46 protein-coding genes (2 of these 46 running past the window's edge) are annotated in these 57,671 nt (G+C 73.0%); 19 read left to right on the top strand and 27 right to left on the bottom strand.

The window, feature by feature from the left end:
• The 5 genes from ACYP53_RS39060 to ACYP53_RS39040 all read right to left on the bottom strand — a co-directional run.
• Positions 1-2,174: the 5' portion of an AfsR/SARP family transcriptional regulator gene (locus ACYP53_RS39060; protein ID WP_459650886.1), read on the bottom strand. 820 nt of this gene lie to the left of the window's left edge; 2,174 of the gene's 2,994 nt are visible here — the first part of the coding sequence; its start codon is at positions 2,172-2,174; the stop codon falls past the left edge of the window.
• Positions 2,175-2,558: 384 nt separating this feature from the next.
• Positions 2,559-3,779, bottom strand: a complete 1,221-nt coding sequence (locus tag ACYP53_RS39055) for a hypothetical protein (RefSeq protein WP_459650885.1) — start codon at positions 3,777-3,779, stop codon at positions 2,559-2,561.
• 73 nt (positions 3,780-3,852) lie between these two features.
• Entirely contained in the window at positions 3,853-5,061 is a 1,209-nt protein-coding gene (locus tag ACYP53_RS39050) for a M20 family metallopeptidase (protein WP_459650884.1), read from the bottom strand.
• Positions 5,058-6,275, bottom strand: a complete 1,218-nt coding sequence (locus ACYP53_RS39045; RefSeq protein WP_459650883.1) for an acyl-CoA dehydrogenase family protein — start codon at positions 6,273-6,275, stop codon at positions 5,058-5,060. Before ACYP53_RS39045 ends, ACYP53_RS39050 begins: the two co-directional genes overlap by 4 nt.
• Positions 6,272-7,099: a sugar phosphate isomerase/epimerase family protein gene (locus ACYP53_RS39040; RefSeq protein ID WP_459650882.1), complete on the bottom strand. Its 828-nt coding sequence runs from the start codon at positions 7,097-7,099 to the stop codon at positions 6,272-6,274. The genes ACYP53_RS39045 and ACYP53_RS39040 overlap by 4 nt, the downstream gene beginning before the upstream one ends.
• A gap of 79 nt (positions 7,100-7,178) precedes the next feature.
• Between ACYP53_RS39040 and ACYP53_RS39035 the strand changes: the two genes are divergently transcribed.
• Entirely contained in the window at positions 7,179-7,781 is a 603-nt protein-coding gene (locus tag ACYP53_RS39035) for a dTMP kinase (RefSeq protein WP_229928336.1), read from the top strand.
• Here the strand turns inward: ACYP53_RS39035 and ACYP53_RS39030 are convergent.
• The 9 genes from ACYP53_RS39030 to ACYP53_RS38990 all read right to left on the bottom strand — a co-directional run bounded on the left by ACYP53_RS39030 (position 7,742) and on the right by ACYP53_RS38990 (position 16,856).
• Positions 7,742-8,509 carry a class I SAM-dependent DNA methyltransferase gene (locus tag ACYP53_RS39030; RefSeq protein ID WP_189914054.1) on the bottom strand — a complete coding sequence of 256 codons (768 nt, stop codon included), beginning with the start codon at positions 8,507-8,509 and terminating at the stop codon, positions 7,742-7,744. The genes ACYP53_RS39035 and ACYP53_RS39030 overlap by 40 nt on opposite strands.
• A 79-nt stretch (positions 8,510-8,588) precedes the next feature.
• The gene (locus ACYP53_RS39025; protein WP_459650881.1) at positions 8,589-9,779 is read right to left on the bottom strand and encodes a tRNA lysidine(34) synthetase; all 1,191 of its coding nucleotides are present in this window, start codon (positions 9,777-9,779) and stop codon (positions 8,589-8,591) included.
• A 130-nt stretch (positions 9,780-9,909) separates the two neighbouring features.
• Entirely contained in the window at positions 9,910-10,074 is a 165-nt protein-coding gene (locus ACYP53_RS39020; RefSeq protein WP_189914052.1) for a hypothetical protein, read from the bottom strand.
• Positions 10,075-10,146: 72 nt separating this feature from the next.
• The gene (locus ACYP53_RS39015) at positions 10,147-10,893 is read right to left on the bottom strand and encodes an SDR family oxidoreductase (RefSeq protein ID WP_189914051.1); all 747 of its coding nucleotides are present in this window, start codon (positions 10,891-10,893) and stop codon (positions 10,147-10,149) included.
• A 278-nt stretch (positions 10,894-11,171) separates the two neighbouring features.
• Positions 11,172-12,131, bottom strand: a complete 960-nt coding sequence (locus ACYP53_RS39010) for a fatty acid desaturase family protein (protein ID WP_459650880.1) — start codon at positions 12,129-12,131, stop codon at positions 11,172-11,174.
• Between the two features lie 32 nt (positions 12,132-12,163).
• Positions 12,164-13,429: a lysine N(6)-hydroxylase/L-ornithine N(5)-oxygenase family protein gene (locus ACYP53_RS39005; protein WP_189914050.1), complete on the bottom strand. Its 1,266-nt coding sequence runs from the start codon at positions 13,427-13,429 to the stop codon at positions 12,164-12,166.
• A 96-nt stretch (positions 13,430-13,525) separates the two neighbouring features.
• Positions 13,526-14,728: an ATP-grasp domain-containing protein gene (locus ACYP53_RS39000; protein ID WP_189914049.1), complete on the bottom strand. Its 1,203-nt coding sequence runs from the start codon at positions 14,726-14,728 to the stop codon at positions 13,526-13,528.
• The gene (locus tag ACYP53_RS38995; protein ID WP_459650879.1) at positions 14,725-15,474 is read right to left on the bottom strand and encodes a hypothetical protein; all 750 of its coding nucleotides are present in this window, start codon (positions 15,472-15,474) and stop codon (positions 14,725-14,727) included. Before ACYP53_RS38995 ends, ACYP53_RS39000 begins: the two co-directional genes overlap by 4 nt.
• A 38-nt stretch (positions 15,475-15,512) precedes the next feature.
• Positions 15,513-16,856, bottom strand: a complete 1,344-nt coding sequence (locus tag ACYP53_RS38990; protein ID WP_459650878.1) for an argininosuccinate synthase-related protein — start codon at positions 16,854-16,856, stop codon at positions 15,513-15,515.
• A 708-nt stretch (positions 16,857-17,564) separates the two neighbouring features.
• On the opposite strand from ACYP53_RS38990, the gene ACYP53_RS38985 reads away from it, so the two are divergent.
• From ACYP53_RS38985 to ACYP53_RS38970, 4 genes are all read left to right on the top strand, one after another.
• Positions 17,565-18,800, top strand: coding sequence for an MFS transporter (locus ACYP53_RS38985; RefSeq protein ID WP_459650877.1), 1,236 nt, complete (start codon positions 17,565-17,567; stop codon positions 18,798-18,800).
• A 133-nt stretch (positions 18,801-18,933) separates the two neighbouring features.
• Positions 18,934-19,899 carry a hypothetical protein gene (locus tag ACYP53_RS38980; protein ID WP_459650876.1) on the top strand — a complete coding sequence of 322 codons (966 nt, stop codon included), beginning with the start codon at positions 18,934-18,936 and terminating at the stop codon, positions 19,897-19,899.
• Positions 19,900-20,161: 262 nt separating this feature from the next.
• Positions 20,162-21,586, top strand: a complete 1,425-nt coding sequence (locus ACYP53_RS38975; RefSeq protein ID WP_189914138.1) for an APC family permease — start codon at positions 20,162-20,164, stop codon at positions 21,584-21,586.
• 98 nt (positions 21,587-21,684) lie between these two features.
• A complete protein-coding gene (locus ACYP53_RS38970) occupies positions 21,685-23,322 on the top strand; it encodes an amidohydrolase (protein ID WP_459650875.1) in 1,638 nt (545 codons plus the stop codon).
• A 160-nt stretch (positions 23,323-23,482) separates the two neighbouring features.
• On the opposite strand, the gene ACYP53_RS38965 is transcribed toward ACYP53_RS38970, so the two are convergent.
• From ACYP53_RS38965 to ACYP53_RS38955, 3 genes are all read right to left on the bottom strand, one after another.
• Complete coding sequence (locus ACYP53_RS38965; protein WP_459650874.1) at positions 23,483-24,202, bottom strand: TetR/AcrR family transcriptional regulator; 720 nt, start codon at positions 24,200-24,202, stop codon at positions 23,483-23,485.
• 87 nt (positions 24,203-24,289) lie between these two features.
• Positions 24,290-25,627 (bottom strand): helix-turn-helix domain-containing protein, encoded by a 1,338-nt coding sequence (locus ACYP53_RS38960; protein WP_459650873.1) that lies wholly within the window; start codon positions 25,625-25,627, stop codon positions 24,290-24,292.
• A 110-nt stretch (positions 25,628-25,737) separates the two neighbouring features.
• Positions 25,738-26,517: a DUF4232 domain-containing protein gene (locus tag ACYP53_RS38955; RefSeq protein WP_459650872.1), complete on the bottom strand. Its 780-nt coding sequence runs from the start codon at positions 26,515-26,517 to the stop codon at positions 25,738-25,740.
• Between the two features lie 484 nt (positions 26,518-27,001).
• Between ACYP53_RS38955 and ACYP53_RS38950 the strand changes: the two genes are divergently transcribed.
• From ACYP53_RS38950 to ACYP53_RS38930, 5 genes are all read left to right on the top strand, one after another.
• The gene (locus tag ACYP53_RS38950; protein ID WP_459650871.1) at positions 27,002-27,331 is read left to right on the top strand and encodes a hypothetical protein; all 330 of its coding nucleotides are present in this window, start codon (positions 27,002-27,004) and stop codon (positions 27,329-27,331) included.
• Between the two features lie 2 nt (positions 27,332-27,333).
• Positions 27,334-28,923 (top strand): peptidoglycan-binding protein, encoded by a 1,590-nt coding sequence (locus ACYP53_RS38945; RefSeq protein ID WP_459650870.1) that lies wholly within the window; start codon positions 27,334-27,336, stop codon positions 28,921-28,923.
• 28 nt (positions 28,924-28,951) lie between these two features.
• Positions 28,952-29,323 (top strand): hypothetical protein, encoded by a 372-nt coding sequence (locus tag ACYP53_RS38940; RefSeq protein ID WP_189914039.1) that lies wholly within the window; start codon positions 28,952-28,954, stop codon positions 29,321-29,323.
• Positions 29,320-29,787, top strand: a complete 468-nt coding sequence (locus ACYP53_RS38935; RefSeq protein WP_459650869.1) for a protease inhibitor I42 family protein — start codon at positions 29,320-29,322, stop codon at positions 29,785-29,787. Before ACYP53_RS38940 ends, ACYP53_RS38935 begins: the two co-directional genes overlap by 4 nt.
• Before the next feature lie 250 nt (positions 29,788-30,037).
• Positions 30,038-31,339, top strand: coding sequence for a YhgE/Pip domain-containing protein (locus ACYP53_RS38930; RefSeq protein WP_189914037.1), 1,302 nt, complete (start codon positions 30,038-30,040; stop codon positions 31,337-31,339).
• 130 nt (positions 31,340-31,469) lie between these two features.
• On the opposite strand, the gene ACYP53_RS38925 is transcribed toward ACYP53_RS38930, so the two are convergent.
• From ACYP53_RS38925 to ACYP53_RS38900, 6 genes are all read right to left on the bottom strand, one after another.
• Positions 31,470-33,761: an FdhF/YdeP family oxidoreductase gene (locus ACYP53_RS38925; RefSeq protein WP_459650977.1), complete on the bottom strand. Its 2,292-nt coding sequence runs from the start codon at positions 33,759-33,761 to the stop codon at positions 31,470-31,472.
• 258 nt (positions 33,762-34,019) lie between these two features.
• Positions 34,020-34,937 (bottom strand): LysR family transcriptional regulator, encoded by a 918-nt coding sequence (locus ACYP53_RS38920; protein ID WP_459650868.1) that lies wholly within the window; start codon positions 34,935-34,937, stop codon positions 34,020-34,022.
• Positions 34,938-35,861: a formate dehydrogenase accessory sulfurtransferase FdhD gene (fdhD, locus tag ACYP53_RS38915; RefSeq protein ID WP_189914035.1), complete on the bottom strand. Its 924-nt coding sequence runs from the start codon at positions 35,859-35,861 to the stop codon at positions 34,938-34,940.
• On the bottom strand, positions 35,849-37,297 hold the full coding sequence (locus tag ACYP53_RS38910; RefSeq protein ID WP_459650867.1) for an MFS transporter: 1,449 nt from the start codon (positions 37,295-37,297) through the stop codon (positions 35,849-35,851). Before ACYP53_RS38910 ends, fdhD begins: the two co-directional genes overlap by 13 nt.
• Before the next feature lie 36 nt (positions 37,298-37,333).
• On the bottom strand, positions 37,334-37,480 hold the full coding sequence (locus ACYP53_RS38905) for a hypothetical protein (protein ID WP_189914033.1): 147 nt from the start codon (positions 37,478-37,480) through the stop codon (positions 37,334-37,336).
• A 201-nt stretch (positions 37,481-37,681) separates the two neighbouring features.
• Positions 37,682-38,152, bottom strand: a complete 471-nt coding sequence (locus tag ACYP53_RS38900; protein WP_459650866.1) for a GreA/GreB family elongation factor — start codon at positions 38,150-38,152, stop codon at positions 37,682-37,684.
• A 150-nt stretch (positions 38,153-38,302) separates the two neighbouring features.
• Between ACYP53_RS38900 and ACYP53_RS38895 the strand changes: the two genes are divergently transcribed.
• From ACYP53_RS38895 to ACYP53_RS38880, 4 genes are read left to right on the top strand one after another with little or no spacing between them, the layout of a single operon-like run.
• Positions 38,303-39,907 carry a TIGR02677 family protein gene (locus ACYP53_RS38895; RefSeq protein WP_459650865.1) on the top strand — a complete coding sequence of 535 codons (1,605 nt, stop codon included), beginning with the start codon at positions 38,303-38,305 and terminating at the stop codon, positions 39,905-39,907.
• Positions 39,900-41,174, top strand: coding sequence for a TIGR02678 family protein (locus ACYP53_RS38890; RefSeq protein ID WP_459650864.1), 1,275 nt, complete (start codon positions 39,900-39,902; stop codon positions 41,172-41,174). The genes ACYP53_RS38895 and ACYP53_RS38890 overlap by 8 nt, the downstream gene beginning before the upstream one ends.
• A complete protein-coding gene (locus ACYP53_RS38885) occupies positions 41,171-45,286 on the top strand; it encodes a TIGR02680 family protein (RefSeq protein ID WP_459650863.1) in 4,116 nt (1,371 codons plus the stop codon). The genes ACYP53_RS38890 and ACYP53_RS38885 overlap by 4 nt, the downstream gene beginning before the upstream one ends.
• Entirely contained in the window at positions 45,283-46,539 is a 1,257-nt protein-coding gene (locus ACYP53_RS38880) for a TIGR02679 family protein (RefSeq protein ID WP_459650862.1), read from the top strand. Before ACYP53_RS38885 ends, ACYP53_RS38880 begins: the two co-directional genes overlap by 4 nt.
• On the opposite strand, the gene ACYP53_RS38875 is transcribed toward ACYP53_RS38880, so the two are convergent.
• Entirely contained in the window at positions 46,529-48,706 is a 2,178-nt protein-coding gene (locus ACYP53_RS38875) for a UvrD-helicase domain-containing protein (RefSeq protein WP_459650861.1), read from the bottom strand. The two genes, ACYP53_RS38880 and ACYP53_RS38875, sit on opposite strands and share 11 nt — an antisense overlap.
• A 465-nt stretch (positions 48,707-49,171) precedes the next feature.
• Here ACYP53_RS38875 and ACYP53_RS38870 point away from each other — a divergent pair, with 465 nt between their 5' ends.
• Both ACYP53_RS38870 and ACYP53_RS38865 read left to right on the top strand, forming a co-directional pair.
• Entirely contained in the window at positions 49,172-50,614 is a 1,443-nt protein-coding gene (locus tag ACYP53_RS38870; RefSeq protein WP_189914030.1) for a glyceraldehyde-3-phosphate dehydrogenase, read from the top strand.
• Between the two features lie 172 nt (positions 50,615-50,786).
• Complete coding sequence (locus ACYP53_RS38865; protein WP_459650860.1) at positions 50,787-51,329, top strand: hypothetical protein; 543 nt, start codon at positions 50,787-50,789, stop codon at positions 51,327-51,329.
• Here ACYP53_RS38865 and ACYP53_RS38860 read toward each other — a convergent pair.
• Positions 51,315-52,214, bottom strand: coding sequence for an alpha/beta fold hydrolase (locus tag ACYP53_RS38860; RefSeq protein ID WP_189914028.1), 900 nt, complete (start codon positions 52,212-52,214; stop codon positions 51,315-51,317). The two genes, ACYP53_RS38865 and ACYP53_RS38860, sit on opposite strands and share 15 nt — an antisense overlap.
• Positions 52,215-52,351: 137 nt before the next feature.
• Positions 52,352-52,882, bottom strand: coding sequence for an RNA polymerase sigma factor (locus tag ACYP53_RS38855; protein WP_189914027.1), 531 nt, complete (start codon positions 52,880-52,882; stop codon positions 52,352-52,354).
• A gap of 257 nt (positions 52,883-53,139) precedes the next feature.
• Here ACYP53_RS38855 and ACYP53_RS38850 point away from each other — a divergent pair, with 257 nt between their 5' ends.
• On the top strand, positions 53,140-53,943 hold the full coding sequence (locus ACYP53_RS38850) for a hypothetical protein (protein ID WP_459650859.1): 804 nt from the start codon (positions 53,140-53,142) through the stop codon (positions 53,941-53,943).
• A 78-nt stretch (positions 53,944-54,021) separates the two neighbouring features.
• Here ACYP53_RS38850 and ACYP53_RS38845 read toward each other — a convergent pair whose 3' ends face one another.
• Positions 54,022-54,489 (bottom strand): hypothetical protein, encoded by a 468-nt coding sequence (locus tag ACYP53_RS38845; RefSeq protein ID WP_459650858.1) that lies wholly within the window; start codon positions 54,487-54,489, stop codon positions 54,022-54,024.
• A 269-nt stretch (positions 54,490-54,758) separates the two neighbouring features.
• Between ACYP53_RS38845 and ACYP53_RS38840 the strand changes: the two genes are divergently transcribed.
• Both ACYP53_RS38840 and ACYP53_RS38835 read left to right on the top strand, forming a co-directional pair.
• Positions 54,759-55,796: a hypothetical protein gene (locus ACYP53_RS38840; protein ID WP_459650857.1), complete on the top strand. Its 1,038-nt coding sequence runs from the start codon at positions 54,759-54,761 to the stop codon at positions 55,794-55,796.
• Between the two features lie 140 nt (positions 55,797-55,936).
• A protein-coding gene (locus tag ACYP53_RS38835) for an HSP90 family protein (protein ID WP_459650856.1) crosses the window boundary here: on the top strand, positions 55,937-57,671 show its 5' portion. Its footprint extends 137 nt past the window's final position; 1,735 of the gene's 1,872 nt are visible here — the first part of the coding sequence; its start codon is at positions 55,937-55,939; its stop codon lies beyond the right edge, outside the window.

Below are 57,671 nucleotides of genomic sequence, written 5' to 3'. Positions count from 1 at the left end.
TCGTCCGCGGCCCGGGCCGCCTCCAGCGACAGTTCCGCGCAGGCCGCCCAGCCCTCCAGGTAGTTGCGGGCCTCCCGCAGCGGGCTGCTCAGCGCGGTCAGCACCCAGGCGTGGGTGGCCTGTCCGCACTGGGCGGCCTGCTTGATCACGTCGGCCAGGGCGATCCACTCGGAGTCCATCCACTCCAGCGGGTTGCCGAGCAGCTCGGCCTCGGCCGTCTCCGACAGCCGGGGCCGGACCGGGGTCCTCGGCAGGGTGAACTCGCCGCCGGACAGCTGCCGGTAGGCGGCGTCGCAGAGGTACAGCCAGCCGTCCAGGACCCGCTCGAACGCGGCGTCGCGCTGCCCCTCGGGCTCCTCCTCGACGGCTCGCTCGTAGGCGTACAGCCGCAGCAGGTCCTGGAAGCGGTAGCGGGTGACCGGGCCGGTGCCGGCGCCCGAGACCACCTCCAGCAGGTGCGCGTCGACCAGCAGCTCCATCAGGTTCTCGGCGTCCTCCGTGGTGGTGTCGAGGACCGCGGCGCCCACCCAGGCGGTGAAGTCGGGAACCGTGAGCAGGCCCAGCCGCCGGTACATCCGGCGGGCGGCGGAGGGCAGTTCGCGGTAGGCGAGCCCGAAACCGGCGCGGACGCCGCCGGTGCCGGGGCTCAGCTCGTCCAGCCGGATGCGCTGGTTCTCCAGTCGGGTGACCAGGTAGCGCACCGACCAGTGCGGCCGCGCGGCGAGCCGGGCGCCGGCGATCCGCAGGGCCAGCGGGAGCCGGTCGCAGAGCTCGGCGAGCCGGGTGGTGGCGGGGGGATCCGCGTCGATCCGCTCCCGGCCGGCCACCTCGGACAGCAGCGCGGTGGCCTCCCCGGCGGTGACGGCCTTCAGCCGGATCGGCAGCACGTCGTAGTCGCCGATCATGTCGTCGGTGACGTCCCGGCCGGTGATCAGTACGCAGCAGCGGCCCGAGCCCGGCAGCAGCGGCCGGATCTGGTCGAAGGAACGGACGTTGTCCAGCACGATCAGGACCTGTCGGCCGCCGAGCATGCTGCGGAAGAAGGCGGGCCGGTCGGCCGGGTCGGCCGGGATCTGCGAGCCGGGCACGCCCAGCGCCCGCAGGAACCGGTCCAGCGCGACGGCGGGCGGCACGGGTTCGTCGTGCTCGTCGTAGCCGCGCAGGTCGGCGAAGAGCTGGCCGTCCGGGAAGCGGTGCGCGACCCGGTTGGCCCAGTGCACGGCCAGCGCGGTCTTGCCCACGCCGCTGACGCCGCTGATCGCGGCCACGCCCAGCGGCACCGAGCCCGAGCGCTCGTCCAGCATCCGGTCCAGCGCCCGCAGTTCCGGCACCCGTCCGGTGAAGGCGGCCGCCCGGGAGGGCAGTTGCGCGGGCGTCGGCGCGGGGGCCACGTGGGTGGGCTCGGGCAGGACACCGGTGAGGGTGGGGGCGTCGCGCAGCACCTGGGCGTGCAACTCCTGCAGCGCGGGGCCCGGTTCGATGCCCAGCTCGGCCACCAGCACCCGGCGGGCCTCGGCGAAGACCGCGAGGGCCTCGGCCCGGCGGCCCGCGCGGTAGTGCGCGAGCATCAGGTGGGCCCGGGCGCGCTCGCGCAGCGGGTACTCCTTGACGATCTCGGTCAGCTCGCCGACCACCGCGTTGTGGTTGCCCGATTTCAGGCGGAGCCCGGCGAGTTCCTCGGCGACGTCGAGCCGCAGCTCCTCCAGGCGGCTCGCGGCGGCCTCGATCCTGGTGCCGGTGAGGCCGTCCAGGGCCCGGCCCTGCCACAGCCGCAGCGCGTCGCCGAACTGCCGGCAGGCGTCGTCGACGTGGCCCTCGCGGGCCGATTCACGGGCGGCGCGGACCCCTTCCTCGAAGTCCCGCACGTCGATCCGGTGGCCGTCCGGATTGAGCGTGTACCCCGGGTAGGTGGTCAGGATGACGTCATTGATGTCGGTGGCGTCCTTGAAGACCTTCCGCAGGCCGGCGACGCAGATGGCGATCTGGTTGCGGGCGGTGCTGGGGCCGCCGTTCGGCCAGACGGCATCGATCAGGGTGTCCACCGAGATCACCTGCCCCGGTGAGAGCAACAACATGGTGATCACGGTTCTTTGGCGGGATCCTCCTAATCTGAGTGTCTTGCCGCCCACGTGGACGTTCAGTGGGCCGAGCAGGCTGAATTCGACTGAGCGCATCCGCACTCTCCCCCATGCCGCGGCTGGCCGACTCTTGGCACAATCCACTCATGGTTGACCGGATCCACGCCCGGTGGCAACCCCGGTACCGGGGGCGGTCAATGGACGCGTGAGCGTCCTTCCGTGCGGCAGCGGGAACTGTGCGGACCGGCGGTTCGCGTGGCCAGTCCATTTGAGCCCGACGGTTCGTCAGATCGTAACCGATGGCGACTCGTCGGCGAACCGAGTGAACAGCGCTCGGACATCCTTGCGGAAAGCGGTCAGTGGAATTCCGCGGCATCGGCGAACAGCGGGGATCGGCGCGCGGTGTGAAAACGGGCGAATCCCCCGCGCCCCCCGTCGAGCGGTGCTCGCGGAGAACGGCGGGGGATTCGCCCGATCGGGTCAGGAGTCCGAGCCGGCGGCCCGCCGCTCGCACTCCCGCAGGAACGTCAGCTTGGACAGCAGGCTGCGCTCCGCCCGGACGCCCAGCTGCTTCAGCTGCTCCTCGACGAGCTCGGTGAGGCGGTACAGCTCCGCGTCGAGCAGGTCGTGGTCCACGCCCTCGTGCACCCGGGTCTTCAGGTACTCGATCTCGGCCTGGCGCAGCTTGTGGCCGCCGGCCACCGTGACGTCGTCGATCTCGATGCTGAAGCAGTGCCCGGTGGCGGCCGACTCCAGGTTGACGTCGAAGCGCGCCCGGACGAGCGGGGGAAGCCGGTGGAAGGAGTACCCGGGGTACTCGCGGGCGAGGAAGGCGTCGAGGTCGTCGCCGGGGATGTCCAGGTTCAGGCGGAACTTCTCGCCGCGCCGCAGGGCGTCCCGCTCGAACCTCTTGATCTTCATCAGGTACCGGCCGTCGGGCATCCTCGTGAAGCCGAAGTACCCGGCGTGCTCGCGCGGGGCGAGCACCTCGAAGGTCTCCTGGGCGTACTGCCAGCGGGTCAGCTCGTACCCGGGGTCGAGGAAGAAGCCGGGGTAGTGGCCCTCCTCGGCGGCCGCGCACATGGCCTGGGCCAGCTGCCAGATGCTGACCTCGTCGAGCAGGTTGACCTTCTGCTCGATCTCGATCTCGGGTTCGAGGACGGAGAAGGCGCTGCCCTCGAAGACGATCGAGTCGGCCAGCCGGGAGGAGTACCCGAGGGCCTCGCGGACCAGCTCGGGCAGGGCGGTTCCGGCCGGGTGCGGGAAGCGGGCGACCCGGACGAAGAGCACGCCGAGGGAACGCACCCGGGAGCACACCATGACCTCGGTGAGCCGCTCCGCGCCGGTGTCGTGGGTGCGCAGCAGCATCAGCGGGGCCAGGGTGTCCAGGTCGTCCCGGCCGAGGGCGGTCAGGGCCGGGCCGGCGCCCAGGCCCGCCCACACCGGGGCGGCGGACAGCGGTACGGTCCGCTCCCCGTCGCCGTCCAGCACCAGGACGCCGGTGGCGACGGTGTCCGCGGGGCGCAGGTGCTCGGTGGCCAGGTGGGCGTCGCCGGGTTCGGGGGCGAGTTCGACGGCCAGCAGGGGCGTGTTGCCGCCGGCCACCTGGTACTGCCGGGAGATGTCGCCCAGGACGAGGTGCCTGGTGACCCGGGTGGCGGTGGCGGTGGCGGTGGCGTCGGGGGTCAGGGGGTCGGGCATCGGTGGATCACTCCTCAGGTGTCGCGCGGGAGGCGGGGCGGCGGGGTGGCAGGGCGGGCGGGAGCGGCCGGGCTCACTCCCGCAGCAGGCTCAGGCAGAGTTCGGCGGCGGCACGCAGCTCGGCGACCGGCACCCGCTCGTCCACGCCGTGGGCGAGGCGCTGCTCGCCGGGGCCGCAGACGTAGGCGGGGACGGCGAAGCGGCGGCGCAGGGTGCGGGCGTCGGTCGGCCCGGGGTAGACCGGGTCGGGGTGGGCCCGGTCGTCGTGAGCCCTGCGGCCGGCCGCGACCAGCCGTTCCCACAGCGGTGTCACCGGGCTCTCCGAGGCGGCGGCGGTCATCAGCAGTTCCACCCGGCCGGTGACGCCCTCGGGGAGGCAGCCGGCCACCAGGGCGCGGACGGCCTCCTCGGTCACGTCGGGGCCGCCCGGCGGCAGCCGCAGGTCCCATTCGGTGCGGCAGCCGCCGGGCACGGTGTTCACCCGGGTGCCGCCGTCGATCCGGCCCAGGGTCGTGGTGACCGGGCCGCCCGCCGGGTTCCCGGCGAACCGGGCCGCCGCGGCCGCGGGCAGCAGCTCGGCGAGCCGGCAGGCCGCGAGGACCGCGGACACGCCGCCCTCGGCGCGGGAGGCCGGGGCCTCCCGCCCCTGGAGGTCGACGCCGAGCCAGGCCACCCCGCGCTCCATCCGGTGCGGGACCAGGCCGGTCGGGGCCAGCACCACCGCGCCCTCGACGGGCGGCAGTTCGAGCGTGTCGGCCAGGGCCTGCCAGCCGGCCCGGCCGCCGCGTTCGCCGTCGGCGGTGAACACCAGCAGGAGGTCGCGCGGCCCCGGGCGGCCGGCCGCGTGGTGGACGAGGGCGGCCTCGACCGCCGCGGCGATGCCGCCCTTCATGTCCGCGGTGCCGCGGCCCCAGAGTTCGCCGCCGGCCACCAGGGCCTGGTAGGGCGGCCGCCGCCAGTCGTCCGGGTCGGCCGGCACCGTGTCGGTGGCGGCGGTGAGCAGCAGGGTGGGGCGGGAGCCGTCGCACCGGCCGTACCGGGCCAGCAGGTTGGGGCGCGAGGGCACCGGCTGGACGATCCGCACCTCGTCCGCCGAGTCCGCGAGCACCTCGGCCAGCAGCCGCACCACGGCCTGTTCGGTGGTGTTCGGGTTGTCGCTGCGGGTGCGGACGAGCCGCCGGGCGAGCGCGACCAGCCGCGACTCGTCGACGGCCGGCCCGCCGGTGCGGGGGAGCCGGGGGATCGGGGGAAGCGGGGGGATCCGGGGGAGCGGCGGCGTCATGCGAGCAGTCCCGGGTCGGTGCCCTCGCCGGCGGCGCGGACGAACTCGGCCGCCTGGGCGGGGCCGTACGGCTGCATGTACTGTCCGGCCCGCGCGTCCCGCAGGATCCGGGAGGCCGGGTGGCCCCACCGGTAGGCGGCGGCTCCCGCGGCGGAGAGGGCGAGGTCGGAGAGGGCCAGGGCGGTGTCGTGCGAGCGCAGCCGGCACAGCTGCCACTCGCGGGCCAGTGCCAGGGAGCCAGGGCCGTCGGCGGGGTCGTGCCCGTCCAGCCGGCTCAGGAAGAGCTCCACCAGGGCGCGGGTGCCCGCCAGTTGCTGCTCGGAGCGGATCGCGGCCGCGTCGAGCCAGGCCCCCGGCCGGTCGGCGCCGGCCCGCCGCAGGGCCGTGAGCAGGGTGTGGTGCGCGGCGGTGGCCAGCCCCAGGTAGATGCCGAGCATGGCCCCGGAGCTGAGCATCCGGCCGCCCAGGGCCCGCGGGTCGTGGACGCCCCAGGGGCCGCGGACGGCCAGGCTCCAGGGCAGCGCTTCGGCGTCGTGGAAGCGGACCGTGGTGCTCGCCGAGCCCCGCATGCCCAGGCCGTCCCAGTCGTCGACGACCTCCACCGCGGCCGAGCGCGGCACGACGGCGCTGCCGAGCCGGTCGCCCTCGGGGGTGCGGATCCGGAGCCGGACCGCGAAGTGGGTGGCGGCGGGGGCCCCCGAGACCATGATCTTCCGGCCGCTGACGGTGGCCGGGCCGTCCTCCTTCGGCTCGGCCGTCGTGCGCACGGTGAAGTAGCCCGCGCCCGCCTCGGTCGCGGCGCCGGCCACGTAGGCCGAGCCGTCGGCCATGGCACGCAGCAGCCCCTCGGACCCGGGGTCCGAGGGGCCGGCGGCCAGGCCCAGGCCGCGGGAGAGCTGCATGTGCAGCACCAGGGCGGCCGAGGCGTCGGCGAAGGCGATCCGTTCCAGGCAGGCGGCGGTGTCGAGGAGGCTGCGCACCCCCAGTCCGCCGTGGGCGACGGGCACGGTGGCACCCATCAGGCCGGCGGCGGCGAGGGCGCGGTGCGCCTCGGTGACGTAGCTGCCGTCGCGGTCGTGGCGTTCGGCGTCGGCCGCCACCTCGGCGAGGCAGGCCTCGGCGCGTTCGGCGGCCGACCTCCCCTCGGGCGTGCGGGGGTTGAGGCACCACGCGGCGTCGGCGCCCGGTGCCTCCTCCGGCGACGGGGCCGTCACCGGGCACCGTCCGCGGGCGGGAAGGTGCGGGGGGACGGGTGGGGCGGGAAGGGGTGGATGCCGCCGGCGCGCAGGAAGTCGATCGAGGGCCGCAGCCGCTCGTCGGCGTCGTCGATGCCGACGCCGACCATCACGTCCGCGTGCGGGGCGTGGGCGCGCAGGCAGCGGTCGAGCTCCGGCCAGTCCACCGTGCCGCTGCCCAGCGCCAGGTCGGAGTCCTGGTCGCCGTGGTTGTCGCCGTACTGGACGTACGCGGTGGCCGCTCCGGCCCGGCGCAGCCAGTCCTCCAGGGGCACCGTGCCGTGGACGTTCCAGTGCGCGACGTCGAAGCACAGCCGCAGCCGCGGGGAGTCGAACTCCTCGACCAGGGAGAGGCTGAGGTCCGGGGTGCGGTCCCACATGTTCTCCAGCAGGACGGTGACGTTCCCGAGGTCCTGGCCGCGCAGGAAGTCGAGCCAGCCGGCCCGCCACTGCCGGTCGTAGGCGGGCTCGTTGAGCATCGGCAGGTGGTTGCTGTGCAGGATCAGGAACTCGGCGCCGAGCCGCTTCGCCCATTCGATCGACGCGGATATCCGCTCGGCCGAGGCGGCCCGGACGGCACGGTCCGGGGAATGGACCGAGATGTCGATGTACGGGCCGTGCAGCACCTTCACGAGTTCCGCGCCGCCGGCCTTCTCCAGGAAATCGGAGAAGTATTCATCCAGCATGTCCAGATTTTGCGGGTATGCCGGTTCGATCAGTTCGAAATGAAAGTCGTTCGATCTGGCCGCGTTGACATAGCGGGATAGGTCGTGCAATCTTGGCTGAATAGTGACACGAGGCACTTTTATCCATTCATGCGGGTCGTCGTGGAGGTATCGAAAAGTGGGGTCCGAGCGTCGCAGCGGATATCTGGTCGCGGTCGTGGGAATCGACGGGGCCGGCAAGACCAGCCAGGTCGGGCGACTGGCCGAGTGGTTCGACGGCCTGGGGAAGCCGGCCCGGCTCTTCCTCAACCAGACACAGCTCCCGGTCCGTCAGGCCTTGGACGCGATCGCCCGGGAGGACGGCTTCCCGGGCCATCTGGACATGATCGGGGCCGACACGATCAGGCTCATCTCGGCCTGCGCGAAGCTGTCGGCGCTCGCCCCGGTCGGCGAGGTGCTGGCCACCCCGCGCGCGGTGGCCCTCGCCGATCGCTACACCGTCTGCCAGTACGCCGCAGTCCGCCTGCAGAAGGCGGACAACGAGGAATTCCTGCGGCGCCTCAACCGGGGCCTCCCGAAGCCCGACCTCACCCTTTTCCTGGACGTCGAACCGGCCGTCGCCCAGGAGCGGATCAAGCGCCGCGGAATCGACGAGGAGACCCTGGAGTTCCTGGTCGACTACCGGGCGGCCTACCGTTCCCTGCCGGAGTACGAGGAATTCGTCCTGGTCGACGGGAACGGTTCGTTCGACGAGGTGCAGGAACTCCTGCGCAAGGAGATTCAGCGGGCCCTGCCGGACGCGGTGTCCGCCGCGGTGTAGACGCTGACGTGGGAGCGGGAGCCGGCCGTGAACGGGTGCCGGCTCCAGTTCTCCCAGCGGTCCTCCAGCCGCAGGCCCGCCCGCCCGGCCATCGCGTCCAGCTCCTCGGGCCAGCTGTAGCGCACCCGGGTCGGGTAGAGGGCGAACCCGTCCGCCGTGACCTCCAGGTCCAGGGACTCCACCACCTGGGCGTCCGCGTCGTGCCGGGACACCTGCAGCAGCAGGTTGGCGGAGCCGAAGTCCTTCACCCGCAGGGCCGCCGCCCCGTCGAACTGCTCGGGCGCGGGCACGAACGCCTCGACGACGAAGCGCCCGCCCTCGGCCAGGTGGCCGGCGACGCTCCGGAAGCAGTTCTCCTGCTCCCGCGGATCGTCCACCAGGAACAGGGAGTTGAAGGCCACCCAGACCAGCGTGAACGACTCCTCCAGGGCGAAGTCGGTCATGCTGCCGGGCACGCCGACCACCCGGTCGCCGCCGGGGGCGCGGCCGAGCTCCTCCAGCATCTTCGGCGAGCTGTCCAGCCCGTGGACGGGGACGCCCTTCGCGGCCAGCGGGATCGCCAGCCGGCCCGTCCCCACGCCGAGCTCCAGCGCCGGGCCGTCGCCGGCCAGCTCCGCGAGCAGGCCGACCGCCTCCGGCACGTCGCCCCGCCCGGCCACCTGACGGTCGTACACGGTGGCCCTGGCGTCCCCGTACGAGGCCGCATCCCACCCCTGAAACGCGTTCACAGCACACTCTCCTCGATCGGCGTCTGCCGTCCTCCCCGGGCGGGGAGGACGGCAGACGAAGCGGGCTCGCCGACGGCCGTCAGGCCTCGACCTTCGCCAGGAACTCCTGCCAGCGCGTCTTCTGCGCCTCGGTGGAGCCCTCGCGGCAGACGTGGTCGCGCAGGTCCTCGTCCCAGGTGATGGGCTGCGGGTCCTTGTCCGCCAGCTTGGACATGCCGTCGAGCAGCGAGTTGTCCATGCCGGGCAGCAGCTCCGGGATCCAGTACGCGAGGTAGTAGAAGACGCTGCGCCCGGGGCTGAAGCTGGGATTGCGGTTCTCGTAGTTCTCCAGGCTGAAGGCCGGGTAGGCGCCGTCGCCGATCTTCTTCGGCACCTTCCAGATCGGGTAGCAGAACGTGACGTCACCGATCTCGCGGAACGGGGCGGGCAGCGGGAGCAGGCCGCGCGAGACCCGCGCGATGTGCTCGGCGACGATGTCCTCCCGGTTCGCGCCGGTGGCGACGAACTTCATGCCGCGCTCGACGGCGTAGCGGGTGAGGACGCGGCGCAGCAGCCAGGTGCCCATGAACTCCAGGTCGGCGTCGGGGAAGAACTCCCGGAACACCTCCTTGACCGAGGAGAGCTCCTTGAGGCCGGACAGCCGCGCGGTCTCCGACTCCTCGACCACGTTCAGCTCGATGCCGTGCGCGGAGCACAGCGCACGGGCGTTGTCGACCTGGGCGTCCCAGTCCGGGATGCCGAGCATCATGACCGGCACCACGCGCTCGGGCTCGAAGTAGCCGGACTCCATCAGCGTGGAGAGCAGCACGTTGGAGTCGCCGCCGCCCGAAGTCCCCACCACCAGGCCGTTGCTGCGGTCGCCGGGCCACTGCTTCAGCACGTCGGTCACGCTGGCGCGGACGAACTCGAAGCACTCCGCGGCGGACATCTGGGTGTGCACGCGCTGGAAGGCGCCGCTGTCCTCGGTGGGGAAGGTCCACTCGGTGGTCGCCTCGTCGTGCAGGCGGGCGCTGGAGGCCTCCACGCCGAGCAGGCCGGGCAGGTTGATGTTGCGGGTGACCCGGGCGAAGATCTCGCCCTCGCCGCCGGCGTCGCCGGGGCGGGCCGTGGACGCGGGGACGAAGACGGCACGCCGGAGCCCGTCGCCCCCGTGGCCCTCGATCCGGTAGGTCCACACCGCCGAGAGCGGGATCCCGTACAGCCGCAGCAGGGCGCCGACGGTCGGTGCGCTCTCGTGCTCCAGGAGGTACTCACCGTGGTTGGTCTGCAACCGTACTCGCATATGCCGTTCCGTTTCGTGAGCGGGTGGATCATCGTCAATGCAAGTGCCGCTGGTGAGGCGCCGAAGCGCCTCACCAGCGGTCCTCAGGACCCCGAGGGGCCCCGATGGCCGGCTACGGTCAGCCGGTGGCGACGATCGAGTTGCAGCAGGCGACGGACTCCAGGCCGCTGTCCGTCGTGGCCGCCTCGCGCGCACCGAGCACGCCCAGGTTCAGGGCCGCGACCGGCTCGAACTCGACGAGAACGGCAGCCGGGGCGTTGACCAGACCAAGTTCGGTCTTCATGTCAGCTCCTCTCTAGTTGGATGGTGCATCCATCAACCACGCCTGACGGCATGGTCGTTCGGGGCGGGCGTCTCAGGACGCCCGGAAGGGGAGGAACACGGGATCGGGCTCCGGGGCTCCGGGGCGCAGCTGTGCCCCGGCCTCCTCGGCGATCCGCCGCGCGATGTCGCGGCAGTCGCCGATCAGGCCCCGGGCGGCGCGTTCGCGCAGCTCCCGCGCCTCGGGGAACTCGCTCTCCGGCAGCTCCCACAGGGAGCGCTGCATGGCGGTGTCCATGGCGCCGGGGGACACGCAGAAGGCGCGCAGTCCGGCGTCCCGCTCCTCCGCGGCGACGGCTTCGGTGAGGCGTTCCACCGCTGCCTTGCTCGCCGAGTAGGCCGCCCAGCCCGGGCGCGCCGCGCGCGCCGAGCCGGCGGTGAGATTGATCAGTACGCCGGCGCCGGGGCGGCCGCGCACGTGTTCGGCGAAGACGGCACTGCCGTTGACCACGCCGAGCAGGTTGGTGCCGAGGATCCGGTTCCAGCGTTCCGCGTCGCCGTCCGCGACCCGGAACACCTCCATGACCGCGGCATTGTTGACCCAGACGTCTATTCGGCCGTGCCGGGCGACGACGGAATTCGCGAATTCGCGGACCCGGCGCTCGTCCTGTACATTCACCGAATCGTGCGCCGCTAAACCTTCCGAATTATCGGGAAGGGCGCTCCGGGAGGCTCCGGCCACCTGGAATCCACGGTCTTCGAATTCCTGGCAGAGGGCCCGGCCGAGGCCGCGACTTGCGCCGGTGACCACGCAAACTGGCTGGTGAGAGTCGTTCGACATCAACACGAACCCCCGTTGTGTGATGAATCGGCGCGCATCTGACGAAGCAGTGCGACCCGGCGGGTATTCCCGGTGGGGCGGAGTTCCACCCGGTCGGTTCCGCTTGACCCGAATGAGTCTAGGTCGGTTCCGGCGGAATCGGCAAGAGTTCGCCGACGCTTTTCTCGGCGACGTTCCGCCCGGCGACTTCACGCCGACCTCCGGCGACTTCCGGCGACTTCCCGGAGGTTTCGTCCGATTTTCCGTACGCGGAATCGGAAGAATGCCGCGGAGAGCGTTCAGGAGTGGGTCCGGCCGGCCGCGTCCACGAATCTCCGGCGCTTTCCGTTGCGGCGCGCCTCACGGAGCACCTTGCGGTAGAAGGCCGGATAGCTGGCCTCGGCGTGCGCGGCGTACCGCTTGGCGACCGGGTGCCGCCCGGCCAGTCTGTTGATGGGCACCACCATCGCCGCATGGTGCTCCACGTGGAAGTTGTTGCCGTTGGTGAACCAGCGGCTGAACCTGCTCCCGCTGATCGTCCGGGTGTTGCGCAGGACGTCCGTGGTGCCGTCGGTGTCGCACAGGACGTGCTCCGGGAGCTCCAGGAAGAAGTGCACCGGGACCGAGAGCAGCAGCGGGAGCCCCCACAGCAGCAGCACGGCCCGGCCGTACCCGAGGCCGGCCGCCACCGCGGCCGCGAGCACCGCCACGCCCAACAGGCGGTACTCGCTCATCACCTGGCGTCTGGACCGGTCCCCGATCTGCCCCCGGGTGTAGGTCCACGTGCCCGCGCAGCTGCGGGCGACGTCCGCCCCGACCTGGACCAGCCGCACCGGGTCGACGGCGCCTCGCAGCAGGGCGCCCCAGGTCAGCGGCGCCCTCGGGTCGAACCCGAAGAACTCGCTGTCCCGCGGTGTGCCCAGGTACTTGTGGTGCTGCAGGTGCTGGACCCGGTAGTGGCTGTACGCCGAGAGGAGCGGGACCCCGATCAGGACGCCCACCGGCCGGTGAGCCGCGGCCCTCCGGAAGGCCGAGTGGTGCAGGCACTGGTGCTGCAACTCCACCAGGTGCGTGTACATCGCGGCCAGCAGGAGCACCCCGCCGGCGGCCGCGAGCCACGAGCCGCTCAGCGCGAGCCCTCCGCCCAGGCAGCAGAGCGCGAACGCCGCCGCCAGCTTGCCGACGAAGACCAGCTCGTCCCTCCGCGACACCCGCGCCCGTTCGAACAGTAAGGCCGGCGAGACCTTGCCGGTGTCCACGTCCCCTCCCCGTTCCTCGCTCGCCACCGGCGCTACTGCCAGGCCACGGTGGTCTCGTCGGCGTCGGTCCGGTAGACCTGGCGCCCCGCCAGCGAGTTGACGACACAGGCGCTGCGCCAGGCCACCAGGGAGAGCAGGGTGTCGTTGATCCCGTGCTCGCCCTCGGCGAAGCCCTGGCTGTAGACCCGCAGCCCGGCCGGTCCGTCGAAGTCCACCGAGTAGTCGGCGTTCACCTCGAACATCCCGTCCCGGACGGCGAGTTGTCCCTGGATCGGCTTGAGGTACTCCGGGATCCGGCGCTGGTAGCCGGTGCACAGGACGACCAGGTCGGCGGGCAGCACCTCGGTGCCGTCGCGGTCCTCGTCGTGCAGCGTCACCCGGTACGCCGACCCGTCCCGCTCCAGGTCCACGGCCCGGCGCGAGGTGAGCAGCCGGTGCCGCAGCCCCGCGCGGAGCACGTGGTCCAGGTGGTACAGGCGGCGGTAGACCGCGCCGAGGAGCTCGTCGGTGATCCCGTCACCGCCGGCCCTCAGCTGCCGGGTGACCAGCTCGGCACGGCGCGCGGCCGACAAGCCGTGGAAGTAGCCCGCGTACGCCGAGGAGAACCACTCGTTGGTGAACGGCGAGTCGTCCAGCGGCTGGAAGCCCGGGCCGCTGGAGGTCCAGGTGAGCGAGGCGGGCAGCGCGTGCTCGTCGGCCAGCAGGTGGTTGACCACCTCGGCACCGCTCTGACCGGCCCCGACGACCACGACCCGGCGGCCCTTCCACTCCGGGCGCACCCGGGCGAAGTCACCGCTGTGCAGCACGTCCCTGCCCTCGTGCGCCTTGGCGAAGGCCGGCAGCCGCGGCTCGGGACCGGAACCGACCGAGACCGCCCGGGTGGTGTGGGTCGCCCCACCGGCACAGGTGACCTCGAAGCGGTCGCCCGCGACCGCGACCGACTCGACCCGGGTGCCCCACCGCAGCGAGGACAGCCGCGCCGCCGCCCACTGGTAGTACTGCTCGAACTCGCGGCGCGAGCAGCTCAGGCCGTTGGCCTCCAGGAAGCGGAACGCCCGGCCCTGGCGGACGAGGAAGTTCAGGAAGGAGAACTCGCTCGTCGGGTCGACCAGGGTCACCAGGTCGCGGAAGTAGGTGACGGTCAGCTGCGAATCGGGGAGCATCAGCCCCCGGTGCCACTCGAACCCGGGCTTGTCGTCCAGGAACAGGGTGCTCAGCTCGGGCAGCGGCGCGGTCAGGGCCGCGAGGCTCAGGTTCGCCGGCCCCACACCGATTCCGATCACGTCGTGGTCAGGCATCGTCGGTCTCTCCCTCGGGGACGGCGGTGGGGTGGTGCGTGGTGGGTCGGTCCGGTCGGTCCGGTGGCTTCGGCGGCTGTTCCGATGGCTGCGGGGTCACTGCCAGTACTCCTCGCGGACCCGGGTGATCCGGTCCAGGAGCGCGCCCCCGTCCGGCGCCTTGATCACGTACGAGTCGAGGAAGTCGGTGGAGTGCCGGACGCCGCCCCGCCCGTTCCCGGCCCCGTGGTGCGCGATGTGCTCCACGACGCCGAGCGCGTCGAACCGCTCGGCGGGGATCCCGCGCGCCTCGCCCCCGCCGGGGTAGAACGCGATGAAGCCGCAGGTCCCGCTGGTGGGCGCGGTGCCCAGGGTCACCGGAAGCCCGGCGTCGAGGCGGATCTGGGCCTCGACGATGTTGAACCCGTACTGCCACTGGATGACCGGCGGGATCACGCCGCCGGGCGGGCGGCCGGCCACCTCGCAGAAGACGAGCTCGTCGGCGTCGGTGCGGAACAGCTCCAGGTGCGTGGTGCCGTCCCGGAGACCGAGCGCGCCCAGCACGGCGGTGTTCATCGCGCGGATGCGGCGCAGCAGGTCCGGGTCGTCGACGAGGACGGTGCCGAAGATGCCGCCCGGCTCGTACCCCGCCGGATCCGCGAGGTAGGTGCCGACGCTGGAGAACTCGATCCGGCCGTCCACCACCACCGAATCGCAGTGGTAGATCCGGCCCTTGACGAACTCCTCGATCTCGTAGTGCGAACCGGACAGGTCCAGGTCCGCCACCACCGCGCGCGCCTGGTCGAGGGTGTCCACCATGTACAGGTCCCTGGCGGCCAGCCCCCACCGGCTCTTGATCACCTTGCGCCCGGTGCTCCAGTCCATCCGTTCGAGGTCGGCCGGGCGGTCGAGCGCGGCGAAGCCGGGCAGCGCGGCCGCCCCGGCCTCCCGCAGGACCTCCTTCATGCGCAGCTTGTCGCGGAAGCGCACGGCCGTCTCGTAGTCCATGCCGGGCAGCGAGAACTTCGAGCGCATCTCGGCGGCGAGCAGCACGGCCCGCTCGTGCACGGCGATCACCCGGTCGACGGGGTGGTGGCGCAGGATCCAGGAGCAGATGTCCCGCCAGCGGTCGAAGTCCTCGGTCTCGCAGACGGCGACCTGGGGCAGCGGGTGGTCCGCGAAGCCGTCGAGTCCGCCGTGCGCCCGGTAGCGGGTGACCAGGTGGATGTCGATCTCGGACGTCGGCAGGATGTGGGCGCCGCCCCGGCTGAAGTGCGAGTAGTGGTGCTTGTTGATGAAGAGCGCGGCCGGCCTGCTCATCGTCCCGCCTCCCGGTCGGTGCCCGCGGGCGCCCCGAAGGGCCACCGCAGCGAGTGGTCCGTCAGGTCGAAGCCCGTCAGTCGTCGGATCAGGTCGTTCTCGTCGTCCGTCCCGGTGCCGTGGGCGGCGGTGAGGACCCGCGCCCGGCCGTCGCGCACGGCGAGCCGGACCAGGGCGGGGCCGGCCGGGAGGGCGGCGGCGTCGAGGAGTCCGGTCAGCGCGGCCAGGGCGGCGCGGTGCTCCTCGGGCGGCAGGACCCGCTCGGGCAGCAGGTGCTCCGGCGGCATGGCGGGACGGCCCTCCGGCACGGCGGCGATCCACCGGTGGTCGCCGTCCACGGTGAAGGTGTGGGCGCGCAACACCCGTTCCCCGGCGGCGACTTCGGGGTCACCGGCGGCGGCCAGGGCCCGGACCGCCCCGACCGGTGCGCCGACGGCGCCGAGCAGGGCGGCGGCTGTCGCGGCCGGCAGGGCCCCGGCGCCGGTCAGCGAGAGGACGGCCCACGGGTCCAGCGGGCGCAGGACGGACTGCACGAAGTCGGCGAAGGCCGCGGGGCCGGCGGTGGTGGCGTGGGCGGCGGTGTCGGGGGCGTGGGCGGACGGGTCGGGCCCGAAGTCGACCGAGTAGTAGTCCGTGTGGTCCTCGGCGAGTTCGTGCACCGGAGCGCCGGGCCGCTGCACCAGCGCGACGCGGCAGCCCAGCCCGTGCGCGGCCCTCGCCACGGGCACCGTCGCGTCGATGAGCACCAGTGTGCGACCGACGGTTCCCGCGGGCGTGTCCGTCCCTACCATGTGGCTCCCCCGATCTCCTGGGCGGTTCCGGCCGTGCTCCCGGCCGCGGTCCTGTGTCCGGCTGGGGTCCCGTTCCGGTTCCCGTTCCGCGTCCCGCTCGCGTCCCCGTTCCCGTTCCCGTTCCGGTTCTCGTTCCCGTTGCGGGCCTCCGGGTCCGGCTCGAAGTACCCGAGCTCGTCCCGGACTCCGGCCAGCTCCCAGTCCTCCCGGCTGCGGACGTACCGGGGGTTCTCGGCGACGATCGACTCGGTCGAGGTCCTGCCGCCGGCCAGCCGCCAGCGGACCGTCCCGGTGACCGGGCCGGCCAGTTCCGCGGTGAACGCCTGGCAGGCGGCGCGGAGTTCGCCGAACCAGCGGCCCTCGACGGCCTCGCGCACCCAGACCTGCTCCAGGTGCAGCTTCTCCCTGAGCGTCTCGGCGTCGAGCGTCGCGGTCTCCAGGTGGCGGTGCGAGGCCATCAGCAGCCAGGCCGCGGGCGCCTCGCGCACCTCCAGGACCTTCGCGCCGCCGGGCAGGTGCTCCAGGCCGGTGTGCCGGCCGAGCCCGTGGGCGCCGACGATCGGGTTCAGGGCACCGATGAGCTCGACCGGGCTCATCCGCCGTCCGTCCACGGCCACCGGGACGCCGGCCTCGAAGGAGACCTCCACCGTCTCGGCCCCCGGGGTCCGCGGCCGGGCGCTCCACCGGAAACAGGACTCCGGCACCCGGTGGTCCTCCGGGTCGTCGAGGATCCCGGACTCGAACTCGCGGCACCACAGGTTGGAGTCGGCGCTCGCCGAGCGCTCCGCCATCTCCTCCAGGCCGATCGCCCGCAGTTCCTTGATCTTCTTCTCGCGGTGCACCGGTTCGAGCTCGTACGGGCTGCCGAAGCGGCCCCGGAAGCCCAACTGCCGAAGTGCGCCGTTCAGTCGGCGCAGGGTGTTCTGCGAGCGGTTGGCGGTGTGCAGGATGACCTCGGCGCCCAGCTCCTCGGCGGTGCGCAGGGCCGCGCGGGCGAACAGCGGTCGGCTCAGCGAGGAGCTGATGGGGTACGAGCCCAGGTAGAGGGCATGCGCCGCGATCGCGGGGGTGACGAACTCGCCTGCGAACACGGCGCGTTCGTCGAGGACGTGCAGCCGGACCCCGAGGCTGTCGGTGATCCGGCGGAGCTCCGGCGGGCTCTCGTCGCCGCCGACGTCCACGCTGACCGCGTGGACGTCGGTGGCCCCCGCCTCCACCAGGCGGTGCAGGAGGTAGGAGCTGTCCAGGCCCCCGCTGAAGAGCGTCACGACAGGGCGCCGCCAGTCGACCTCGCGGTGCGTGATGTCGCGAAAGGAGCGCACGGTCCTCGTTCTCACGTCACGTCCTTCTGGATCGGCAGCCTGGGAAGGGGTGGTGTTCGCTCGTGGCACGCCGGGGAACCGGCACGCGTGGGCTCCCCGGGAGTGTCCTGCTTCCACGGGGTTCATGAATCATCAAAGGGGGGGCGGGACTTCACGGAGAAGTCCCGGCCCGTTCGGTGGTGCCGAAGTGCGCCGGACAGGAGGAAAGACGCTGCCTGGAGTACCGGCGGCGCGCTCGGATGGCATATTCGATGATCAAATCGCGGCGTCGAGCATAGGCAGACCCGGCTTTGAGAGTCAACAGATCCATGTGAGACCGAAGTTGAGTTCCGGGATGCCCGGCCGCAAAGCTGGCGCATGGGACGGAAGGTCGCCAAAACGGTGCATAGGCTTGGTGGTTCACGAGTTCCGCACGTTTCTGTCACACGGCCTCGTCAGGGCGAGCCTTGACACCTCGTCAGTGGCGTGGTCATGATGGGTGCGATCTTGCCCGGGCTCCGGTTCCATTCGCGGTCCTGGGTTCGGGCGTCGAAACCGGGGGGTTCGAGTGAGGTGCACAGCGCTGCTCGACTCGAATTCCGCCCCCTCGCCGACCGGCCGCTCCGACATTCCCTTCTTATTCCCGCACCGTGACCGAATCCATCGGCACGGTGCTTTCGCGTGGCGCGTCGGTGCTTCGGCGCGGCGCGTCGGGGTTTCGGCGCGGCGTCTCGGAGGTGCCCGGTGACAGGGAATCCCGCACCCGCCGACCAGGTGGCGGTCGCGCAGGCCGACCCGGCGTCGGACACGCGGGTGCTGCGCGTCCTCACCGCGTCGTCGGTGCTCTCCAAGGTCGCCGACTGGCAGCTGGGGATCGTCGTCCCGCTGGCGGTGCTGGCCAAGTCCGACTCCGTGGCCATGTCCCTGGCCCTGTTCGCCCTCCGCGGCGTGAGCTACGTGGCCTCCCCGTTCGTCGGATCGGTCATCGACCGCTTCGACAAGCGGACGGTGCTGGTGCTGGGGCTGGTCCAGCAGGCGGTCTGCCTGGCCGTGCTCGCCCTCACACTCTCCAGCCCGCCGGCCGTGGCCCTGCTGGTGCTGCTCTCCGGGGTGGGCAGCGTGGCCTGCACCATCACCGGCCAGTTCGTCCTCATCCCGCTGCTGATCAGCGCGCCGGGCCGCCCCGTGGCGGTCGCCAAACTGAACTCGGCGGTGGAGCTGTCGAAGGTGATCGGCCTGCTCCTGGGCGGCGTCGGCTTCGCCGTCTTCGGCCCGTCCGTCGCCTGTCTGTGCATCGCCGGCCTGTACGTGCTGGCCGGCGCGGTGGCCATGCTGCTGCCCGGGGTCTCCTCCGCCCAGACCGAACTGAACCTGCGCCGCGACCTCGCGGTCGGATTCCGCTGGGTGGTGAAGAGGGACATCCTCTGGCTGGTGGTCACGATGTCGCTCATCAACATCTCGATCGGCCAGCTGGAACCGGCGCTCATCGCGGAGTTCGCCCACCACAAGGTGAACACGACCGTCATCTCGGTCCTGATGGCGGTGGGTCTGTTCATGGGGGCGGTGGCCAGCCGGCTCGCCCCTTCCATTCTTCCCCGGTGGAGTACGGAACGGCGCATCCTGGCCGTCCAGATCGTCGCCTTCGCGGGGCTCGCATTCGTCGCCGTCCCGGTGCTCCCGGTGCGCATCGGCGGATTCATGGTGGAATGCTTCGCCGTCGCGGTGAGCAACGTGGCGTCCATCACCTACCGGCAGGAGGCGATTCCACCCGAATTCGCCGGCCGGGTGAATGCGACGATCCGGATGTTCATCACGGGCGCGGTACCGCTGTCCGGTTTCCTGTACGCCTGGTCGAGCCGGTTCGACGGTTATTACCACTGGCTGCCGACCCTGGTCCTCTGGGCGGTGGCGATCGCGATCTGGGCGGTCTACACGCGGCACCGGGAAAGGGCCGTCCTCATGATTCCCGTACCGCAGTGACCGCCGGAACTCGGTGTACGAAGAACATGGGTGGAAGACGAGCGGCGGGCGCGGCGGCCGGACATTCACCGGCCGGCCCCGACCGCAGGACACGGATTTCCCCGGCCACGAATCGCACGACAGGGATTGCGCGTTGGAGATCGCCGAACAGGACCACCTCGTCGTCGCCTCGGTCGACCTGGACGAAGCCGGAGCGCGCGCCTGGGAGGGCGCGGGCAGGCCGGTCGACGTGGTGCGGCTGCTGGACTCCGCGGACGTGCCGCAGGAGGTCCTCTCCCGACTGGGGTTCGTGGCCCGGCCGCGCTGGCTGAACTGGTGCGCGCCGGTGGCGGCGTCCGAGGAGGAGTTCGCCGCCGGGCTCTCCGGCGCCGAGCGCCGAAACATCCGCCTCGGCCGCAGGTTCGTCGCGGAGAACGGGCTGCGGCTGGAGGTCCGGCCGTCTCTCACCGCGGAGTTCACGGACGACTTCCTGGTCGTCTACGACCGGCAGATCGCGGACATGCCGCGCGGGAAGAACTTCGCGCGCCGGCACCGTGACCGGCTGCTGGCGGCGGCGGACGAGCACGTGAGCGTCGGCCTGTGGGAAGGCGATTCGCTGCTCGCCGGGTCCATCTGGTGGCGGCGGCCCGCGCTCTCGGTCCTGCAGATGCGCTTCTCCGCGGCCTCGCCCGGAGCCCGGTCCGGCCGCGCGCTGCGGGTGCTCTACGCGGAGGCCATGGCGTACGCCCGCGAGCACGCGCTGACCTACGTCTCGCTGGGCAACGATCCGGCGCTCTTCGGGCACGTGGTGCAGCCGGGGCTGTTCACCTTCAAGAACCGGATGGGCTTCACACCCGTCCCCTCGGAACTCCTCGACCCCTCCCTCGGCGGCGAGTTCGCCGACCGGATCCTCTCCCTGCGCGCCCTGCCCGACCCCTCCCTGCTCGTCACCTGGGGCGGCCACCGCGGGCGCCCGCCCGCTTGGCCGGACGCGGTCCGCGGCGGCGTGCACGACTTGCTCGTCCTCACCGAGGACCCGCACGAGGACCTCCTCGGCCGGTTCCGCGGCAGCAGGTTCCGCGAGGCCCGGATGGTGACACTGAAGGACCTCGCCGGCTGACCGGCTGACCGGCTGCCGTCCCACCGCCTGCCGCGCCGGGGCTTCGGGGCGGAGCACGGGACTCCGTTCTTATGACAACAGCATTGACGTTCTACGGGGTCACCGGTTTCATGGCTCGCACTTCCCGCGCGTGCCCCTCTCCGGTGCGCGCGTTCCCCCACACGTGCAGCACCCCCACGAGCGAGGCGGTGATCCGTTGGCATCGACGGTGAAGGACACGGGCAGCGGTCCGAGAGCGGACGCGAGCGGCTCCCACGTCGCGATGCGGCAGTCCCTCGGCCTACTGGACGGCGCGGTGATCGCCGCCTCCAGTACGGCCGCCACCAGCAGCATCGGGATCGGCCTGGGCCTGATGGCCGGGGTCGTCGGCCTGCACCTGCCGGCGATCATGCTGCTGGCCTTCCTGCCCGTCCTGGCCATCGCGGGCGGGTACGGGCGCCTGAACACCGTGGAGCCGGACGCCGGTTCCAGCTACCGGTGGGTCGGGCGCACCCTCAGCCCCTGGCTGGGCTTCCTCACCGGCTGGGTGAACACCGTCGGCACGGTGGTGTTCATGGCCTACACCACCACCGTGACCGGCTCCTCGGTGATCCAGCTGCTCGAGGAGGCGCACCTGCGCAGCGTCGCGGGTCTGCGGCTCGACGCCGACTCGACCGTCCAGTGCACCCTGCTCGGCCTGGTCGTCCTGATCGCCGCCGCGCTGGTCGCGGTGCGCGGGCTGGACATGGCGGCCCGGCTGCAGAAGGCCCTGCTGGTGTTCGAGTACGCGGTGCTGCTCGGCTTCTGCGGGTACGGGCTGTTCGCCGGCGACCAGCCGTTCTCGCTCCAGTGGTTCAACCCCTTCGACATCCCCTCCTTCGACGCCGTCGCCCAGGGCATGGTGCTGGCGGTGTTCTGCTACTGGGGCTTCGAGTCGGTGTTCAGCGTCGGCGAGGAGGTGCGCGACCCGCGCGACGCCTCCCGCGGCGGCCTGCTCGCCCTGGTGGTGATGCTGCTGCTGTTCCTGCTCGCCGGCACCGCCTTCCAACGGGTGCTGCCGATCGACGAGTTGGCCGACAACGGCGCCCACGGGCTGACCTACTTCGGCACCAGGCTCGCCCACCAGCCGCTCGCCGCACTGCCGTTGATCGCGCTGATGTTCTCCGCCGTGGCCTCGCTGCAGTCCTCGGTGATCCCGACCGCCCGCGGGATGTACGCGATGGGACGCGACCGGGTGCTCGGCCCGGTCTGGACCCGGCTGCACCCCCGGCACGCCACCCCCGCCGTCGGCACGATGCTGATCACCGGCGTCGCCGTCGCCCTGGCCCTCGCCTCGCTCGCCATCCCGACCGTCAACGACCTGATCTCGGCCGCCGTCAACGCGATCGGCGTCATCGTCGCCCTGTACTACGCGCTGACCGCGATCGCCGCCGCCGTCCGCTTCCGCGGGCTGCTGCGCACGGCCCCGCTGGATGGACTGCGCGCGGTGGTCGGCCCGCTGCTGGGCGCGGCGGCCCTGCTCGCCGTCGGCGGCTACCTCGCCTGGACCTTCTACGACTCCACCGACCACTTCGAACTGTCCGCCGACAACGGGTGGTTCGAGCTGACCGTGGTGACGCTGATGGTCGTCACCGGGCTCCCGGCCGCGGCCTGGGCCCGCTGGCGGCGGCGCTCGCCGTACTTCCTGGGCGGCGGCGAGGGGAGTTGAGGGCCCCCGACCGCCCCGCCGGGTAGCGCCCTGTCGGGTAAGCCGCCGGGTAAGAGCACCACCGCACACAATCAAGACGCACGAACGGAGCACCACCCATGACCGAGGCCGATCTGGTCTTCACCCGCGGACCCGTCCACACCGGCGACGCCGCCCGCACCCGGGCGAGCGGTCTGGCCGTCGTCGGCGAGCGGATCGTCGCCGTCGGGCACGACGAGGTACGGGAGTTGATCGGTCCGAAGACCGAGGTCGTGGACCTCGCCGGCAAACTGCTGCTGCCCGGGTTCCAGGACGCGCACATCCACGCGGTGCTCGGCGGCGCGGAGTTGGCCGTCTGCGACCTCACCGGGACGGTCGGCGTCGCCGACTACCTGGAGCGGATCCGGGCGTACGCGGAGGCGAACCCCGGGCAGGAGTGGATCACCGGCAGCGGCTGGTCGATGGAGAGCTTCGACGGCGGACTGCCGACCCGGCAGCTGCTCGACTCCGTCGTCCCGGACCGCCCGGTGTACCTGACCAACCGGGACCACCACGGCGCCTGGGCCAACACCCGCGCCCTGGAACTCGCCGGCCTCACCCGGGACACCCCCGACCCGGCCGACGGACGGATCGAGCGCGAGCCCGACGGCACCCCGAGCGGCACGCTCCAGGAGGGCGCCACCGGCCTGGTCGCCCGGCTGCTGCCGCCCTCCACCGCCGCCGACCGGCTGGACGGGCTGCTGCGCGCCCAGCGGCTGCTGCACTCGCTCGGCATCACCGGCTGGCAGGACGCGCTGCTCGGCGAGTTCAACGGCCAGCCGGACCCGTCCGACGCCTACCTGGCCGCGGCCCGCTCCGGCGCGCTGACCGCCCGGGTGACCGGCGCGCTCTGGTGGCAGCGCGACCTGGGCGCCGAACAGATCCCCGAACTGGTGCGGCGGCGTGAGGAGTTGAGCAACGGCCGGTTCCGGGCCGGCTCGGTGAAGATCATGCAGGACGGCATCGCGGAGAACTTCACCGCCGCGATGACCAGCCCCTACCTGGACGGCTGCGGCTGCGCCACCGCCAACACCGGCCTCAGCTTCGTCGACCCGGCCGCGCTGCGCGGACACGTCACCGAACTGGACGCGCTCGGCTTCCAGGTGCACTTCCACGCCCTCGGCGACCGGGCCGTCCGGGAGGCCCTGGACGCCGTCGAGGCCGCCCGCGCCGCCAACGGGTGGCGCGGCGCCCGGCACCACCTCGCCCACCTCCAGGTGGTCCACCCGGACGACCTGGCCCGCTTCGCGCGGCTCGGCGCGATCGCCAACATCCAGCCGCTCTGGGCCGCCCACGAACCGCAGATGGACGAACTGACCATCCCCTTCCTCGGCCCCGAACGCGCCGCCTGGCAGTACCCGTTCGGCGCCCTGCAGCGCGCCGGCGCCACCCTGGCGGCGGGCAGCGACTGGCCGGTGAGCAGCCCGGACCCGCTGGCCGGCCTGCACGTGGCGGTCAACCGGATGGAGCCGGAAGCCACCGACGGACGGGTCTTCCTGCCCGAGCAGCGGCTCGACCTCGGCTCCGCCATCGCCGCGTACACCGCCGGGTCCGCGCACGTGAACGGGCACGACGACGCGGGCGTGCTGGCCGTCGGGCACCTCGCCGACCTGGTCGTGCTCGACCGGGACATCCTCACCGGACCGGCGGAGGAGATCGCCCGGGCGAAGGTGGAACGGACGTACGTGGGCGGGGAGTTGGTGTACGCGACGGACTGAGTCCGGCCGGCGGGCCGATCCCGGCGGAACGAGCGGCCGGGGAATGGGCGGCCGGGGGCCGGGGTTGGTGACAGGGGCGGGACGGCCGCCGGTGGTGGGCACACGGGGGCTCACCGCCGGCGGTGCCGCGTCACCGGCCCGGGGCCGGTCCCGTGCCGGGTCAGTCCTCCCGCTTCCCGCCCACCGCCCGCAGCCGGGCCTCGGCCGCGTCGAGGAGCAGGTCGAGGGCGTACGGGTAGCCGCTGCGGCGCATGTCGGTGGTGAGGAGGTCGGCGGTGGCGGCGATGTGGGGGTGGGTGGCGGCGTCGAGGCGGGCGTAGGAGGCCTGCCAGACCTGGCGGTCGGCGGCCGCGGCGGGGGCCGGGAGGGCGAGGGCGGCGGCGTCCAGGGCGGCGAAGCCGAGGCTCTGGTCGACGAAGGCGTGGTAGACGCGGACCGCCTCGAGGTCGGGGAACCCGGCGGTGCGCAGCACGCCGAGGATGGCCTCGACGGCGGCGGCCTCGTGGGTGCGACCGGTGGTGCGGTGGGCGGCGAGCAGGGCCGCCTGCGGGTGGGCCTGGTAGGCGGCGTGGATGCGCAGGCCGATGGCGCGCAGGTCGGCGCGCCAGTCGCCGGTGGGCTGCCAGGCGTGCTGGGCGCGGCCGATGAGTTCGTCGGCGACGGCGAGCAGCAGGTCGTCGGTGCTGTGGAAGTAGCGGTAGACCGCGCTCGGGTCGGCGCCCAGGGCGGCCCCGAGCCGCCGTACGGTGAGCGCGTCCGCGCCGTGCTGTCCGATGAGGCGCAGCGCGGTGTCGACGATCAGCTCGGCGGTGAGGACGACGCCCCGCTTGGTGGGGCGCCGGCGTCTCCGCTCCGGCTCGGGGACTACGCGGTCGGTCATGCCCTCCAGGCTATGTCAACGACGTTGACGTAGAGAAGAGGTCGACATAGAGGAGGCCGAGGCGGAGTGGGCCGGGGCGGCCGCCGGTCAGTCCTCGGCGGGGGACGGGGTCCAGGCGCGGCCGTTGTAGAAGTAGCTCGGGGCGCCGTGCAGGCCGGCCGTGCGGAACGGGCGGCCGTTGTCGTTCACGGTGAGGGTGCCGTGGCGGTTCCCGCTGGTGCTCCAGGTCAGCTCCAGGTACCAGCTGACGTCCTGGGAGCGGGTGGTGGCGTCCACGTCGATCACCTGCGGGTCGGTGCTCGACACCTTGTAGGGGAAGTCGGTCACCGGGGTCTTCTTCGTCCCCTCCAGGCCCGGGACGGGGACCGCGCGCGGCGCGGACGCGTCGAGGTCCACCGCGAAGGACGCCGGGGCGAGGTTCCCGCCGCAGCCCCCGCCCGGGGTGTACGCGTTCCACTTCGGGGCGGGCTGGGTGCTGACGATGCGCACCGACATGGTGCTCAGGACCACGGCCGTGGCGTCCGCCCCCTGCGCGGTCAGCTCCAGCCGCAGGTGCCCGGCGGGGATGGCGTGCTGCGCGGCCGCCCAGCTGTCGGTGCGCGCGGCGGTGTCCGGCGGCGGGGGCACCTGGGCGGGCGTGCGGGGGGTCAGGAACCACTGGCCGCAGGGGTGGCCCCAGTTGTTGGTGAGGACGTTGACGTGGAACGGGGCCTGGTCCTCCTCGGCGGCTGTGCCGGGCGGGGCGGTGGGGGTGGCCTCGGCGGGGGCGGTGGTCGGCGCCGTGGTGGGTGTGGTGCCGGGCGCGGTGGGCGCCGCTGTGGGTACGGCCGTGGGTGCTGCCGTGTCACCGACCGGACCGGCCGTCGTCGGCGCGCCGGACGCGGCCGGGGTGCCGCCGGTGTCGCGCAGGGCGAGGACCGAGACCAGGGCGGCCACGGCCGCGACGGCCACCGCGCTCAGCAGCACGCGGCCGCGGGTCCGGCCGGGACGGCGGCGGGCATCGACGGGCACGGCCACGGGGTGCACGGGCTCCACCTCCTCGGCCGCCGGGGAGGCGGTGGAGGGTTCGGCGGGTTCGGCTTGGGCTTGGGCTTGGGCTTGGGCTTGGGCTTGGGCTTGGGCTTCGGGTTCGGTCGTCGGCTCCGGCGACGGCTTCGCCACCGCCCCGGCCGCCTCCCGCCGCCGCGCCGCGTCCGCCAGGAGCCAGCGCCGGTGCAGGTCGACCAGCTCGTCGTCGCCCGCCCCGCAGGCCCGGGCCAGGCGCTCCACCGGCGCGTACTCGGCGGGGACGGCCGCGCCGTTGCAGTAGCGGTGCAGCGTGGAGGTGCTGACGTGCAGCCGGGTCGCCAGCGCGCCGTAGCTGCGTCCGGAGCGCTCCTTCAGCTCCCGCAGCATCGCCGCGAACTCATCGGTCTCCACGCCCATGCGCTGCGTACCCCTCACCCCGGACCGGCCGCGGATCCCGTCGGATCCGCGGTTCACGGTACCGGTTCGCCGGGGCAGCGCCCGGAGGAGGGTGAGCACAGCGGCCCTGGTCAGGACTGCCGGTCCGCGCCGGCGGCCGACGCGGCGGCGTCCGCGACGGTGCTCCGGTACAGGCCCAGCTTCGGCTTGCCGACCTTGGCGCCGCTGCCGAGCGGGAAGCTGCGGGCGTCCGCGGCGGCCATGTGGTCGCCGTCGGCCAGCACGTTCAGCTCGTCGGCCCCGGCCACGGCGCCACCGGCCGTACCGCCCGGGTTGAGGTCCAGCACCGCGTACGCGGTCTGACCGGCCGCCACCGGGTACGCCGGGGCGCCGCCCAGCCCGCCGGGCACCAGCGGCCTGACGTCCTTGCCCCGGTCGGCGGCGTGCGAGTCACCGAGGCTCAGCAGCGGGTAGTAGCTCAGCCCGCAGGCCGTCGTGCCCTGGTTGCGCACCTCGATCACCCGCTGGCCCGGTGCCTCGGCCCGGGTGGTCACCCGCACCGACAGCTTCTTCGCCTCGCAGGGGTGGGAGTAGGCGTACGCCTCCCCGCCGCCCGCGTCCCCGCCACCGGCCGGGGCGGGCGTCGCGGCAGACGTCGTGGCGGGCGCCTTGGGCCGGGCCGGGGTGCCGTTCGCCGCCGGCGCGGCAGGCGCGGCCGGTGCCGGCGCCGCACCGGCGGGGTCGGCGGCCGGAACGGCGGGTGCGGCGGAACCGGGGGCCGAGGCCGCCCGGGTCGGCGGCGCGGACTGCGGTGCCCCGCCCGCGGCGCCCCCGGACTGGCAGGCGGTCAGGCTGAGCGCGGCCCCGAGAGCGAGGACGGCCGGAACGAAGAAGGCACGACGAACGGACATGGGTTCCCCCGTGACAGTGGTGGGTGAAGGAGCGGAACCGGACGGCGGGGCCATCGCCACCTGCCGTCGACCACCACCCTGACCCGCCACCCGCCCCACCCGCCACCCCTCCCCGCGACCACGGGACGCTGGAACAGTTCCACCCCCTCCCACCTGCGAGAACACCCCACCCTGGAACACCCCGCCGGAACACCGGACCACCCCGAAGGGGCAATCCCGCCGACACCCACCGGCCCACGTGTGTGACAGCTCTGCCCAGGACCGGGCGGGCCCCTGTGGGGGTCGACCGCGCTGCGGATCCGAGGCCCGCGCGGGTGTGGGGCTTCCCCAAGGGATTCCCTCGGTCCTGTGATCGTTCCGCGCAGATCGGGCGGGTTGTGCGACCACCCGTCCAAGCCGGTGTTCAGGCCCGGGGTGGGCGGAAGAACTGCCGCTATGCTGACCGCCGCTCCACGGAGGAACGACGGGGAATCGGGGGAGACGCATGAGTGACGGCGGCGGGGCCGGGGCCGGGGTGGGGTTCAGTGCCCATCCGGAGAAGCTCGGGGACGCGGGTGACCAGCTGGTGGCGGCCAGTACGGACGTGGGCTCGGTGAAGGACGCGCTGGGGAAGCTGGGCATGTCCGGCGAGGGGACCTTCGGGGAGTACGGCGCGGGTGACGCGGCGAAGGCGTTCTGGCAGGCCTGGCAGGACGAACTGGGTGTGAACGTCGACGCGTTGAAGGACCTCGGGGGCAAGGTGCACACCACCGCGGCCAACTACAGCACCACCGATCACGGCGTCGAACAGCAGTACCGGCCGCAGGGGGTGTGACGGTGCCCGACCACAGCCCGAACCCGCTCAGCCCGTGGGGCGTCGACCTGGGCAACCAGCGGCAGCAGGCCGAGCGGCTCAAGAAGACCATCGACGAGTCGCACGGCATGTGGGGCGCCGGCGACCTCAAGTACGCCGTGCACGACGCCCTGCAGCTGCCCGCCCCGAAGGGGGATCCGGGCAAGCTCGGCGAGTTCGCCGCCGCGTACAACACGGCGAGCAGCCAGCTGGACGTCATCCAGATGAAGGTGGCGCGAGTGAGCGCCGAGCACCTGCCGGAGGCCTGGACCGGGCAGGTCGGGGAGAAGGCGGCCGAGGTGGTGAAGGCCTCCGCCGACGACCTGACGCGCTGTCGCGACATGCTGGGCAAGGGCCGGGACCAGCTCACCGCGCTGGCCGCCGCGCTGAGCGAGGCGCAGACCCTGCACGGGCAGGGCCACGCGCCGCTGAGCGAGGCGCTGAAGCTGCTGCACGACATCACCGTCTCGGGTGCGCCGGACCCGTTCAACTGGGACGACGACACGATGCACACCGCCCACGCCAAGGCGAAGGAGGGCATCAAGTCGATCTTCGACGCCGCGGTGAAGGCCGAGGACGCCGGCCGCGCCGCCGCCCGCGAGCTGAACGCGCTGGCGGACAAGGCGCTGGCGGCCCGTTTCAAGAACAAGGGCCTGGGCGCCGCGGACAAGCTGGTCATCGTGGACGCGGAGGTCGCCGGCAGCGACCAGTTCGGGACCATCCTGACCGCCAACGACGTGACCCGGGCCGGCCAGTTCATGGACAAGATGAGCGACGCCGACCGGGCCCGCTTCGACCAGCTGCTGGCCGGCAGCAAGTCCCCCGAGGAGCGCGCCTACCTGATGAAGGCGCTCGCCGCCGGGCACGGCTACGACGAGATCAAGGCCTTCGACGACCAGATCCACGAGCACGGCGGCGACGCCTCCTGGCTGGCCCAGCGCCTCTCACCGGTGCAGATCGACTCCTCCTCCACCAACCAGCGGGACACCTCGTACATGGGCGTGGCGTGGAACCAGGGCGACAAGCCGACCTGCGTGGCCGGCTCGACCGTCACCGCCCGGGCGATGGTCGACCCGCTCTACTCCCTCCAGCTCACCACCGGCGGGCACCCCGGCGACCCGAAGTACGACAACGGCAAGGCCGCGTACGACCGCTGGCTCAAGGAGACCGACCGCGTCTACGACACCAAGAACTGGTGGAACGAGTGGTCGGACGGGATGAGCGACGGGGAGTCCAAGGACGCCGCCAACGACGAGATCGGCAAGCACACAGGTGCGGGTTATCACACCGTCGACCTGGAGGGTCCGGAGCAGCGCAAGGACGTGCTGGCCAAGGTCGAGTCGGCGGTGGACCAGGGCAAGCCGGTGCCGATCGGGGTCAAGGAGGACACCTGGTTCCGTCCGGACGGCCACCAGATGATGATCATCGGGCACCGCGGCGACCAGCTGGAGATCTACAACCCCTGGGGCTACACCGTCTGGGTGAGCGAGAGCGACTTCGTCAACAACCACATGGAGGGGGCGGCGCAGGGCGGCGACATGCCGATCGCCGACCACGTCCAGATGCCCGAGTGAGGCCGCAGTGAGTACGACCCCCCATCCCATGAGCGACGCGAGCCTGGCCGAGCTGGACGTCGAGGTGCTGCTCCGCTTCGGCCTGCCCGCCCCGGGCCCGCACCGGGCCACGCTGTTCGGCGACGGCGCGGTGGCCGCCGCGATCACCGTCGACCGGCTCGGAGCCATGCCGCGCGCCCTGGTCTTCCTCGGCGAGGTGGTCCGGTCCGGCGGCACCCGCTACGCCGCCGCCCTGCCCGAGCCGCTGCCCGGCCCGGCGGCCGCGGTCGCGCGCGGCTGGCTGGAGGCGGCCGCGCTGGTCACCGGCGACGCGACCGGGGACCTGCTGGTCGCCCGGTGGCTGGACGCGGTCGCCGCCGTGCTGGCGCTGCGGGTCACCCACCGGGAGGCGAGCGCGTGAGGTGGCGTCGGATCCTGATCGCGCTGGTCGCCCTGGCGGCCGTCGCGGGCGCGGTGGGTGCGGTGGTGGTCCACCGGATGACCACCGGCAAGCTCGACCACGGCACGGTGTTCACCCAGGACTCCGGCGAACTGGCGGTCAAACCGGGCGAGTTGTTCTCCGTCGAGGTGAGCGCCCACCGGGTGACCGGCCAGATCTGGACGGTCGCCGACCCGGCGCCCGACCCGGAGGCCGTCCGGACCGTGGGCGACGAGTACGTCAAGAACTTCGGCCTCGGGGACCTGGTCGGCGCCACCGGTTCGGCGGGCTCCGGCGGCCGCTACTACTTCGTCTTCCGGGCCGGCCCCCACCCCGGCCGCGCCACCATCACCCTGCACAACCCCCACCGCGCCGCCCGCCCGGACGGCACCGGCGGGGACGGATCCGACCGGGACGAGCGGCAGTTCACCGTCGACGTGCGCTGACCGGGGCCGGCACCGGCGTCCGGCACCGGCGTCCGGGCCCGGCGTCCGGGTTCGGGGCGGGGCCGGGCGGGGCTGGACGGGGATCGGCCGGGGGTGCAGGTGGGGCCAGGGATCGGGGGAGCGGCCGGGGGAGGGGCGGCTTCGGGTGGCGGCCGGCCGGGTGATGCAGGTTTGGCCGACCGGTCGCCACGGAACGACTTCCCGCCGTACCGGCAGCGGCACCAGGTCGTGCCCGGACCCGAGGGATGGCATGACGACCGAAGGTTCCCAGGGGGCTCCCCGGCAGGCGCGGGCGCTGGCGCTCGCCCGGCACCCGAAACTGTGGCTCTTCCCGAGCATCCTGTGCGGCCTGCTGGCCCTCGTGCTCTCGCTGCTCTACATGGGCGGCATCGTCAACCCGACCGGGCACCTGCACCGGCTCCCCATCGCCCTGGTGAACGCCGACCAGGGCGCGCCGCCGCCCGGCCAGCCGGCGAACCTCGGCACGCAGCTGACCAAGGCGATCGTGGCCGGCACGCCCGACAGCACCGTCGACTGGAAGCAGGTCGACGAGGCCGGGGTGCGCGACCAGCTCTCCTCCGGCAAGGTCTACGGCGCGCTGGTCGTCCCCCGGGGCTTCACCGCCACCGTCACCGCGCTGGTCACCGGCGGGGCCACCGAGCGGCCGACCGTCACCGTGCTGACCAACCCCGGCCTGGGCAGCCTGGGCTCCTCGATGGCCGCCCAGATCGCCCAGAACGCCGTCCACCAGGCCTCCCAGGCGGCCGGCCGGGAACTGCTCGCCACCGTCCCGGCGACGCCCACCCCGGGGCCGGACCTCGGCGCCACCGCGCGCCTGCTGCTGACCGACCCGATCGCCGTCGCGACCCAGGTCGGTCACCCGATCGGCAGCCACAGCGGGCTCGGCCTGAGCGCCTTCTACTTCACCCTGCTGGCCGTCCTGACCGGGTTCATCGGCGGCAACATCATCCACAACGGCGTCGACGGCGCGCTCGGCTACAGCGACAGCGAGATCGGCCCCTGGCACACCCGTCGTCCGACGGTCCCGATCAACCGCACCCAGACCCTGCTGCTCAAGATGATCATGACGGCCGGGATCATGCTGCTCACCACCGCCCTGGTGATGCTCGGCACGGTCGGCGTCCTCGGCATGGACGCCCCGCACCAGGCGATGCTCTGGCTCTTCGCCTACTGCGCGAGCCTCGCCGTCGGCCTCGGGGTCCAGGCGATCAACGCCGCGTTCGGCGGGATCGGGCAGCTGGTGTCGATGTTCGTCTTCATCGCGCTGGCCCTGCCCTCCTCCGGGGCGACCGTCCCGCTGCAGGCGGTGCCCGACTTCTACCGCTTCCTGGGCAGCTTCGAGCCGATGCGCCAGCTCAGCGACGGCATCCGGGCGATCCTCTTCTTCGACGCCCGGGGAGACGCCGGGCTGACCCGCGGCTGGATCATGATCGCGGTCGGCACGGTGCTGGCCGTGGCGTTCGGCTTCGCGATGACCCGCTACTACGACCGCAAGGGCCTGCACCGCTGGACGCCCCAGCCGACCGACTGAGCCGTCGGACGGGGCGCGGCATGAGGTCCGCTCATGGCAACGTCATGAGCGGACCTCATGTGTTTGCCCATGAGACTTGCTCATGCCTCCGCGCATGAGAGTTGCTCATACGTCCGGGTATGAGACGTGCTCATGCCTTCGTCACGGTCACCTTGAGGTGCTTCATGATCGGCTGATCGCTCTGCGTGCTGTAGTCGCCGATCGCGCAGAGCACGTTCATCTCCGGCATGTACCCGGCCGCGCAGCCGCGCGGGATGTCGTACGGGACGGCCAGGTAGCCGGTCAGCGTGCGGGTGCTGCCGTCCCGGGCGGTGCTGGTGACGACCACCCGGTCGAACTCCTCGATGCCGCGCTCGCGCATGTCGTCCGTGTTCAGGAAGACCAGGGTGCGCAGGTTCTTGACGCCCCGGTAGCGGTCGTCGTCCGAGTAGATGGTGGTGTTCCACTGGTCGTGCGAGCGCATCGTGCCGAGTGCCAGCGTGCCGGGCTCGGGGACGACGTCGGGCAGCGGCGCGGTGGAGAACTCGGCCTTGCCGGAGGGGGTCAGGAAGACCAGTTCGCGGGCCGGCTGCTTGATCCGGAAGCCCAGCGGCAGCCGTACCCGCCGGTTGAAGTCCTCGAAGCCGTCGAGCACCCGCGCCATGGTGTCGCGGATCCGGTCGTAGTCCTCGATGTACCACTCCCACGGGGTGGGGCTGTCCGGCAGTGCCGCGCGGGCCATCCCGGCGATGATCGCGGGTTCGGAGAGCAGGTGCGAGGAGGCCGGCTTCTTCATGCCGACCGAGAGGTGGACCATGCTCATGGAGTCCTCGACCGAGGTGGACTGCACCCCGGCGCGCTGGTGGTCCTTCTCGGTGCGGCCCAGGCACGGCAGGATCAGCGCGGCCCGGCCGTGCACCAGGTGGCTGCGGTTGAGCTTGGTGCTCACCTGGACGGTCAGTTCACACGTGCGCAGGGCCTGGTAGGTGTACGGCGAGTCCGGGGCGGCGAGCGCGAAGTTGCCGCCCATGCCGACGAAGACCGTGACCTCGCCGCGCCGCATCGCCTCGATGGTGCGGACGGTGTCCAGGCCGTGCTCGCGCGGCGGCTCGATCCCGCACACCTCGGCGAGCCGGTCCAGGAACTCCCCGGCCGGCCGGTGGTCGATGCCGCAGGTGCGGTTGCCCTGGACGTTGCTGTGCCCGCGCACCGGGGAGGGACCGGCGCCCTCGCGGCCCAGGTTCCCGCGCAGCAGCAGGAGGTTGACGATCTCCCGGACGGTGTCGACGCCGTGCTCGTGCTGGGTGACGCCCAGGCACCAGCTGAAGATCGAGCGGTCGGCGTCGCGGTAGATCCGGGCGGCCTTGAGGATCTCGGCCCGGTCCAGCCCGCTCTGGCGCTCGATCTCCTCCCAGGGCGTGGACTCGCAGATGTCCCGGTAGGCCTCGAAGCCGCTGGTGTGGCGGTCGACGAACAGCCGGTCCAGCGCCTTGTCGTCGGTGGCGGACTGCTCCAGGATCGCCTTCGCCATGCCGCGCAGCAGCGCCATGTCGCCGCCGATGCGCGGCTGGAGGTTCAGGGTGCCGGTGCGGGTGGACCTGTTCAGCGCCATGTCGGTGAAGTCGTGCGGGATGATCGTCCGGGTCGCCGCCGCCTCGACCAGCGGGTTGACGTGCACGATCTGCGCGCCGCGCTTGTACGCCTCGGCGAGCGAGGTGAGCATCCGGGGCGCGTTGGAGGCCGCGTTGACGCCCAGGATGAACAGCGCGTCGGTGACCTCCCAGTCCTTGAGGTCGACGGTGCCCTTTCCGGTGCCGAGCGCCGCCTGCAGCGCCCGTCCGCTGGCCTCGTGGCACATGTTGGAGCAGTCGGGCAGGTTGTTGGTGCCCAGTTCGCGGGCCATCAGCTGGTAGAGGAAGGTCGCCTCGTTGCCGAGCCGGCCGGAGGTGTAGAACGCGGCCCGGTTCGGGTCGTCCAGCCCGCGCAGCGTCCGGCCGACGAGCTCGAAGGCGTCCTTCCAGCCGATCGGCACGTAGTGGTCGGTGGCGGCGTCGTAGACCATCGGCTCGGTGAGCCGGCCCTGGTCCTCCAGCGCGAAGTCGCTCCACCCGGACAGCTCGGTCACCGAGTGGGCGGCGAAGAACTCGCGGCCGACCCGCTTGCGGGTCATCTCCCAGGTGACGTGCTTGATGCCGTTCTCGCAGATGTCCAGGTGCAGGCCCTTGGTGTCGTCGGGCCAGGCGCAGCCGGGGCAGTCGAAGCCGCCGTTCTCGTGGTTCATCCGCATGACCGCCCGCGGCCCGTCCACGTACGCGCCCTCGCGGGCCAGGAAGCGGGTCACGCTCTTGGCCGCGCCCCAGCCCGCGGCGGGGTGGTGGTACGGCGAGAACCGCGGCGCGCCCTCGGGGGAGGGGCCGACGTCCTCCCGCGGGGTGGCGGGCACGTCATCGTCGTCGGAGGAGGAGGTCACGGGGTCGTCGGAGGTGGTCACGGCACTCGCCTTCCGTCGCTCGGATCTGGGGCGCGGCGGGCGGGGCACGGAACTGGGGGAGCACGGCGCTCCCGGAGCACGGAGACCCGGGGAGCGCGGCGCTCGATGGACGCCCGGCGTTCGGGTCGAGGCTACGCCGGGCGGTCGGGCCCGGCGAGCGGAGCCGCCGGGAGCCCGGCTCGTACGCGGGCGGTGCCTGGTTCCTGTGCCCTACCCCGGCGGCAGGCTGCCGAGGACGGCGGCGAGGTCGGTGCGCCGGGCGACCTCCAGCAGGGCGCGGGCCATCACCGAGCCCGGCTCCCGGGCGGCGATCACCAGGCCGATCGGCGCGCCGTGCACCGGCGCCACCAGCGGGACGGCCTGCATCCCGGGCGGCACGCCGAACACGTGCAGCCAGGCGTACGGCACGACGCTCGCCCACTGCCCGGTCCGCACGTGCGCGAAGAGCGAGGCCACCGAGTCCGTCTCGACCCGCGGCGTCGGCGCCAGGCCGAGGCCCGCGAACACCTCGTCCAGCACCCGCCGGCCCTGCATGCCCGCGTGCAGCAGGCACAGCGGCAGCCGGGAGGCCTCCTCCCAGGTGGCCTCGGGGTGGCGGGCCGGCCCGTCGGCCAGGCTGGTCAGCAGGACGTACCGCTCCTCGTACAGGGGGAGCGTACGCAGGCCGTCGGAGCCTGGTTCGGGCAGGTAGGTGATGCCCGCGTCGATCTCGAAGTTCCGTACCTGGCGCAGGAGTTCGTCGGAGCGCAGGTCGGTGGACAGTTCCACGGTGGCCAGCGGGTGGGCGGCGCACAGCGGGCCGGTGAGCAGGGAGACGGCGCCGGAGGCGGTCGGCACCGAGCCGATCCGCAGCCGTCCGCTCAGGCCGGTGCGCAGCGCGTCCACCTCGTCCCGCAGGGCGTCCCGGTCGGCCAGGATCCGCTGCGCCCACAGCACGATCCGCTCGCCCTCCGGGGTCAGGCCCTCGTAGGCGCGGCCGCGCCGGACCAGCAGTACCTTCAGCTCCTCCTCCAGCTTGCGGACGGCCTCGGAGAGCGCGGGCTGGGAGACGTGGCAGGCCTGCGCGGCCCGGGCGAAGTGGCGCTCCCGGGCGAGGGCGACGAGGTACTCGAGCTGGCGGAAGAGCATCTACTCGGCTCTCCGGGTGGTGTCGGCGGGCCCGGTGTCGGCGCGGTCCCTGTCGGCCCGGTCGGCGGGCTCGGTGTCGGCGCGCGCGGCGTCGACGGGCCCGGTGTCGATGCGGTCGGTGCGGGTGTAGACGTTCATCGACTCGCCGCGCAGGAAGCCGACCAGCGTCAGGCCGGTCTCCTCGGCGAGGTCCACGGCCAGCGAGGAGGGCGCGGAGACCGCCGCGAGCACCGGGATGCCCGCCATCACCGCCTTCTGGACCAGCTCGAAGGAGGCCCGGCCGCTGACCATCAGCACCGTGCCGCGGGCCGGCAGCAGTCCCTCGCGCAGGGCGTGTCCGATCACCTTGTCGACCGCGTTGTGCCGGCCGACGTCCTCACGAAGGCAGAGCAGCCGCCCGTCCGCGTCGAACAGTCCGGCCGCGTGCAGGCCGCCGGTGCTCTCGAAGACCTTCTGGGCGGCGCGCAGCCGGTCGGGCAGGGCGGAGAGCAGGGCGGGGGTGACCCGCAGCCCGTCCTCGGCGACGCTCCAGGGCGCGGTGGTGCGCACCGCGTCCAGGCTGGCCTTGCCGCACAGACCGCAGGAGGAGGTGGTGTAGAAGTTGCGCTCCAGCGAGGCGTCGGGGGCCGGCACCCCCGGGGCGAGCACCACGTCGACGACGTTGTAGGTGTTGCCGCCGTCGGCGGTGGCGCCCGCGCAGTAGCGGATCCCGGCCACCTGGTGAGCGGCGTGCAGGGCACCCTCGCTGACCAGGAAGCCGGCCGCCAGGTCGAAGTCGTTCCCGGGGGTGCGCATGGTCACCGTCAGCGGGCGCCCGCCGACCCGGATCTCCATCGGCTCCTCGGCGGCCAGGGTGTCGGGGCGGTACGAGGGCGTGCCCTGGCGCAGGCGCAGCACCCTGCGCGGTACGGTCACTCGGCCCATGGTCGTCGGCTCCTCGGATCGGTCGGTGCGAGCTGCATCGTGGACGGTGTCGGCGGTGGGGTCGCCCCCGTCGTTGCGGACTCCGTGGTGGACTCCACGGCGGACTCCACGGATGAATCCTCGCTCCTCCGGCCGCCGGGGTGCGCCACGTGGTCCGGTCCGGGCAGGTGGCGGCGGCTGTGCGCGGCCGTGACGGCCAGGCAGAGCAGGCCCACCGCGGCCATGCCGGTCAGCAGCGTCGGGTAGGAGGCGTGGCCGGCCGTTCCGGCGAGCAGCAGCGGGGTGAGGAAGCCGCTGGAGGTGGTGCTCTGGTAGAGCGAGGCGGAGCTGGGGCCGGGGCCGGGGACGGGGCCGGAGGTGGGACCGGAGCCGGGGCTGGGGCCTTTCGCGGGCGGGGTCAGCCGTTCCACCTCGTGCAGGCCCGCGCCGAGCGTCAGCCCGTACCCGGCGCCGAGGACGACGGCGGCCGCGACCACCAGGGCCACCGAGTCGCGGGAGGCGGCGAGGGCGCCGACCAGCAGTCCGGCGATCACGGTGGCCATCGCGGTGAGGGTGGCCCGGGCGCTGCCGTGGTCGTCCAGCCGGGCCGCGAAGGGCTGGGCGAGCACGCCGGTGCCGAGCGTCAGCGCCGCCACCAGGCCGCCGAACAGCGGGGCGTAGCCGGGCACGCGGTCGGCGACCAGCGGGGGCAGCACGACGTACGCCACGGTGGCGGAGCCGAGGACGGCGGGGCTGGCGGGCAGGACGACGTAGCGGAAACGGGGGTGCCGGACGGCCGAGCGGTGCGCGTCGCCCGGTTCGGGGCGGCGGCCCGGCGCGGTCCCCGGCGTGGTTCCCGGCGCGGTCCCCAGCGTGGTTCCCGGCGCGGTCTCCGGCAGGCGCCGGGTGGCACGCAGGACCAGCAGGCAGCACAGGGCGTGGGCGAGCGCGGGCAGCACCGTCGGGTCCGGCAGCCACTCGGCGAGCACCCCGGAGGCCAGCGCGCCCGCCGAGAAGCCGACCCCGGTGGCGTACATCGCCCGGCGGGCGGGGGCCGCGGTCGGTACGGACGGGCCGGACAGCTCCCGGAGCCAGGCCGTCCCGGCCAGGAAGACCAGCCCGGCGGCGAAGCCGGTGGCCAGCCGGGCGAGGTAGACGGCCGGCTCGTCCGTGGCGGCCAGGACGGCACTCGCGGCGGCGGACAGCACCAGCGCACCGCGCACCACCCGCCGACGGCCGTACCGGTCGGCGGCGGGACGGCCCAGCAGCAGCCCGGGGACCAGCCCGACCAGGTAGACCGAGAACATCGCGGCCAGCGACAGCGCCGACCAGTCGGTGCGCGCCCGGTAGACGGTGGCCAGGGCGGTGAACTGGTTCGCGCCCCAGGCGGCGACGGCCACGGCGGCCGCCGCCGGCAGCCAGCGCGGGAACCGGCGGGGGAACCGGCGGGTGGGCATCTGCTTGCTCTGTTCTCGCGGTTCTCGCGCTGTCCCTCAGCCGACCGGGGCCGGGGCCGAGGGCAGGGCAGATGAGGGTGCCGGCTCAAGGCGGATGAGCAAGGCGAGTTCGGCGGCGGAATGCTCGCGGAGGAATTCAGCGGTCACCCGGCGGGACGCGGCCTCGGCGTCGTTGCTGCTCATGCGCTGCTCTGCCCCATTCCCGGGTTCCTCGATTTCCTCCTTTTCCAGTGTGTCGGCCGCGATATCCCCGCGTCAAAGAGGTCATTCCTGTGACGTGATAGGCGGTGCTTATCGGGAGTTTTCACAATGCCCTGGACAGGCTTGACGGATAACTCCGGTCAAGGAATCGGGAATTCCGTACCGACCGAGGCCGGGGCCCGACTACTCCGGACCGCTCCCCACCGACAGCACGACCGCACTGGTCGCGCCGCCCGGCGTCTCGTAGTTCACCGTCTCCCCGGCGTGGCGCCCGAGCAGCGCCTTCCCGAGCGGGCTGTCGAAGGTCACCAGGGTCAGTTCCCGCTCCTCGGCGAGCTCCGAGATCTCGACGGTCTCCTCCACGCCGTCCGCGAACCGGACGGTGACGGTGGACCCCACCCCCACCACCTCCGTCGACGGCGCCCCGGCCACGGACGCCTCCCGCAGCCGCCCCTCCAGCTCGACGATCCGCCGGTCCAGCCGCGTCACCTCCGACGCGCGCTGCAACTCGTCCGCCGCATCCGCCCGGTCCCCCACCGGGTCCACCCCGCGCAGGGTCGCGGCCACCTCCTCGCGATCCGCCCGCAGCTGCGCCAACTCCTCCTGCACCGCACGCAGGCCCTCGGCACTGATCGGTTCCGGCCCACCGCTCATCACAAGCTCCCGGGTCTCTCACTCACACCCTCAAGCACCGGTCATCCCCATTACCCCACCCCGCCCGGTCCCCGGCAAATCCTCCGCCGGTACGCCCTGATTTCGGCGAACTGGTTCGAGTGAACACGGTCGTCCGGCACAATGACGCCCATGACCAGTGCCGACGACCTGAGTTCGAGCCTGCCGGTCGGCGGCCCGGGTCGAGCCGGCGAGCGGTACCGGCCGTTCGCGCACCTCGCCGCCGAGAACTGCGAGCTCTACCGGCAGGTGATGGGGGTCTTCGTCCGAGCCAAACAGGAGTTCACCGTCCACCTGCGCCCGGAGGACATCCACCTCGGCCTGGCATCGGAGGAGCGGCCCTCCCTGGAAGCTGTCGCCACCGCGCTGGAACGGCTCGCCAAGTGGGGGAATCTCCGCGCGGATCCGGACACCGGCCGGGTGACGGCACTGGAGGACTTCTACCGGTCCCGGTACATCTACCAGCTCACGCGGGCCGGAGAGGCCGCAGAGGAGGCGTTGGGCGCCTACGACGCGGCGCTCGGTCGGCGTGGCGAGCTGCAGGCGGTCGCACTCGCCGACATCGCCGTCCACCTGCGGGCACTGCTGGCCCTGGCAGACCGTGACGAGCCGGACCCGACGGCGTCGCACCTCACGCTGCTGGCCCTGGTGGACCGCTTCTCAGGGCTGGCCGAGAACGCCCGCGCGTTCATGAACTCGCTGCAGCGGACGATCGACCTGCACGAGGCCGACGTCGAGGTCTTCCTGGCCTACAAACAGCGATTGATCGACTACCTGGAGCGGTTCATCGAGGATCTGGTGACTCGCGGTGCCGAGATCGCGACGCTGCTGGGGGACCTCGGGACGGCGCAGCGGGGGCCGGTCGCGCCACTGCTGCGCCTCGCCCTCGAACGCGAGGCCGCGGATGCGGCGCCCGATGTGGCGGCCGAAGCCCTGGCCGCGGCGGAGCGCCGCTGGACCGGACGCTGGGACGGGCTGCGGGCCTGGTTCCTCAGCGTGCCCGGTCGAAGTTCCCAGGCCAAGCTGCTGCGTTCGGCCGCCCGCCAGGCGATTCCCCAACTGCTCAATGTGGTTCGAGCGTTGAACGAGCGTCGGGCAGGTCGCTCGGATCGCTCGGCGGACTTCCGTGAACTCGCCCGGTGGTTCGCGGAGGCGCCGGACGACGACAGCCGGCACCGGCTGTGGCGCTCGGCGTTCGGACTTCATTCAGCCAGGCACCTCACGATCGATCATGATGCTCTCACCGAGCGTGAGGCCGATCCGGTGCCCGCGTCCGCCTCCTGGCGCGATGCGCCGGGTGTGCGGATCAGTCCGCAGCTGCGTCGCACTGGCTCGTACGAGCGTCGTGGCCGCCGCGCAGCGGTGCAGGACCGCGGCGAGGCCAAGGCGTACCTGGCCGAGCTGGCCCGCAAGCAGGCCGAACAGACGGCGGCGGTCCGGGCCCGGCTGGTGACCAGCGGAGCGGTGCGGCTCAGCGACCTGGACGTGCTCGACCGTGAGGCGTTCCGGCTGTTCCTGCTGTTGCTCGGGGACGCCCTGTCGGCCTGGCGGCCGGGCACGGAGTCCGTCTCGACCACCACCAACGACGGGACGATGGAGATCAGGCTGACCAGGGTGCACGGCGGCGGGATCGCCGAGATCAGCACGCTCGACGGAGTGCTTTGGGGTCCGGAGCACCTGGTCGAAATCGTCGACCTGACCAGTCGGCCAGAGCCGGTAGGGGCCGACCATGAGTGACGACCGTCTGGGGGACGCCCTCGCCGCGCAGCGTGTGGCGGAGGCGCGGCGCGCCGCGCGGGCGCTGCTGAACCGCCCGCTGCTTCGCGCGGGCGGTTCCCATGCCGACGACTTCCGGCTGGTACGGCAACACGCGACGGAGCTGCGCGGGTGGTTCGAACGGAACACCGGGTGGGGGCTCCTGGTGGACAGCGAGGTGGCCCGGCTCCGCCGCATTCCGGGTCGATCCGACGACCCGACCCACCCAGCCAGGGACCAGCGCACCGGCCTGCCGTTCTCGCGGCGTCGCTACGTTCTGGTGTGCTTGTGCCTGGCGGTGCTGGAGCGGGCCGAGCAGCAGGTCGCGCTCGGGCGGCTGGCCGAGCAGGTCGTGCTGGCGGCCGCCGATCCGGCGCTCGACGCAGCCGGCGTCCAATTCACCCTGGTCGACCGGGAGCAGCGCACCGACCTGGTGGCCGTGGTCCGGCTGCTCCTGGAATGGGGTGTGCTCGCCAAGGTCGCGGGCGACGAGGAGGCCTTCCTGAAGTCGGCCGGGGACGCCTTGTACGACGTGGACCGCCGCGTGCTCGCCGTCCTGCTCGTCGCCCGACGCGGCCCGAGCACCGTTCGCGCACCCGGTTTCGACGAGCGGCTGGCCGAACTCAACGCAGAGGTGCTGCCGGACAGCGACGAGCTGCGGAACCGGGCGCTGCGACACAGCCTGACCCGCCGGTTGCTGGACGACCCCGTGGTGTACCTCGAGGGGCTGACCGGGAGTGAGAGCGCGTACCTCGCCTCGCAGCGCGGCGCGCTGACCCGGCGCATCGGCGAACTCACCGGTCTGGTACCGGAGGTGAGGGCGGAAGGCCTGGCGATGGTCGATCCCGATGACGATCTGACGGACCTGCGGATGCCGGAGTCGGGCACCGACGGCCACGTGGCGCTGCTGGTGGCGGAGTACCTCGCCGACCGGGGCGGCACGGTCCCGCTGACTGACCTGCACCAGCGGGTGGCGGACTGGGCGGTGGAGCACGTCGGCTTCTGGCGGCGCAGCGCGACAGTCCCCGGCGCCGAGGCCGAGTTGGCCGGACAAGCCGTGGAGCGGCTGGTCGCGCTCGGGCTGCTGGAACGCGTGGCGGGTCCGGACGGTGCCGCCGCGGTCCGGCCCAGACCCGCCCTGGACCGCTACCGGGTCGGCGAGGCAGTCCTGTTGGAGCCCGGTCAGAGCGCCCCACGGAAGAACGCGAAGACGACGGCCGGTCGTACGAAGGGCACGAGGAACCGATGAAAACCACCGTCGAAGCGCGGCTGCCGTTGCCTGGCCGCCCCCGCTGGCAGCCGCTCCGGCTCGGGCTGGTCGACCTCTTCTACTACGACCAGGAGGAGTTCCACTTCCGCGACGGGCGACTGCTCCTGCGCGGCAACAACGGCACCGGCAAGTCCAAGGTGCTCGCCCTGACCCTGCCCTTCCTGCTGGACGGAGACCTCTCCTCACACCGGGTCGAGCCGGACGCCGACCCGAAGAAGCGGATGGAGTGGAACCTGCTGCTGGGCGGCGAGCATCCGCACTCGGAGCGGCTTGGCTACACCTGGATCGAGTTCGGTCGCCTGGACCAGGACGGGACCGCGCACTACGCCACGCTCGGCTGTGGCCTGAAGGCGGTCAGCGGCCGGGGTATCGCCCGCCACTGGTACTTCGTGACCGACCAGCGGATCGGCCCGGAGCTACGGTTGGTGGACTCCACCGGTGTCGCTGTCGGCCGGGATCGGCTGGCCGAGGCACTGGGCGGACGGGGCCTGATGTACGACTCGGCGCGGGCCTACCGGCGCGCGGTGGACGAAGCCCTGTTCGGCCTGGGCGAGCAGCGGTACGCGGCCCTGGTCGATCTGCTGGTCCAGCTGCGTCAGCCCCAGCTGTCCAAGCGGCCCAGTGAGAAGGCGCTTTCCCAGGCCCTGACCGAGTCGCTGCCGCCGATGGACCAGGCCGTGGTCGCCGACGTCGCGGAGGCGTTCCGCTCGCTGGACGAGGAGAAGGAACAACTCGCAGTCATGGCAGCCGCTGAGCGTGCCGCGGGAGCCTTCCTCCAGCACTACCGCCGCTATGCCCGGGTCGCTGCCCGCCGGAAGGCCCGTGCCCCCCGTGCCCAGCACTCCCGGTACGAGGCTCTGCGCGCCGAACTCAACACCGCTGAACAGGACTTCGAGGTGGCGGGTACCGCGCTCGCCGAAGCCGAGACGCGGCTGGAGGAACTGGACCGGCTGCGATCCGGGCTCCGGGCCAGGGACGAAGCCCTGCGGGCAGGCCCGGAGATGCGCAGCGCCCGCGAGCTGGACCAAGCCGCCGCCTCGGCCGAGCGCACGGCGAAGGACGCCGGCCGCACGGAAGTGGACCGACTCCGGGCCGAGGGCGAACTGGCACGGTTCGCGGCCAAGCTGGGTGCGGCGCGATCACGGGCCGCGGCCGCGGAGCGATCACGGGACGGCGCGCTGGACCGTTCGGGTGCCGCGGCGACGGCGGCCGGGCTGGGGAGGGAGCACACCGACCGGGTCGCACTCCCGTTGGCGGAGGGTGAGGCGCCCGAAGCCGTGCAGCGTCCCGCTGCCGATCTCACCGATCGCCGCCAGCGCTCGATCACCCTGGTCGAGGAGCACCTCGCGACCGCGCAGGAAGCGGTTCGGGAGTCGGACCGGGCCCGCCGTCGCCTGGAGGACGCGGACGGAGACCTGGCCCACCGAGCCGAGCTGCGGGCCGAGGCCGAGGAGACCACAGTGCATGCGGGCCGGGACTATGTCGCCGCCGTTCGCTCGCACTTCCGCGCATGCACTCTGCTTCGCCTCGCCGGCATCGAAGGTGTACTCGATGAACTCGGCCAATGGAGCGGGACATTGGCCGGCGCCGATCCCTCACGGGTGGCCGCGCAGCAGGTCGCCTCCTCGGTCGGGGCCGACCTGGCCCGCCGTCGGGCCGTCCTGGAGGCCGAGCAGCGGGACGTGGGTGAGCATCGCGACCGGCTGCGGACCGAACTGGCCGAGCTGCGCGCGGGCGGCCGGCGTGGGCCGCGGGCGCCGTACACCCGCTCGCCCGAGGCCAGGGAAGGCCGCCCTGGCGCACCGCTGTGGCATCTGGTCGATTTCACGGAAGGTCTGACGCCGCAGCAGACAGCCGGCCTGGAAGCCGCCTTGGAGGCGTCAGGCCTGCTGGACGCCTGGGTTGCGCCGGACGAGACGGTGACGGCCACTGGCATCTGGGACACCCGGGCGACCGTCGGTGTGCCGGTCGACGGTCCTTCGCTGGCTGTGGTGCTGCGTCCCGCGGTGGACCGCGCCGACCCGGCTGCGGCCGCACTGTCCGACGAGCTGGTCTCCCGGCTGCTCGCAGGCATCGGACTGTTGCCCCCGGGTGCGGAAATGCCCGGATACGGCAGCTGGATCGGTCCGGACGGGCGCTTCCGTCTCGGCTCGCTGACCGGGGCCTGGTCCAAGCCTGCCGCCGAGTACCTCGGTGAGGGCGCCCGGGAACAGGCCAGGCGGGCCCGGATGGGGGTCATCGATGACGAACTGGCGCGTATCGCGGAACAGTTGGAGGAGATTTCGGCCCGATCGGAGCAGCTGGAGGCGGACCTGCGCACCTTGGCGGCCGAACAGGCCGCCCTTCCGGACGACGCCGCCCTGCGCAGTGCTCACGCCATCGCGGTGGCGGCGCACCGCGAACATGCCCGGGCCGTCGAACACCGCCATGAGGCCGAGCGGGTGGCCGCCGCGGCTGCGAGCCTCGCCGTGCAGTCCACGGCCGAACTGCACAGCCTGGCCGAGGAACTCGGCCTTCCGGTCACAGGCGTCGGCCTCCGGGAGGCTCGGGACGATCTCGGTTCCTACCGTGAGACCCTGGCCGCCCTGTGGCCCGCGGTACGGGAGACCCGCGCCGCCCACACCGCACTGGCGAGCGAGGCGGCCGATCACGGCCGCGCCGCCGAACACGCCGCCGATCTGGCCGAACGCGCGCGCGACGCGGCGCGTGAGGCCGTCACGGCAGGAGAACGCCACGAGACGCTCGCCGCCACTGTCGGCGCCGCCGTTGCCGAGCTGCAACACCGACTCGCCGAAGTGAAGGCCGCACTGCGGGACTGCGAGCAGGATGAGCGAGACACCCGCCGGGCGCAGAACGACGCGACCGGCCGGCGCGCCGCCGCGGATGCCCTGCGCGACCGGGTCCGTACCGAGATCGAGGACACCGCCCGCACCCGCGCCGAGGCGATCGACGCGCTGCGCCGCTTCGCCGCCACCGGCCTGCTCGCCGTCGCCCTGCCCGACCTGGCCGCCGAGCACGCCGCCGACTCCTGGGCTCCCGAACCCGCCGTCCGCCTGGCCCGGGCCGTCGAGCGTGAGCTGGAGTCCGTCGACGACGCCGATCCGGCCTGGGAACGTGTCCAGCGCCGGATCACCGAGGAGCTCAAGGACCTCTCCGACGCCCTCGCTCGCCACGGCCACACCGCGGCGGCTCGGATGCTGGAGGAAGGCCTGGTCGTCGACATCGTCTTCCAAGGGCGTGAACGCTCGGTCCCCGAGCTGTCCGCCGCCTTGACCGCCGAGGTCGCCGACCGGCAGCAGCTGCTCTCCGCCCGGGAACAGGAGATCCTGGAGAACCATCTGATCACCGAGGTCGCCGGGACCCTCCAGGAACTGGTCACCGCCGCCGAGGAACAGGTCCTGCGAATGAACGGGGAGCTCACGGACCGCCCGACCAGCACCGGCATGCTGCTGCGGCTCGTCTGGCGGCTCGCCCGCAACGCTCCCGGCGGGCTGGCAGCCGCCCGCGAACGCCTCCTGCGTCAGTCTTCGGACGCCTGGACGGCCGCCGACCGGGCTGCGCTCGGCGAGTTCCTCCAGGCTCAGATCGAGCGTGCTCGCACCGACAACCCGTCCGGAACCTGGCTGGAGCATCTCACCACGGCCCTGGACTACCGGTCGTGGCATGAGTTCGGAATCGAACGCCACCAACACGGCAAATGGCAGTCCGCCACCGGTCCGGCCTCCGGCGGCGAACGGGTGCTCTCCGTCTCACTCCCGCTGTTCGCGGCGGCCTCGTCGCACTACGCCTCGGCCGGGAACCCGCACGCGCCGCGTCTGGTCACGTTGGATGAGGCGTTCGCGGGCGTGGACGACGACTCCCGTGCCAAGTCGCTCGGTCTGCTCGCTGCCTTCGATCTGGATGTGGTGATGACCTCCGAACGTGAATGGGGCTGTTACCCGCAGGTGCCCGGCCTGGCCATCGCCCAGTTGTCCCGGGTCGACGAGATCGCCGCGGTCCTGGTCACCCGCTGGGAGTGGGACGGACGTCGGCGGACGCGCGTGGCCGACGGGGAGGTGCCGGGTCCACGGCAGGAGAGCGTGTTCTCGTGACCACGGACGTTCCGCGACTTCAGCGCCTGCTCGGCTCACCCGAACTCACCTGGCTGCTCGACCGAACGCGTCGGCGGATGGAGGAGGGCCGGCCACTTGACGGTACGGTCACCCTCACCGGTGCCGCCGATGCCGAACGAGCTGCCGTCGCCCGACTCCTGGGCCGGGCACCCCGACCGGGTCGGTCACTGTCCGTGTCGCTGGCGGCCGTGGATCAGGTGCTGCGCGCCAGCGGCGCCAGCCCGGATGGTCTGGCCGCCGCGGTCGTCGCGCTCACCGGACCCGTCGTTCCCCGGCAGCAGACCGCCGACCGGCTGGCCCTGGCTTGGGACAGCGCCTTCGCCGCACTGGCCTCCGTGGTGGCCGCCCGGTCCGAACTCGCGGACTGGTACTCCTCACTTCACGCCACCGGTCTCGTCCGGCGCCTGGCCGCCGGCCCCGAGGAGGCGACGTCACTGCTCGACGGCCTCGCCCGTTTGCTGCCGTACCTGCCCGCCTCGCCGCCGCGCTCGCTCAGCACCTTCGCGGCCGAACACCTCGGCAGCGCTCACGCCCTGGACCACGGGCCGCTCGCGACCCTCACGCTGGACGCCATCCGGGCCCTGACCGGCACCACGTACGGCGACGGAGCCCAAGCCCGGCGCGATGCCTGGGCGGCAGCGGGGATCCTGCTCGACGAGATCTCCTCGCAGGTCCTCGCCCTCAACCTGCCGGGCGACCCGGACACCGCCACCGGGCAAGCCCTCAACGCCCTCGGGGCGGTCGGGCAGCCGATGGTGCTGACCCTTCGCCAGCTCCTTCGCGATGCCCCCCGTCCACCACGGGGCGGCGAGGTGTACGTGTGCGAGAACCCCACCGTCGTCCTGGCTGCCGCCGACCGCCTCGGCCCTGACGGCGCCCCGCTGGTCTGTCTCCAGGGGCAGCCCAGCACGGCCGCGCTGCGCCTCCTGAAGCTCTACGCCGATGCCGGCTGGAACCTGCACTACCACGGCGACTTCGACTGGGGCGGCATCCGGATCGCGACCCGCCTGCTCGCCCACCTCCCGTGGACCCCGTGGCGGTACGCGACCGCCGACTACCGCGCGGCCATCGCCGCCAACCCGGCTACCGCGGTCCTCACCGGAACCCCGACCGAAGCGCCCTGGGACCCGGACCTGTCCTCGGCACTCCTGGCCTCGGGCCGGCGCATCGAGGAGGAGTTGGTCCTGGATGATCTGATCGCGGACCTGGCCGGAGACTCCGTCACGACGTGAGGAGCCGGGCCGGCCGAGGCAGCGCCGCCTGAGCGGGGAAGACCGGTTCGAGGAAGACACTGGGCGTGCCGTGCCAGGAGACCGAGAGCGCCTCCCGCGCCCGGGTGCACGCCACGAAGAGCAGGCTCAGCTCGCCGTTCAGGTCCTCCCGGTGCTGCTGCGGGTCCGCGTCCTCCGGGGTGAGCGCGCTGCGCAACGGTACGAGCCCCTCGCTCACGCCGGCCACGGCGACGCAGCGGAACTCCAGCCCCTTCATCCGGTGCATCGTCCCGATCCGCACGCCGGGGGAGGGCGCGTCGCCGAGCAGGACGGCGGGCGTTCCGGCCCGCTCCAGGGCCTCGGCGATGTCGCGGCCGAGCTGGACGGTCCGGGTGGCCACGCCGATGTCCTCCGGGCTCACGCCGGAGGCGGTCCACTCCGCGACGCGGGCGACGAGCGCCCGGATCTCCTCGGGCTTGTCGGCGTGACCGTGGGTCTCGGGGTGTGCGCCGTGCAGGGTCGAGTGGTAGCCCACCAGGGAGTCCTCCCCGCCGTCCATGTCGTCCGGGCGTTCGCCGGTGAGCAGGGACGCGGACCAGCTGAGGATCTCGTGGGTGGTCCGGTAGCTGATCCGCAGCCGGGAGGACCGCCCGACCACCTGGATCCCGAGCGCGCGCAGCGAGACCTTGTTGTTCCCGTAGATCCGCTGGTGCGGGTCGCCGGAGAGGAACAGGTCGTCCGGCCCGGGCGGGACGAGGGCGCGCAGGAACCGCCACTGCGCGGGGTGCAGGTCCTGCGCCTCGTCGACCACGACGTGCCGGAACGGGCGGTCCGGCTGTCCGTCGAGCGCCCGCGCGGCCTGCGCGCAGACCTGGAGGAAGGTCCACTCCCCGGCCTGCCGCAGCTCCTCCTCGAACGCGGCCACCGCGCGCCACAGTTGGGCCTTCTTCAGCGGACCGAGGGAGGTGCCCCGGCCGGACCGGGGCGCCTTCAGGTACTGCTCCGCACTCTCGACCGCCTGGGCCAGGACGACCTGCCGCCACTCCTGGTCCAGGAAGACGTCGGTGAAGTCGAGCCCGAGCCGGCGGGCGATCCGCCCCCAGCGGGCGAGGAGCGCGCGCTGGTTGAGGACGATCTTCAGCGGAGCGCCGCCGCGGGAACGCCGGAGGACCTCGTTGGCGAGCGCGTCCACGGTGACCACCCGGACCTTCGCCCTGATCCGCTCGTCCGTGACGAGCAGCGCGAGGCAGCGCTCCAGCTCCGCGGCGAGGTCCTTGGTGTAGGTGGTGAGCAGCACCGACCCGTCGGGGGCGTCCGGCGGCAGCCGGCGCGCGAGGTGGTACGTCCGGTGCAGGGCCACCACCGTCTTGCCGGTCCCCGGGCCGCCGCTGACCCGGGCGGGCCCGTTGAACGAGTCCCGGTAGGCGATCCGGTACTGGGCCGGGTGCAGGAAGATCCGCCACGCGTCGAACGGGCGCTCCAGGATCTCCAGCAACTCCTCGGGGCAGGACACCAGGGCGACCCGGCCGCGCGCGTGGGCCATCGCCGAGACCAGCCCGTCCCCGGACCGCGCAGCGCCCACCGGCGCCGCCGCCCGCGCGTACGCCTGGACGATCTCACGGTCGATGTCGGCCGGCTCCATGCCGCTGGCCAGGCCGATCAGCACGTCGAACTGCTGCTCCGGCAGGACCCGGTGGAGCGCCTCCAGGTGGGCCTCGTCGGGCAGCAGCCGGATGATCGGCAGGATCTCCTCGTCGACCCCCAGGCTGCGCAGGACCTTGTCGGACCGGTCGGCGAACAGCCGCCGGGGCTCGTCGGAGGCCCGGGTCCGCAGCGACTCGGTGGCCCGCTCCAGCGCGACGTCGTTGCGGATCTCCACACCCTGGGTGGCGGCGTTGACCGAGGCCCGGTGCTTGCAGGCCCAGTCGTTGGCCTTGTCGTGCGGGAGCACCTTCAGCAGCAGGTAGCCGTCGCCCTGATCGGCCTTGAGGACGACACCGCGCCAGAAGTCGGTGATCCGGATGGTCCGGATCCGGGGGTCCCGCTGGTGGGTGATCTTCTCCAGATGCGCGCCGGTGTGCGTCGCCCCGGTGAACTTCTCGAAGGTCTCGAAGACCCTCCGCTGCACCGACTTCTCCAAACCCGCGAACTCCATCAGGAAGTCCCGGTGCATGCCCAGCGTCGCCACGCGGCCCCCTCGTGCTTCTGTCCGTTCGGGCGTTCGATCACTGTATCCGCCCGGACGATCACCCGGCGCGCACGGTCGGCGAGCACCCGGGGCGCGAAGGACGGGTGCAGCTCCGGCTTCGCTTCCGCCAGTTCGACCCCCGCGATCTCGTTCGGCCACCGCGGCCGGTCCCGCCCGCCTCGGTCTCGTCGAACGGGCGATGGGGCCGGATAGGACCGGGGCGGGCCGGATTGGACCGGATCGGGCCCGGGTGGGCCGGGGCCTCCGGTCCGCCTCCCGCGGGCCCCGCCGGTGGTGGGCGGGGGTGGGGTACGAGGGTGGCGGTGATCACCTTCTGGGGTGGGGGCGCCGGAGAACGTGCAGGTGGGAGGGGTGGCGGAGGTCGGGGGAGGTGGGCCCGGCCGCTGGGGTGGGGGCGGGCGAAGCTACCATGTGCGCAACACCCTCAGCTCGAAAGATGGACTTGTGACTGTCAACGACGACGTGTTCACGGACTGGAAGAACCGCGAGGAGATCGCGGAGTCGATGATCCCGATCATCGGGCGGCTGCACCGGGAGCGGGACGTCACCGTCCTGTGCCACAGCCGTTCCCTGGTGAACAAGTCGGTGGTCAGCATCCTCAAGACGCACCGCTTCGCCCGGCAGATAGCGGGCGAGGAGCTCTCGGTCACCGAGACGATGCCGTTCCTGAGCGCCCTGACCACTCTGGACCTCGGCCCCTCGCAGATCGACATCGGCATGCTCGCCGCCACGTACAAGGCGGACGACCACGGTCTGTCGGTGGAGGAGTTCACCGCCCAGGCCGTGGCGGGTGCCACCGGTGCGAACAAGCTGGAGCGCCGGTCCGCCCAGGACGTCGTGCTGTACGGGTTCGGCCGCATCGGCCGCCTGGTCGCCCGCCTGCTGATCGAGAAGGCCTCGGCCAACGGTCTGCGGCTGAAGGCCATCGTCGTGCGCAACGGTGGCGGCGACGACCTGGTCAAGCGCGCCTCGCTGCTGCGCCGGGACTCCATCCACGGCCAGTTCCAGGGCACGATCACCGTCGACGAGGCGAACAACAAGATCGTCGTCAACGGCAACGAGATCACGGTGATCTACTCCGACGACCCGACCAAGGTCGACTACACGGAGTACGGGATCAAGGACGCGATCCTGATCGACAACACCGGCCGGTGGCGTGACCGCGAGGGCCTGTCGAAGCACCTGCGCCCCGGTATCGCCAAGGTCGTGCTGACCGCGCCGGGCAAGGGCGACGTCCCGAACATCGTCCACGGCGTCAACCACGACATGATCAAGCCGGACGAGCAGATCATCTCCTGCGCCTCCTGCACCACCAACGCCATCGTCCCGCCGCTGAAGGCGATGGAGGACGAGTACGGCGTGGTCCGCGGCCACGTGGAGACCGTCCACTCGTTCACCAACGACCAGAACCTGCTGGACAACTACCACAAGGCCGACCGTCGCGGCCGCTCGGCACCGCTGAACATGGTGATCACCGAGACCGGTGCCGCCTCGGCCGTCGCCAAGGCCCTGCCGGACCTCAAGGCGAAGATCACCGGCAGCTCGATCCGGGTGCCGGTGCCGGACGTCTCCATCGCGATCCTCAACCTCCAGCTCAAGCGGGAGACCAACCGCGAGGACGTCCTGGAGTACCTGCGCAACGTCTCGCTGACCTCGCCGCTGAAGCGCCAGATCGACTTCATCGACTCGCCCGACGCGGTGTCCAGCGACTTCATCGGCTCGCGCCACGCCTCCATCGTGGACGCCGGCGCGACCAAGGTCGACGGCGACAACGCGATCCTCTACCTGTGGTACGACAACGAGTTCGGCTACTCGTGCCAGGTCGTCCGGGTCGTGCAGTACATTTCGGGCGTCGAGTACCCGACCTACCCGGCTCCGGCGGTCTGACCGGACCGCGGGACCTCGTCGGCGGGGCGGTGACCGTTTTGGTCGCCGCCCCTTCGGCGTATCGAGGGGCGTTGCGGGGCATTGCCGGGCGGTACGGTGCGAGGCGGGTTTCCGGTCGGGCTTCCAGGGCCGGGGCTCGGGCTTCGGGCTTCGGTGCTGGGAGGGGTGGGGGATGACGGACGGGTGGCCGACGGTCGAGTTGGACCCGGTGCGGCGGCTGCGGGTGATGGCGGCGGCCGCCCCCGGACGTCCGCTGTTCGCCGAGCGGCGGCTCGCGTCCGGGTTCGACGCGGTGTGGCCGGTCGTGAGCGACCTGTCCGGTGAACTGCCGGGTCTGATCAGCGGGTTGCGCTCCTTCGAGGTCGGGCCGCCGAGCGGTGGCGGGGATGACGGTGGCAGGGATGACGGTGGAGGCGTGGACGGCGGTCGTGGACCGGGCGGGGATCGGCTGGAGGGGCTCGCGGTGAGCGTGCTCGGCCACCGGGAGCGGTTCGAGATCGTGCTGCGCAGCGGCTGGTGCCTGATGCAGAGCCGGGTGCTGCTCGGCGGGATGGCCGCCGTGCCGGACGGAGACGGGACGCGGTTCGCCCTGCTCGCCGCGGTGCGGGTGCCCGGCGCGGGGCCGGTGCAGCGCTTCTTCGGCAAGCTCGTCGACCGGCGCGGCGAGGTGCTGCTGGACCGGTTGGAGCGGCGGATCGGGTCAGGCCGCGAATAGTCGGCGGACGGCCGCCGCCACCTCCCCAGGGCGCTCGTGCGGCAGGAAGTGCCCGCAGCCGGGCAGGACTTCGGCCGTCAGGTCGTCGGCCGGGGCGCCGACGGGGGAGAGCAGGGCGGGGCGGACCACCGGGTCCAGCTCACCGCCGAGCAGCCGGGTCGGGACGGTCAGCCGGCGGTGCCGGAACCGGCCGAGGGCCAGCCGCGGGATGTCGCGGACGACGAAGCCCCAGTGCAGCCGCTCGGCGGCGCGGGCCGCCCCGGGGGTGCTGCCCGCCGCCACGTATTCGGCCAACTCATCGTCCGGCCAAGGGGAATCGGCGGGTACGCCGCGCCGGAGCAGATGGGCGAGCAGGCCCGGTCGGTGGCGGACCACCCGGCGGCCGACGCCGGGGTACTCCAGCAGCGCGGTGTACCAGAACCGCCAGGCCGTACCGAGCAGGGCGCGTTGCCGCGGCCACGGGTGGGTCATGTTGAGCGCGAGCAGGCCGGTGAACCGCTCGGGCGCGCGCAGCGCCAGCTCGAAACCCGTCCAGGCGCCCCAGTCGTGGCCGACCAGGCCGACGCGGTCCAGGCCCAGCCGGTCGAGGGCGGCGAGGACCAGGCGGGCGCGGTCGTCGGTGGTGTGACCGCCCCGGCGCGGGGCCGCCGACCAGCCGAAGCCGGGGAGGTCCAGGCAGAGCAGGCGGAACTCCCCGTCGAGCAGGGGGACCACGTGCCGCCAGGCGTACCAGTGCTGCGGGAAGCCGTGGAGGAGCAGCAGTGGGGTGCCGGTGCTCGGGCCGGCCTCGGCGAGGTGCAGGACGGTGCCGTCGGCGTCGACGTCGAGGTGGTCGTGCCGGACGCCGGGGAGGTCGGGCAGCGGGCGGGGGCGGGGGTCGGTCATCGGGGTCTCCTTCTCCTGCGATGCTCTTGAGACAAGCGGTGTTGTCGAGACGGCGGTGTGCTCGAGAGTGGCCGTTCTCAAGAGAGGAGGGGCGGGAGGGGCGAGGCAATCCCGGGAGGCGGTGGATTTCTTCGGGCTCACCCGTCTCCGGTTCCCCAGGCGGCGCGGAAGCCGTGGCGGGCGCGGAAGAGGCGTGAACGTACGGTGCCGAGTGGGAGGTCCAGGATCTCGGACACGGACTTCTCGTCCAGTCCTTCGATATGACGTAGCGTCAGAACTGCCCTGTGGTCGGGTGGCAGGCGTTCCAGGACGTCCTGGATGTCGGTGGCCAACTCGGGGTCGCGCTGGTCGGGTTGGTCGGGTTGGTCGGCGGGGGCGGCGGGACGGGGCAACCGGCGGGTGGCGAAGCGGACGGCCTCGCGGGCGGCGATGGCCCGGGCCCAGCCGAACAGCGCCTCGGGGGACTTGAGTTGGCGCAGGTTGCGGACGATCGCGATCATCGCCTCCTGGGCGGCGTCCGGCGCGTCCTGCAGGGCGATCGGCGCGCAGACACGCCCGACGTACGGCATCAGCAGGCTCAGCACCTCGTCCAGTGCGAGGGCGTCTCCCTGCTGGGCGGCCCGGACGAGTGCGGTGAGGTCGGGTCGTGGGCTGTCCGCGCCTGTCATGTCGTCCCCCGTCGCCGATCCTCGCCGATCCTCGTCGATCGCCGCCGACCGTCACTGATCGCCGCCGAGCGTCGCCCCGGGTGGACCGTACTGGACGGGGGAGGGGGCCGGTGCGGCGGGCAGGGCGGTGACCGGGGTGGCGGCCGGGCCGGTGACCGGCGTGGCGGTCGGGGCGGCGACGGGCGCGGGGGTGGCGGCGGGGGCGGGCGGAGCTGCGGCTATGTTGAGGGGTCACTGACAGCCGGAGGGAGCGGGCGATGGGGATGAGTGGTCGGCGGATGGCGGCCGGAGTGGCGGCCGGGGTGCTGATGGCGGTGCTCGCCGGGTGCTCGTCCGGCGGGTCGAAGACCGCGGCGGGGACGGCCTCGGGGACGCCGGGTGCGGCGGTCGCGAGCACGGCCGCCGGTACGGCCACCGGGTCGGCGCCCGCGGCCACGGCCCCGGCCGACCCCTCGGCGGCGTCCGCGGCGGCCTCCGCGGCCGCGTCCGGGGCGGCTTCGGCACCGGCGTCCGCGCCCGCGCCGGCCGCGGCGGCCCCCAGCGCGGACCTGGAGGCGGCGCTGCTGGACGACAAGCTGGTCGGCCAGGTGCTGCCGGACGCCAAGGTGATGGCCGGGTGGGAGGAGGAGAAGCGCAAGGTCGACACCGCCGACCACGCCGTGACCTGCACCGCGGCCACCTCCTGCGCGGGCAAGCCGCTCAGCGCGTCGGTCCGGTTCTCCTCGGGCGACGTGGTCACCCGCTTCATCGTGGAGACCCTGCCCAGCCGGGACGCGGCCAAGAACCGGCTGAAGGAGACCTACGCCTCGTACGCCGCCGGCCCGTTCAAGAAGGTCGACACCCCGGCGCTGGGCAGCGAGAGCCAGGCCTTCCAGGGACCGCTGGCCGAGGGCGAGGGCGTCGGCATCGTGGTGCGCTCGGGCACCGTGGTGGCGAGCGTGACCACCGAGGGCGGCCCGGTGGACGTGGCCGCGACGCGGCGGTTCGCGGTGATGCTGGTCAAGCGGATCGAGCAGGCGCAGGCGGGCAAGACGCCCGACGCCGGGCCCGCGCTGGGCTGAGCGCCGGGGCTCGGGCCGACGAGGTGCCGGGGTACGGGCCGTCTGGGTTCGGGCGGTCGGGGTTCGGGCCGTCGGGGCTCAGTGCCAGGTCAGCCCCGGGTACCCGGGAGCTCCGAGCGGATCGAGCGGTCCGAGTGGTCCGAGTGGTCCGAGTGGTTCGAGCGATTCGAGCGGTCCGGGCGTGAGCGGGCCGTCGAGCGCGCAGTGGGCCAGTCGCCAGCCGGGCAGCGGGCCGGCCGGGCCGGTGAGTCCGGCGCAGGCGGCGGTCAGGGCGGCCTCGGCGGTGGACGGGCGGTCGGCGAGGGTGAAGACCATCGCGTCGACGGTGCCGGGGCCGGTCAGGATCCTGGCGTGCCCGATCCGGACCCGGCTGCGCGGGCCGCTCTGCCCGTCGCCTGCCGGTCCGCCTGCCGGCCCCTGCTCCGGCCCCGTCGCCAGCCCGCGTTCCAGCCCCTCGCGGACGGTCTCGGGAGTCGGGTGGTCCGTGCCGCGCGGCAGGCGGGCGGGGCCGTCGGGAGCGCGCAGGTGGAAGCGGATGGCGTGCACGTTCCCAAGACTGACGGAACGCCGGTCGGTGCGGGCACGGCGGACGGTGGCGGATAGCTGTCAGGCAGCAAGATGTCACCCTCGATGCCCGCCAGTGCCCACCGGGCGCCGCCCCCGCCCGCCGGGTCACGCCCGGGCCGGACCGTACCGGCCCCGGAGGGTGCTGGGCTGGGGAAACGGATGTCAGTCGAGCGTGATATGTACTCATCTCGGGTGGCCGCAGTGCGGCCATGCGAAAGATGCCGATGACGTTCGAGGGGGCCACACACATGCCGCTGTTCCGACGCCGCTCCGGCGGGGAAGGCGCGCAGGACCGTGCGGGGCGCCGCGGGTTCGGGTTCGGCCGGCGGGGGGCCGCGGCGGCCGAGGCGGCCCGCGGCGCCGAGCCGAGGCTCGACCCGACCTTCGGGGACGAGTCCCTTCGCAGGGTGCTCGGGCAGGCCGCCGCCGGGGACTGGGCCGCGCTGCGCCCCGCGCTGGCCGCCGTCGAGGACGGCGCGGAGCTGACGCACCTCGCCGGGGCCGTCGCCGAGGTGCCCGGGGTCGAGGAGTGGACGGGCCGCGTCCTCACGGACACCCCGGACGACGCGGTGGCACTGCTGCTGTCCGGCGCCCGGCAGATCACCTGGGCCTGGGAGGCGCGCACCGGCGCCCGGGCCAAGCACGTGGGCGAGGAGCAGTGGAAGCTGTTCCACCAGCGCCTGGACACCGCCGAGGAGCACCTGCTGACGGCGGCCGAGCGCGAGCCGTCCTGGTTGGCCCCCTGGTACTTCCTGCAGATCAGCGCCCGCGGCGCCTCGCTCGGCCCGGAGATCGCCACCTGCCGGTTCGAGGCCGCCGTCCGCCGGGCGCCCGGGCACCCGGGCACGCACCGGCAGCGACTGCAGCAGCTGTGCGCCAAGTGGGGCGGCTTGCACGAGGAGATGCACGACTTCGCCCGCTCGGCGATGCTGGCCGCCCCCGAGGGCAGCCACCTCGGCGAGCTGGTGGCGCTCGCGCACCTGGAGCACTGGCTGGACCTCCCGGACGGCGAGGACCACGCCTACCTGACCAGCCCGACCGTGCTGGCCGAGCTGCAGGAGGCCGCCTTCCGGTCCGTCCTGCACCCGGACTTCACGCCGGAGCGCGGCTGGCAGGGCGCCTTCAACTCCTTCGCGATGGCCTTCTCGCTCGCCGACCAGCGCAAGACCGCCCGGCTGCTGTTCGACGCGCTGGACGGCGCCGTCACCGAGTCGCCCTGGCACTACCTCTCGGGGGATCCGGTCAAGAGCTTCCGGGTCCACCGCGACCGCTGCGCCGGGTACTGATGCCGGCCGAGTCCGCCCGGAATTCCCGGAACTCCAGGAATTCCCGGTGCTCCCGGCACTCCCGGCACTCCCGGCGTTCCTGACGCGCCGAGCCGCGCCCCTGTCGAACCACACCCGCCCCGCGATCGAAAGAGCCTCCGGTGTCCCCAACCGACAACCCGACGAGTGCGCACACCTTCCAGGTGGACCTGCGCGGCCTGGTGGACCTGCTCTCCCACCACCTCTACTCCAGCCCGCGGGTCTACCTGCGCGAGCTGCTGCAGAACGCGGTGGACGCGATCTCCGCCCGCCGCGCCCTCGACCCCGGGGCGCCGGCCCGGATCACCGTCCGCGCCGACGACGAGCTGTCCGTCACCGACACCGGCGTCGGCCTGACCGAGAAGGACGTCCACACCTTCCTCGCCACCATCGGCCGCAGCTCCAAGCGCGACGCCGACGGCCGACTGGACGGCGCCGGGCTGGCACAGGCCCGCGGCGACTTCATCGGCCAGTTCGGCATCGGCCTGCTCGCCTGCTTCGTGGTCGCCGACGAGATCACCGTGGTCACCCGCTCCGCCGCCGACCCGGACGCCCCGGTGATCGAGTGGCGCGGCAGCTCCGACGGCAGCTACACCATCCGCACCCTGCCCGCCGAGGCCAAGCCGGAGCCGGGCACCACCGTCACCCTGGCCCCGCGCGCCGACGCCGCCGAGTGGACCCGCCCCGGCCGGGTGCTCACCCTCGCCCGGGACTTCGGCGGCCTGCTGCGCCACCACGTCACCGTGATCGACGCGAACGGCACCGAGCACCAGGTCAACCGCACCCCGCCGTGGGCCGAGCGGCACGGCTCCCCGCTGGCCCGGCGCGACGCGCTCGCAGAGCACTGCCGGGCCACCTTCGACTTCACCCCGCTCGACACCATCGAGCTGGACCTGCCGCTGGTCGGCCTGCGCGGCGTCGCGTACGTGCTGCCGGACGCCGCCCCGCCCTCGCGCCGCAACGGCCACCGGGTGCACCTCAAGGGCATGCTGCTCTCCGACCAGGCCGACGAACTGCTGCCGGACTGGGCGTTCTTCGTCCGCTGCGTCGTCGACACCGACGGCCTGCGCCCGACCGCCTCCCGCGAGGGCCTGTACGCCGACGAGACGCTGGCCGCCGTCCGCGACGCGCTCGGCGCCCGGATCCGCGACTGGCTGACCGGCCTGTCCGCGAGCGACCCGGCGCTGCTGCACCGCTTCCTGTCCGTCCACCACCTGGCGGTCAAGGAACTCGCGCGCTACGACGACGAGTTGCTGCGGATGATGCTGCCCTGGCTGCCGTTCGAGACCACCGACGGCAACGTCACCCTGGACGAGTTCGCCCGCAGCCACCCGGTGGTGCTGGTGACCCGTACGGTCGAGGAGTTCCGCCAGGTCGCCCCGATCGCCGGCGCGGCCGGCCTCGGCGTGGTCAACGGCGGCTACACCTACGACCACGACCTGGTGCACCGGCTGCCCGAGATCCGCCCCGGCGTCTCGGTCTCCGACCTCGACCCGAGCACCGTCACCGCGCACCTGGACACCGTCGACCCGGCCGCCGAGCTGGCCGCCAACGCCTTCCTGGCGATCGCCCGCGAGGTGGTCGGCCGGTTCGACTGCGACGTCGCCCTGCGCAGCTTCCACCCGACCAACGCGCCCGCCCTGCTGCTCGACAACCGGGAGGCCCGGCACGAGCGCACCCGCGCCCAACTCGCCGACGAGGCCGACGGATTGTGGGCGGACATCCTCGGCTCGCTGCGCGCCGAGGCGCCCCGCGCCCAGCTGGTGCTCAACCACCTCAACCCGCTGGTGCGCCGCGCCGCGACGGTGACCAACCGCGAACTGACCGTCACCGCCGTCGAGGCGCTGTACGGACAGG

The organism is Kitasatospora sp. Ki12 (assembly GCF_054601375.1).
This window is presented reverse-complemented; position numbering and strand designations above follow the sequence as displayed.

Bases quoted from the DNA above. Each gene is read 5' to 3' on its own strand.
- ACYP53_RS39055 (WP_459650885.1), bottom strand. From the start codon at position 3,779: ATGCCCGACCCCCTGACCCCCGACGCCACCGCCACCGCCACCGCCACC.
- ACYP53_RS39050 (WP_459650884.1), bottom strand. From the start codon at position 5,061: ATGACGCCGCCGCTCCCCCGGATCCCCCCGCTTCCCCCGATCCCCCGG.
- ACYP53_RS39020 (WP_189914052.1), bottom strand. From the start codon at position 10,074: ATGAAGACCGAACTTGGTCTGGTCAACGCCCCGGCTGCCGTTCTCGTC.
- ACYP53_RS39015 (WP_189914051.1), bottom strand. From the start codon at position 10,893: ATGTCGAACGACTCTCACCAGCCAGTTTGCGTGGTCACCGGCGCAAGT.
- ACYP53_RS39005 (WP_189914050.1), bottom strand. From the start codon at position 13,429: ATGCCTGACCACGACGTGATCGGAATCGGTGTGGGGCCGGCGAACCTG.
- ACYP53_RS39000 (WP_189914049.1), bottom strand. From the start codon at position 14,728: ATGAGCAGGCCGGCCGCGCTCTTCATCAACAAGCACCACTACTCGCAC.
- ACYP53_RS38975 (WP_189914138.1), top strand. From the start codon at position 20,162: ATGCGGCAGTCCCTCGGCCTACTGGACGGCGCGGTGATCGCCGCCTCC.
- ACYP53_RS38970 (WP_459650875.1), top strand. From the start codon at position 21,685: ATGACCGAGGCCGATCTGGTCTTCACCCGCGGACCCGTCCACACCGGC.
- ACYP53_RS38965 (WP_459650874.1), bottom strand. From the start codon at position 24,202: ATGACCGACCGCGTAGTCCCCGAGCCGGAGCGGAGACGCCGGCGCCCC.
- ACYP53_RS38960 (WP_459650873.1), bottom strand. From the start codon at position 25,627: ATGGGCGTGGAGACCGATGAGTTCGCGGCGATGCTGCGGGAGCTGAAG.
- ACYP53_RS38955 (WP_459650872.1), bottom strand. From the start codon at position 26,517: ATGTCCGTTCGTCGTGCCTTCTTCGTTCCGGCCGTCCTCGCTCTCGGG.
- ACYP53_RS38950 (WP_459650871.1), top strand. From the start codon at position 27,002: ATGAGTGACGGCGGCGGGGCCGGGGCCGGGGTGGGGTTCAGTGCCCAT.
- ACYP53_RS38940 (WP_189914039.1), top strand. From the start codon at position 28,952: ATGAGCGACGCGAGCCTGGCCGAGCTGGACGTCGAGGTGCTGCTCCGC.
- ACYP53_RS38930 (WP_189914037.1), top strand. From the start codon at position 30,038: ATGACGACCGAAGGTTCCCAGGGGGCTCCCCGGCAGGCGCGGGCGCTG.
- ACYP53_RS38920 (WP_459650868.1), bottom strand. From the start codon at position 34,937: ATGCTCTTCCGCCAGCTCGAGTACCTCGTCGCCCTCGCCCGGGAGCGC.
- fdhD (WP_189914035.1), bottom strand. From the start codon at position 35,861: ATGGGCCGAGTGACCGTACCGCGCAGGGTGCTGCGCCTGCGCCAGGGC.
- ACYP53_RS38910 (WP_459650867.1), bottom strand. From the start codon at position 37,297: ATGCCCACCCGCCGGTTCCCCCGCCGGTTCCCGCGCTGGCTGCCGGCG.
- ACYP53_RS38905 (WP_189914033.1), bottom strand. From the start codon at position 37,480: ATGAGCAGCAACGACGCCGAGGCCGCGTCCCGCCGGGTGACCGCTGAA.
- ACYP53_RS38900 (WP_459650866.1), bottom strand. From the start codon at position 38,152: ATGAGCGGTGGGCCGGAACCGATCAGTGCCGAGGGCCTGCGTGCGGTG.
- ACYP53_RS38895 (WP_459650865.1), top strand. From the start codon at position 38,303: ATGACCAGTGCCGACGACCTGAGTTCGAGCCTGCCGGTCGGCGGCCCG.
- ACYP53_RS38890 (WP_459650864.1), top strand. From the start codon at position 39,900: ATGAGTGACGACCGTCTGGGGGACGCCCTCGCCGCGCAGCGTGTGGCG.
- ACYP53_RS38885 (WP_459650863.1), top strand. From the start codon at position 41,171: ATGAAAACCACCGTCGAAGCGCGGCTGCCGTTGCCTGGCCGCCCCCGC.
- ACYP53_RS38865 (WP_459650860.1), top strand. From the start codon at position 50,787: ATGACGGACGGGTGGCCGACGGTCGAGTTGGACCCGGTGCGGCGGCTG.
- ACYP53_RS38860 (WP_189914028.1), bottom strand. From the start codon at position 52,214: ATGACCGACCCCCGCCCCCGCCCGCTGCCCGACCTCCCCGGCGTCCGG.
- ACYP53_RS38855 (WP_189914027.1), bottom strand. From the start codon at position 52,882: ATGACAGGCGCGGACAGCCCACGACCCGACCTCACCGCACTCGTCCGG.
- ACYP53_RS38850 (WP_459650859.1), top strand. From the start codon at position 53,140: ATGGGGATGAGTGGTCGGCGGATGGCGGCCGGAGTGGCGGCCGGGGTG.
- ACYP53_RS38840 (WP_459650857.1), top strand. From the start codon at position 54,759: ATGCCGCTGTTCCGACGCCGCTCCGGCGGGGAAGGCGCGCAGGACCGT.